The organism is Halomonas sp. IOP_31, assembly GCF_021151495.1.
Taxonomy (GTDB): Bacteria; Pseudomonadota; Gammaproteobacteria; order Pseudomonadales; family Halomonadaceae; genus Modicisalibacter; species Modicisalibacter zincidurans.
The window spans coordinates 57,262-111,898 of sequence record NZ_JAIRBP010000010.1 but is presented as its reverse complement, the minus strand read 5'-3'; the positions used below and the strand labels follow the sequence as shown (position 1 = coordinate 111,898).

Here is a 54,637-nt window from a genome sequence, read left to right as displayed (position 1 = left end):
GTTCGAGACCCTGCCGACACTCGGCGAGGATGACGATCTCGACACGCTGCTCCCCTGGCGCTGGAAAGAGACTCTACCGGTCTGACTCAGGCCCAACAGATGGGGTTCGTGGATCGCTTACGGCATGATGACCGCGCTGCAACTGGCCGACGCCGGCTAGCGGGTGACATTGATCGAGCGTGGCCACTGCGGCCAGGAGGCGTCCTGGGCGGGCGGTGGCATCGTCTCGCCGCTCTACCCCTGGCGTTACGGAGCGCCGGTGTCGGCGTTGTCGCGCTGGTCCGAGGGTTTCTATCCCGAGCTATCGCTGCGCCTGCTGGAGGAAACCGGCATTGACCCCGAGTATCGCCAGCGCGGGCTGCTCTACCTGCGTGTCGACGACGAGGCGCGGGCGCTCGACTGGGCGCTCGAGCTTGGCAAGCCACTGGAGCGGGTCGATGGACAATTCATCTACCGCAAGGAGCCCAACGCCGCGCCGGGCTTCGACCAGGCGTTGTGGATGCCGACCCTGGGCAGCATTCGCAATCCGCGACTGGGCCAGGCGTTGCGGGCACGCTTGGCGGCGATGCCGCGGGTCACGCTGCGCGAGGGGATGGCGATGGAGCGGTTGCTCGTCGAGGGCGAGCGTATCCGCGGCGTGCAGGCCGGCGGCGAACGTATCCTGGCCGAGCGCGTGGTGATCTGCGGCGGGGCCTGGAGTGCCGGGTTGCTGGATAGCGTCGGTTACAAGCTGGCGGTGCGCCCGGTCAAGGGCCAGATGATTCTGTTCCGTGCGCCGCCCGGGCTGGTCGAGCGGGTGGTGCTGCTCGATGGGCGCTATGTGATCCCGCGCGGCGATGGGCGGGTGCTGGCCGGGTCGACGCTGGAGGAAACCGGCTTCGACAAGGCCACCAGCGCCGCCGCGCGGGAGTCGTTGCGGGCCAGCGCGACACGCATCGTGCCGGCGCTGGCCGATTGTGAGGTCGAGCATCACTGGGCCGGGCTGCGCCCGAGCTCGCCCGATGGCGTGCCGATGATCGGCAACGTGCCGGGCGTCGCCGGGCTCTACGTCAACGCCGGCCACTACCGCAACGGGCTGGTTTTGGCGCCGGCGGCGACGCGACTACTGGTCGATGAGATGCTGGGCCGTGAGCCGATCGTCGATCCGCGGCCCTATCGTCTGGATTGATTCCCGTTAGAAAATTTCGGCGTAAGTCACAAGCCGGCTTCTTTCTGATGACGTATGGCCAACACCACAACAAAGTCATCGTCGATGCGGTATCGAACGACATAGCCACTATCGCCGAATTCAATCAGCCAGTCCCGGTATTCCTCGGGCAAGTCGTCAATGGGGCGTCCGATACGTGGCAGCTCTCCGAGTGCCTGGACGCCTTGGATGATGACCTTTGCGGCCCGCTCGGCTGCTGCGAGGTTTTTCGGCCGCAGGAACTCGCGTAGCCGCTCCAGATCCCGGACCGCTGCCGGGGCGAAGATCACTCGCGACATATCGGTGCTGGCAGTTCGCTATCCGTTCCCCAGCTGGCCAGCCACTTCTCTACTTCGTCAGCGGTCGCGTGCAGTCCGGTGGCTTGGTAGTCCTCCCATGCCTTGAGTGTGTCCTGCTTGAAGGCCTCGCGTCTTTCCTCGCGCTCCACATATTGCTCGATGGCTTCGCGCATTAGCCAGTGCGCCGAGCGCCGGCGAGCATCGGCCAAGTGTTGGACGCGACTCTTCAGGCCGTCATCGAGTTTGATGGACGTTGGCGTTGCCATGCTGGCCTCCATAGTAAGAGGTAATACCCTTGACTACTTTAAGTCGGTTTGGGCCTGGTGTCGATGGTGCTGTCACCCGGTACGAGATCGAGCATCACTGGGCATGACTGCTGTTGCACGGGGCGTAGGTTGTATAGAACCGTGCCTCAGGAGGGCGTCTGCTCCTCGAGGAAGCGGGCGTGATGGTCGCTGGAGCAGAACCACAACTGGTCGCGGCGCACGGCATCGGGCTCGGGCAGGTGCACGCGGCAATAGGCGCAGCGCACCATCCTGGCGTCCTCGACGCGGCGCGGGGCGTCCTGCTCGAGTTTCCATTCTCGGTACATGCGGTAGAGCTTGAGGCCGGCCCACAACAGTATCGCGAAGATGATCAGGCGGATAAGCAAGAGATTCATTCCTTGGGTCTCCCATGACGGCCCGGCAGTGCTTTGCACGCGCCAGCCCTTGCGGGACAATGAGGGTAAAGGGGGTAGTGTAAAGCCAGCCTCATGGCTCGCCAATCGTGCCCCGCCCCGTTTCTGGCCCAGCGACTGTGAGGATTGTACGCTCATGCAAGATTTGACCCTGGTAATGGCCCAGCTGGACCCGCTGGTGGGCGATATACCCGGCAATGCCGAGCGCGCCATCGAGGCCGTGCGCGAAGCGCGCCTCGAGCACAAGGCCGATGTCGTGGTCTTTCCCGAGCTGTTCCTGACCGGCTACCCGCCCGAGGACCTGCTGTTTCGCGAATCGATGGAGACGCGCCTCGAGGCGGCGCGCGCGCGCATGGCGCACAAGGTGGCCAAGGACGTGATGGTGGTGATCGGCTATCCCGGCCATCGCGCCAGCGGCTATCACAACCTGGCCGGGGTGCTCTACAACGGCGAATGGCTGGGCGAGTACGCCAAGCAGGCGCTGCCCAATTACCAGGTCTTCGACGAGCGGCGCTATTTCATGCCGGGCAGCGAGCCGCTGATCATCGAGCATGGCGGTGCCAGGCTCGGCATCCTGATCTGCGAAGATCTGTGGGACGGCGCACCGGTACGCCAGTGCCGCGATGCCGGCGCCGACGTGCTGGTCGCCCTCAACGCTTCGCCCTTTCATCAGAACAAGCCTGCCGAGCGCCTGACGCTGTTCGCCGAGCGCGCCCGCGAAGCGCAGCGCCCGGTGGTCTACGTCAACCAGATCGGCGGCCAGGACGAACTGGTCTTCGATGGCGGCTCGCTGGTGGTCGATGCGGCCGGTGAGTTGCGTATACGCGCCCCGCACTGGCAGGTTGGGCTGATGCCGGTGCGCTTCGTCAACGACGCCGGTCGCTGGACGCCGGAAGCCGGCGAGATCGAGGCGTTGCCCGGCACCGAGGAAAATCTCTACTGCGCGCTGGTCACCGGGCTGCGCGACTATGTCAACAAGAGCGGCTTTCAGGGCGTGGTGCTGGGACTGTCGGGGGGTATCGACTCGGCGCTGTCGCTGGCGATCGCCGTCGATGCGCTGGGCCCCGAGCGGGTCCAGGCGGTGATGATGCCGTATCACTACACGGCGCAGATCTCGCGCGACGATGCCGCCGAACAGGCGCGGCTGCTCGGCGTGCGCTACGAATCGCTGCCGATCGCCGGGATGGTCGAGGCGGCCAACGCGACGCTCGCCGAAAGCTTCGCCGGCGCGCCCCAGGACACCACCGAGGAAAACCTGCAGTCGCGGTGTCGCGGCGTACTGTTGATGGCGATCTCCAACAAGAAAGGGCTGATGGTGCTGACCACCGGCAACAAGAGCGAGATGGCGGTGGGTTACGCCACGCTCTATGGCGACATGGTCGGCGGTTACAATGCGCTCAAGGACGTCTACAAGACCTGGGTGTATCGGCTGGCGCGCTGGCGCAACACTCAGGATCTGGCGATTCCCGTGCGGGTGATCACCCGTCCGCCGTCGGCCGAGCTGGCTCCCGACCAGCAGGACAGCGATTCGCTGCCCGGCTACGACACGCTCGATGCGATCCTCGAGCGCTACATCGAGCGCGATATGAGCGCCGAGTCGATCATCGAGGCGGGCTTTGCCAGCGAGGATGTCTACCAGATCGTCAAGCTGGTCGATCGCAGCGAGTACAAGCGCCGCCAGGCGCCGGTCGGCGTGCGGGTGACCTTGCGCGGTTTCGGCCGCGATCGCCGCTATCCGATCGTCAATGGCTGGCAGCCGGGGGAGTAGGCACTTCGTGCCAGTGGAAAGTAGGAAGTTAGAAGTCGGAAGATAAAAGAAGGGCCGCAGCATATATATGGTTGCGGCCCATGCCAGCATCGAATAATTCATTGACGAAAGCACGTAGCTTCTCCTGCATGCTTCCGTCTTCCGTCTTCCGTCTTCCGTCTTCCGTCTTCCGTCTTCCGTCTTCCGTCTTACAGCGTCAGCGGCTCGGCGTCGACGAGGCGCGGCTCGAAGGTGCGGCCGTCGAGACGTGCGTTGTCCGGGTCGTTCTCGATCAGCGTCTTGAGCACCTCGCGGGCGCGATCGCGCATGTTCAGCCCCAGATACCCCTCGACCATGGTCGCCAGGGCGTCGCGGGTGGCGGTGGCTTGCGGATAGCGCTCGAGCACCCAGCGGCCGCGTTCGACGGCGGCAACGTAGGCGCCCTTGCGCAGATAGAAGTCGGCGATCTGCAGTTCATGGCGGGCCAGCACGTTGCGCAGATAGATGATGCGCTGCCGGGCGTCGGCGGCGTACGGGCTGTCGGGGTAGCGCCGCACCAGTTCGCCGAAGTCGACGTAGGCGTCGCGCGAGGAGCCCAGGTCGCGCTTGGAAATGTCGATCAGCTCGAGCCCCTCAAGGCTGAAGCGTCCGGCCTGGTAGGCGGCCAGGCCGCGCAGGTAATAGGCATAGTCGACCTGCGGATGGTCGGGATGCAGGCGGATGAAGCGGCTGGCCGCGGCGCGCGCAGCTTCCCAGTTCTCGACCTGGTAATAGGCATAGATCAGTTCCAGTTGGGCCTGCTCGGCGTAGTTGCCGAACGGGAAGCGGGTATCCAGCGCCTCGAGCTGTTCGACGGCGGTGCTGTAGCGCCCGGTGTCGAGCGATGACTGGGCCTGCTGGTAGAGTTCCTGCTCCTGAAGGTCAGGGTTCACCTCGTTGCTGGCACAGCCGGCGAGCAGGGCTGCGACAAGGGCCAGGGCGGCAAGGGGAGAAACGCGCATCGTCATCCTCGTATCGGGCAATCATCAACGGCCATGCTAGAATCGGCCGGATCCGGTGACTCGTAAAGTCCCACACTATCTCGTAAAGTCCCACACTATCTCGTAAAGCCCAACACTATAAAGCACACCGCACCAGCGGGGACACCCCGCCGGGAAAACACCCAGTCGAACTCCATAGGCACCCCGCGAGCTATGCCCGATATCCTGCAGCGCGACGAGCGCATCCCCGGCTCCATGGTCGGCATTCGCCTGGACCAGGCCGCCGCGGAGGTATTCGCGGAGTTTTCCCGCGAGCGACTCAAGGGCTGGATCAAGTCGGGGGCGCTGACCCTCGACGGCGCCGTCGCCAAGCCCAAGGACAAGGTCTACGGTGGCGAGCGACTGGTGCTGGAGGCGGTGCTCGAAGACGCGGTGCGCTGGCAGCCGCAGGCGATCGAACTGGCCATCGTTCACGAGGATGACGACGTGCTGGTGCTCGACAAGCCGGCCGGGCTGGTGGTGCATCCCGCTGCCGGCAATCCCGACGGCACCCTGCTCAACGCGCTGCTGCACCACTGCCCGGCACTCGCCGCGATTCCCCGTGCGGGGATCGTGCATCGACTCGACAAGGACACCTCGGGGCTGATGGTGGTTGCCAAGACCCTGGCGGCGCAAACCTCGCTGGTCGGCCAGCTTCAGGCGCGCAGCGTCTCGCGCGAGTATGCCGCAGTGGTTACCGGGATGATGACCGCCGGCGGCACGGTGGATGCGCCGATCGGTCGCCACCCCAAGGATCGCAAGCGTCAGGCGGTCACCGAATCGGGCAAGCCGGCGGTGACTCATTATCGGGTGGTCGAGCGCTTTCGCGGCCATACGCATGTGCGTTGCCGGCTGGAAACCGGACGCACCCACCAGATTCGCGTGCATATGGCGCATCGCCGTTATCCGCTGATCGGCGACGCGCTGTACGGTGGGCGGCTCAAGCTGCCCGCCGGGGCCAGCGAGGCGCTCAAGGAGCAGTTGCGCAGTTTTCCGCGCCAGGCGTTGCATGCTCGCACGCTGGCCTTCGTGCATCCGGCGAGCGGCGAGTCGGTGAGCTTCAGCGCCGAGCTGCCCGACGACTTGTGGGTGTTGCTGGATGGCCTGCGTGCCGACGGCGAGGAGCGAACATGAGCGATCAACCCACGCTGCTGCTGCCCGACTGGCCGGCGCCGACTACTGTGGGCGCGCTAGTCACCAGCCGTGAAACCGGCCCCAGCCAGGGTCCTTATGCGGCCTTCAATCCGGCGCTGCACGTCGGCGACGACCCGGCCACGGTGGCTCGCTGCCGGGCGTCGTTGAGCGAGCAGGTCGGTGACGGCCGGCCGCTACTGTGGCTCGACCAGGTCCACGGCGCCGCGGTGGCGCAGGACTTTCGGCCGAGCCACGCCGAGCAGCCGCCGCAGGCCGACGCGGCGGTGGCCTTCGATGACCGGCATGCCTGCGTGATCCTCACCGCCGACTGCCTGCCGGTGTTCTTCTGCGATTGGCGTGGCACCCGGGTAGGCCTGGCGCATGCTGGCTGGCGCGGCCTGGCCGGCGGCGTACTCGAGGCCAGTATCGCCGCGCTGGGCTGCCCGCCCGACGAGTTGATGGCCTGGCTGGGACCGGCGATCTCCAACGCCCAGTTCGAAGTGGGTCGCGAAGTCCGCGAGGCCTTCGTCGCCCTGCAGCCCGCCGCCGAGAGCGCCTTCGAGCCGAGCCCCTATCGGCTCGGTCATTACATGGCCGATCTCTACAAGCTGGCGCGGCTGCGCCTCGAGCGGCTGGGGGTGGCGCATGTCAGCGGCGGCCACTTCTGCACCGCCTGCGAGGGGCGCTTCTATTCCCACCGCCGCGACAACGGCGTGACCGGGCGCATGGCCAGCATGATCTGGATCCGCTAGCCCCTGCGGGGGAGCTGTAAGCTATAAGCTATAAGCGGTAAGCACTCTATTACCGATTCCAGCGCTGGTGCCAATGTCGTGACTTACGGCTTACGGCTTACGGCTTACGGCTTACGCGCCCCTGACCCACATCGAACCTTCTGCGTTTCCTCCTCCGGTCGACTTGAAAGCGCCCCAACATACCTCCATTGATAGTGTCAAACATGACGACTTGGGCCCACGGCGCGTCCGACCGCGCCGCCGCCCCGATGGAGGATTTCGATGCGTATCGATCGCATGACCAGCAAGTTGCAGAACGCCCTGGCCGAGGCCCAGTCCCTGGCCGTCGGGCGTGCCCATAACCAGCTCGATCCCGGCCATGTGCTGAGCGCGCTGCTCGACGCCCGCGACAGCGGCATCAAGGGTCTGGTGCAGAAGGCCGGCGGCGAGCTGGGCAAGTTGCGCGACGGCCTGGCGCAGTATCTCGACAACCTGCCCAAGGTCGGTCAGTTCGACGGCAACGTGACCATGAGTCAGGATCTGGCGCAGCTGTTCAACCTCGCCGACCGCGAGGCCCAGGCACGCGGCGATCAATACATCGCCAGCGAGCTGGTGCTGCTCGCCGCGCTGGAGATGAACCACGCGATCAGCAAGGTGCTGATCCAGGCCGGACTGTCCAAGACGGCGCTGGTCGCGGCCATCGATAGCCTGCGCGGCGGCCAGGCCGTCGACGATGCCAGCGCCGAGGAGAGCCGCGAGGCGCTGGATAAATACACCCTGGATCTCACCGCGCGGGCCGCCGAAGGCAAGCTCGACCCGGTGATCGGCCGTGACGACGAGATCCGTCGCACGATTCAGGTGCTGCAGCGGCGCACCAAGAACAACCCGGTGCTGATCGGCGAGCCCGGCGTGGGCAAGACGGCGATCGTCGAGGGCCTGGCCCAGCGGATCATCAACGGCGAGGTGCCGGAAGGCCTCAAGGACAAACTCGTGCTGTCGCTGGACATGGGCGCGCTGCTTGCCGGCGCCAAGTTCCGCGGCGAGTTCGAGGAGCGCCTGAAGGCGGTGCTCAACGAACTGGCCAAGGAAGAGGGCCGGGTGATCCTGTTCATCGACGAGCTGCACACCATGGTCGGCGCCGGCAAGGCCGAGGGCTCGATGGACGCCGGCAACATGTTGAAGCCGGCGCTGGCGCGCGGCGAGTTGCACTGCGTGGGCGCCACCACCCTCGACGAGTACCGCAAGTACATCGAGAAGGACGCCGCGCTCGAGCGCCGCTTCCAGAAGGTACTGGTCGACGAGCCCTCCGAGGAGGATACCGTGGCGATCCTGCGCGGCCTCAAGGAGCGCTACGAGGTGCACCATGGCGTCGACATCACCGACGGCGCGATCATCGCCGCGGCCAAGCTGTCGACTCGCTACATCACCGATCGCCAGCTGCCCGACAAGGCCATCGACCTGATCGACGAGGCGGCCTCGCGGATTCGCATGGAACTCGACTCCAAGCCCGAGGAGATGGACCGCCTCGACCGCCGGCTGATCCAGCTCAAGATGGAACGCGAGGCGCTCAAGAAGGAGACCGACGAGGCTTCGAAGAAGCGCCTGGAAAACCTCGAGGAGCAGATCGGCGAGCTCGAGCGCGAATACGCCGACCTCGACGAGGTGTGGAAGTCCGAGAAGGCCAGTATCCAGGGCGCCGCGCAGTTCAAGGCCGAGCTCGAGCAGGCGCGCATCGATCTCGAGGCGGCGCGCCGCCAGGGCGACCTGGGGCGGATGTCCGAGCTGCAGTACGGGGTGATCCCGACCATTGAGAAGAAGATCGCCGAATCCGGCGAGAGTGGCGGGGCGGCCGACACGTCCCAGCACCAATTGCTGCGCTCCAACGTCACCGAGGAGGAGATCGCCGAGGTGGTGTCGCGCTGGACCGGCATTCCGGTGGCCAAGATGCTCGAGGGCGAGCGCGACAAGCTGCTGCGCATGGAAGACGCGTTGCACGACCGGGTGATCGGTCAGGACGAGGCGGTCAAGGCGGTCGCCGACGCGGTGCGTCGCTCGCGCGCCGGGCTCGCCGATCCCAACCGCCCCAATGGCTCGTTTTTGTTCCTCGGCCCGACCGGGGTGGGCAAGACCGAGCTGTGCAAGTCGCTGGCCAACTTCCTGTTCGACACCGAGGAGGCGATGGTGCGCATCGACATGTCCGAGTTCATGGAGAAGCACTCCGTGGCGCGGCTGATCGGCGCGCCGCCGGGTTACGTCGGCTACGAGGAGGGCGGCTACCTGACCGAGGCGGTGCGCCGCAAGCCCTATTCGGTGCTGCTGCTCGACGAGGTCGAGAAGGCCCATCCGGATGTCTTCAACATCCTTCTGCAGGTACTCGAGGATGGCCGGCTGACCGACGGTCAGGGGCGCACCGTGGACTTTCGCAACACGGTGATCGTGATGACCTCCAACATGGGCTCGGATCTGATCCAGAAGTTCGCCAGCGAGGGCGAGGACGCCTACGCCCGCATGAAGGAGGCGGTGATGGAAGTGGTCGGTCAGCACTTCCGGCCGGAACTGATCAACCGCATCGACGAAGTGGTGGTATTCCATCCGCTCGACCAGGAGCAGATCCAGAAGATCGCCGAGATCCAGCTGCAGCGCCTGCGCGAGCGGCTCGCCGAGCGCGACATGACGCTGACGGTCAGCGACGATGCGTTGGCCCAGCTGGCGGTGGTCGGCTTCGATCCGGTGTACGGCGCGCGGCCGCTCAAGCGGGCGATCCAGAACCGCCTCGAGAACCCGCTGGCCCGGGAGCTGCTGGCCGGCCATTTCGGCCCCGGCGACGCCATTCGGGTCAGCGCCGAGGACGGCCACCTGGCATTCGCCAAGTAGGGCTTGCCGGCAAGTACGCAATCAGGCACGCAAGGTGCGTTCGTTCGCCGCCTGATTGCGTCGGCAAGCCGCATGGGTAGGCTATTCGGCGAGTTCGCTGCGCTTGTCAGGCGTTCGGCTCGCCCGAATCGTCCGCATCCTGTACGCCTGCAGGGCGTCCATCAGCATGCGTAAAGGCTTCCTTGAGCGCGCCGGCACCGCGCGGCGCAATGAGCAGAGCGCCAAGTCCGACAGGTTCCCCTGACCTGGCACCTTGGCGAAGGGGCGACGCAGGAGGCGTGACACGCCGGTCAGCGCCCTGGGCTCGCCTGGTCTGCCTGCTGCTCGAGACGCTCGCGAAGGGGCGCCAGATCGTAACCGGCGGATCGGGCTGCCTCGATGAGCTCCGGTACGGGGCGATGCGCTGCCTGTGACAAGGCCCAAAGATGCGCAACGCGCTTGCCCGAACGGCAGAAGCCGAGAACGGGGCCAGGGGAGCTATTCATGACATGGGCGAAGCTGTCGATATCAGCCTGGGAATAGTCACCCGGTTTGACCGGAACCTCGTGCCAGGCCATGCCCAAAGATTCCGCCTTGGCTTTCAGAGCCTCGGGATCCGGCTGGTCTTCGCTTTCGCCCCGTGGACGGTTGGAGAGGATCGTGCCAAACCCCTGGGCAGCGAGTTGCTCAAGCTCATCGAGTCGGGGTTGCGCAGTGACGCTCAATTGATCATCAAGTGGTTTGATATCCATATTTCCTCGCTTCGTTCCATTCAGTTGCGTGCTTCATCCCAGACGGCGCCGGGTAGCGCGTCAAGCGGGATCTTGAGATAACGCCGGCCGTTGTCTTCCGGTTCCGGCAAGGCGCCACCACGAATGTTGATCTGTAGAGACGGCAGGACCAGCGCCGGCATGGGTAACCTGGCGTCCCGTTCGTTGCGAATCGCCATATAGTCTTCGAGGGTCTGATCGTCGCAGAGGTGGATGTTGGTTTCGCGCTGGCTGTGTACCGTGCTTTCCCACTCCGGTTCGCGACCGCCAGGCCTGTAATCATGCCCTGTAAAGAGCCGGGTGTCGTCTGGTAGCGCCAGAATCGCCTGGATGGAATCCCACAGCCTGTGGGCATTGCCACCGGGAAAGTCGGTACGGGCCGTCCCGCCGTCAGGCTGGAACAACGTGTCGTGAACGAAGGCGGCGTTGCCGATCACGTACGTGATCGAGGCCAAGGTGTGCCCCGGCGAGAACATCACACGGCTCTCGATCTCCCCGATCTTGAAGGTGTCACCTTCACTGAACAGATGGTCCCACTGACGGCCATCAGCCGGAAAGTCAGGCCAGTTATAAAGGTCTTTCCACAGCGCCTGAACTTGCGTGATATAGCTTCCAATGGCCGTGGGCGCGCCGGTTTTCTCTTTCAGGTACTGCGCCGCTGAGAAGTGGTCGGCATGTGGATGGGTGTCGAGAATCCACTCCACCGTCAATTGCTGAGCTGCCACGTAGTCCAGTAGCTCGTCGGCATGGTGCGTTGCAGTGGCCCCCGACTTCCCATCGAAGTCCAGAACCGGGTCGATGATCGCACAGCGGCGGGTCGCTGGGTCGCTCACCACATACTGCACGCTTGAAGTCCGCGGTTCATAGAAGCCAGCCACGTCGGGCCTGCCAGGTGAGTGTCGAAAGGTTTGCATGAAAACCTCTTTAGCTCCGTGTACTTGGTTACTAGGATAGCTAAAAAAGGAATAAGAAAAAGTCTGCTGGACAAAACGACACAAACCTTCAATGGAAGTTACCGATCGCCCGCCTAACCAGTCACGATACACGCATGACGTGTTGCCACGATTGCTTGCGCCACAAGATAGCCAGAAAGGCCGGCGCGCCGATCAGCCAAGGGAAATGGGCGGCAACGGCTTGAAGGAAGTCACCTAACCGCCGCGCGGGTGAACAGGGCCAGGCACTGGCGCATTTAGCCGGCCAGGCACTTCGCTTATGCGTAGCCGGCGCTGCACTGGTATACTGCGACGCGACCGCTGGGGCGCCGGTGCCGCGCCATTGAGCGTCGATCGGCACATGAAGGATCGACACGGGCATCGGAGTCAGCAACCGAATTCATCCCTGCACGGTGGATGCATTTTCGCAGGTCGGAGCGTCGTACGAATGTCGGGCCTTTATGTCATCGAGGCGTGCCGGCTCTTGGCGGCCGTCTCGGCCAGTCTCCACCGTTTCAGATTTTCGCAATCGCAGTGACCAGAGAGGTTTACGCCAAGATGCCCAAGACGCCGAAGATCATCTATACGCTTACTGACGAAGCCCCCGCGCTGGCGACCCATTCGCTGCTGCCGATCATCGATGCCTTCACCGATCCCGCCGGCATCAAGGTGGAGACCCGCGACATTTCGCTGGCCGGTCGCATCATCGCGCTGTTTCCCGATTACCTGAGCGAAGAGCAGCGCATCGGCGATCATCTCGCCGAGCTCGGCGAACTGGCCAAGACGCCGGAAGCCAACATCATCAAGCTGCCCAACATCAGCGCCTCGACCCCGCAGCTCAAGGCGGCGATCAAGGAACTGCAGCAGCAGGGCTACAAGCTGCCGGATTACCCGGAAGAACCCGGCAGCGACGACGAGAAGCAGGTCAAGGCGCGCTACGACAAGGTCAAGGGCAGCGCCGTCAATCCGGTGCTGCGCGAAGGCAACTCGGATCGCCGCGCGCCGCAATCGGTGAAAGGCTACGCGCGCAAGTACCCGCACCGCATGGGCAAGTGGTCGAGCGACTCGCAATCGCACGTCGCGCACATGAGCGAGGGCGACTTCTACGGCAGCGAGAAGTCCGCGGTAATCGACGGCGCCGGCGAACTCAGGATCGAGCTGGTGGGCAAGGACGGCGGCCTCACGGTGCTCAAGGACAAGCTCGCGGTGCTCGAGGGCGAAGTGGTCGACGGCGCCGCGATGAGCAGCCGTCGCCTGCGGCGCTTCATCGCAGCCGAGATCGAGGACGCCAAGCAGCGCGACGTGCTGTTCTCGCTGCACCTCAAGGCGACCATGATGAAGGTCTCCGATCCGATCATGTTCGGCATCGTGGTCAGCGAATTCTACGGCGAGGTGCTGGGAAAGCACGCCGACACACTGGACAAGGCCGGCTTCGATCGCAATAACGGCATCGGCGACTTGTACTCGGCGATCCAGTCGCTGCCCGGCGACAAGCAGAAAGAGATCACCGCCGACATCGAGGCGCTCTACAGTGAGCGCCCGCCGCTGGCGATGGTCAACTCGCACAAGGGCATCACCAACCTGCACGTGCCCTCTGATGTGATCATCGACGCCTCGATGCCGGCGATGATTCGCGATTCGGGCAAGATGTGGGGCGCCGACGACGCGCTGCACGACGCCAAGGCGGTGATTCCCGACCGTTGCTACGCCGGCATCTACCAGATCGTGATCGACGACTGCAAGCAGCACGGCGCCTTCGACCCGACCACCATGGGCAGCGTGCCCAACGTCGGCCTGATGGCGCAGAAGGCCGAGGAGTACGGCTCCCACGACAAGACCTTCCAGATTCCCGCCGACGGCACCGTGCGCGTCACCGACGGCAATGGCCGGGTGCTGTTCGAGCACGAGGTCGAACGCGAGGACATCTGGCGGATGTGCCAGACCAAGGACGCGCCGATCCAGGACTGGGTCAAGCTGGCGGTCACCCGGGCCCGCGACAGCGGCGCACCGGCGGTGTTCTGGCTGGATTCGCAGCGTGCCCACGACGCCCAGCTGATCAATAAGGTCGAGCGCTACCTGAAGGATCACGACACCGACGGCCTGGATATCCGCATCATGGCGCCGCAAGACGCCATGCGCTTCTCGCTGGAGCGTATCCGCAAGGGCGAGGACACCATCTCGGTCACCGGCAACGTGTTGCGCGACTACCTGACCGACCTGTTCCCGATCATGGAGCTCGGCACCAGCGCCAAGATGCTCTCCATCGTGCCGCTGATGAACGGCGGCGGGCTGTTCGAGACCGGCGCGGGCGGCTCGGCGCCCAAGCACGTCCAGCAGTTCCTCGAGGAAAACCACCTGCGCTGGGATTCGCTGGGCGAATTCCTGGCCCTGGCGGCCTCGCTCGAGCACCTCGGCAAGACCTTCGACAACGCTCGCGCCACGGTGCTGGCCAAGAGCCTCGACCAGGCCAATGGGGCGTTCCTCGACAGCGACAAGTCGCCCAAGCGCAAGGCCGGCGAGCTCGACAACCGCGGCAGCCACTTCTACCTGGCGCTGTACTGGGCCCAGGCGCTGGCCGAGCAGGACGACGACGGCGAACTCAAGGCGCTGTTCGCCAAGCTGACCGAGGTGCTGAAAGCCCAGGAGCAGACCATCATCGACGAGCTCAACGGGGTGCAGGGCAAGCCGGTCGACATCCAGGGCTATTTCCACCCGGATTATCAGCTGACCCGCGAGGCGATGCGTCCCAGCGCCACCTTCAACAAGGCGCTCGAGGAGATCGTCAAGAACTGAGTGCATGACGCTGCGCGTGACGGCTAGCCTCGTCGTTTATAAAGAAAATCGCCAGCTCCCCCGGGGCTGGCGATTTGCGTTTGCTTGGGATTGAAAGCGGCCAGCCGAGGTGACATGAGCGACGACGACAAGGCGCTACGCCGTACCGGCCTGGGCATGATGCTATTGTTCTGGGTGATTGTGCTGGGGCTGGCGGGATGGTGGTTTCAGGACCGGCTCGATGAGCGGCATAATCCGAATGCGGCGCTGACGGCGTCAGCGCCGGGCGAGGCGCAGCCGGTGACGCTCGAGCGCAACGCCGCTGGGCATTTCGTCGCCACTGGGCGGATCAACGGCGAACCGGTCGAGTTTCTGCTCGACACCGGCGCCAGCCTGGTGTCGGTGCCGGCCTCGCTGGCCGAGCGACTGGGCCTCGAACGGGGTGCCAGCGTGGGCTTCGAGACCGCCAACGGCCAGGCTCGCGGCTATCTGACCACCCTCGACGAGATCGCCCTGGGGGGCCTGCGCGCCGGTGACGTGCGCGGCTCGATCAATCCCGGCATCGGCGGTGAGACGGCGCTTTTGGGAATGAGCTTTCTCAACCGTTTCGATATTCGTATACGCGGCTCGCAGATGATCCTGAGCCTACCACAATCCGCCAATGACTCATGAGCGGGGCACGGCGAACCGCTCACACAAGGAGAACGTCATGCGCCAATGGATAGCAGTCGTGTTACTGGGCAGTTTGCTGGCGGGGTGCCAGGCAATGCTGCCCGACAGCGACGGCCGGCCGCCCGAGGTCATCGACCGCAGCGAGCAGGCGCCCGGATCGACGGTCGTCGAACGCAAGGTCGCCTTCCCGGCCGACACCTACGCCAAGCTGGAAAAGCGCGGCAACGCCACGATCAAGGGCCGGCTGCGCTATACCACGGCTCAGGGGCGAACCCTCGTCGGCGCCAACGAGCAGATCTCGATCGCCCCGGCGACCGCGTATTCCGCCGAAGCCGCCGATGTGGCGCTGGCCGGCAAGCGCATCGAGCCGGCCGATCCGCGCGCCCGGGAATATACCCACTATGCGCGCACCGACGGCAATGGCTACTTCGTGGCCCGCGGCATCCCGGCGGGGGTGTTCTACGTCGCCGGCAGCGTGCTGTTGCCCGACGGCAAGTCGCGCAGCCCGCTGATCCTCAAGCAGGTCAAGATCGGCGCGGGGCAGACCCGCGAGGTGGATCTGAGCCGTTAGCCTCCCGGTTGGTTAGCCGGACTCAATCGCGCGAGAACCCGGAAGCCTGCCTGCCATGATCGTCGCGCGGCTGGCGGTAATGGCCGGGAATCGTCACGCGTTCGCCGTTGGGCAGATCGCGCACATGGGTGGGCACGTAGACGCGGGTGATGACGCTTCTTCGCTGAGTCATGTCCGAGTGTCCTGATCAAGTATTGTGTCGGCAACGCGTACGCTACGCCTTGCCTTGGCGGGAATCAACCTCGCTGCACCCGGCTGTCGGCAGTGTCGGCAGCCGGGCGTCATGATCGTCGACGGCGCGCGGCATGACGGACATCCGGCCCTGCATGCACGCGCCCGGTTGGCGAATGGACACTCTTGAGCGTAGAAAGCCCGGCCGGTGGCTTGCATCAGAAAGTTGTCAGTGGCTGTAAACGAGGCGCGCCGGCCGGAAGCGCTAAGCGCGGGACGATGAAATGGTGCGGCTCATCAGGATTACTTCACGCGCGTCGTTGCGCAGCAGTTCGCGAAAGCCCAGCGAGCAATCTATGCGCTGTCGAAAAAATGTCGGCGCTGGCCCATGCATCGTCAGGGCTTGCTCGGTACCGCCGCTCGTGACGGCGTATGATGGAGCTTCGTGGCGGTCACGATCGGTGACCTTGATAACCTTCGACGTCCGAGCTTCTCATGACACCGTTCAAGTCCCGTGCCCTGGAATACCTGGAGGCCATCGTTCGCCACGGCTCGCTGCGGCGTGCCGCCGCTCATGTCGGGGTCAATCCCTCGGCGCTCAGCCGCCAGTTGCGCGCGCTCGAAGAGGAGCTCGATGCCATCCTGCTGGTGCGCTCGCCCCGTGTCACGCTGACCCCGGCCGGTGAGTTGATCCTGCGCCACTATCGCGACCAGCGCGCCGCCGAGCGGGCGACCCTGTCGCAGTTGCAGGCCCTGCAGAACCTCGAGCGGGGCGAGGTTCGCATCGCCGTCGGCGAAGGGTTCATCGCCGATCTGGTCTCGACCCCCCTGCAGAACTTCCTCGCGAGGTATCCTGGCCTGGAGATGGAAGTTCACATGGCGAGCCTTACCGAGGCGATGCAACTGGTCAAGGACGACACCGTCGAATTGGCCCTGTTATACGCTCCCCTCGACGACCCGCAACTGGTTTCGCACGTCGACCGTAGCCAGCCGCTCGATTTGATCGTCCCCGCCGGTCATGCGCTGGCAAGCACGCCCAGGCCGCCGACGCTGGCCGAGATCACTACCCACCCATTGGCGCTGATCGATGGCCATACCGGCATGGGGCAACTGGTTAGCATGGCGCTACATGGCGCGCAGCTGTCCTATCGGCCGCGGATGAAGACCAATTCGGTCTCGGTGCTCAAGAACTTCGTGCGCTCGGGTCTGGGTGTGACCTTCATGCCGGAGCTGAGCGTGCTCGAGGAGGTTCACGAGGGCAGCATCGTCAGCCGGGAGGTCGGCGCCGACGTGCTGCGCCACGCCCGGGCGCGGATCGTCAGCCAGGCCGAGCGCCCCTTGACCGTCGCCGCGCAGGCTCTGATCAAGCACCTGCGCCTCAGCATGCGCTTCTTCAGTGCCGATGCGCCTCGGGTGCTGGATGATCGTGCGTTGCCTAAAAGGCAACGGTGATGCGCTTGAAAGGTCAACAGAGCAACGATTAGTTTTTAAAGGCTCTTGGCCAATGAGCGATCGCGACCTCATGGCGATCCCGGACAACAACAAGGAGTCTACCAATGCGGCCCTTCACCCTGCGTAACACACTGCTGGCAGCCAGCACTATAGGAATGCTGGCCAGCGCAAGCCTGGCCAATGCCGCCACTACCCTCAACCTGAGCTACAATGGCCCGCCCGATACCGACAAGAACGCCGTGCATCTGTTCGCCACCAACCTCAAGCGGTTGGTGGAGGAGAAGACCGACGGCGACATCACGCTCAAGCTCTACCCCAATTCCATGCTCGGCGAAGAGCAGGAGCGCATGGAGCAGGTCATCAACACACCGAGCCTGAATATCGCGTCGTTCGCTGGGCTGTCGCCGATTGTCCCCGAGATCTATGTCAGTGCGATTCCCTTCCTGTTCGAGGACTACGCCGCCGCCCATCAGTTCTTCGACCAGGGCGATTACTGGAATAAGGTCGAAAATACTCTCAAGGAGCGTACCGGCGCCGAGCTGCTCGGCGTGGTCGAGGAGGGCGGCTTCCTCGACTTCACCAACTCCAAACGCCCCATCAGCAGCCCCGACGATTTCGAGGGACTACGCTTTCGTGCCATGGACCCCAGCCAGGTCGCGCTCTACGAAGCCTTTGGCGCCTCGGGGACGCCGATTCCCTGGACCGACACCTACATGGCACTCAAGACCAATGTTGCCGATGGCCAGATGAACCCGCCGATGTACATCATCATGGGCAGCCTCTACGAGGTGCAGAAGTACCTGACACTGGCCAACGTGCAGTACTCGGATCAGTTTCTGATCGCCAACGGCAGCTGGTACGAAGGCCTCTCCGAAGAGAATCGCCAGGCGGTCGATGCGGCCGTCAAGGAGGCTAACGAGCTCAATCGTACGGATGTCGAGAAGCGCGTCGATGAGCGCATCCAGTTCCTCGCCGATCAAGGCATGCAGGTGATCGAGCCGACCCCCGAGGAAATGGATGCTTTCCGGCAAAAAGGACAACCCGCCTATATCGATTGGCTCAGGGAGGAGGGCATCGGCGATCAATGGATCGAGATGGCGCTCGAGGACGCCGGGCAGAGCGAGCTATTGACCGAGTAACAACGACTCAATCCATCCGACGAGGCGAAGGACCCGACCGGCAAGTGGCCGGTCGGGTCGCGTAACATCACCATGTTCCGAGATACCCTGCTGACGCTGTTGGGTCGATTGACCACCGCGCTGGGCGTCATAGCGCTGCTCATTACTCTGGTCGATATCCTCTACGGCATCGTCACCCGCTACATGGTCGGCCAGGCGCCGATCTGGAGCGACGAACTCGCACGCTATTGCCTGATCGCCTCGGCGCTACTGATCGCCGGCAATGTCTGGGTACGCGGCGAGCACATGCGCGTAGCGTTGCTCGAGCGCAAACTGGGCGCCACGGCTCGGCGCGTGCTGCTTGCCTACCAATGGCTGCTGACACTGGCCCTTGCCATGGCGATGACCTGGTGGAGCTGGCACTACGCGCTGTCGGTGGGCTACTTCACCTCGCAGGGCCTGGGCATCAGCCGCACCATCCCCATGCTTGCCATGCCAATTGGCTTCGGGTTGCTGGCACTGCAGGTGCTGCTCTATGGTCCGCGGCCGTTGCCACAACCCGGTATCGACGACGCCGCTTCCGAGGAGCCAGCCTCATGATGGTCGCCACGATGTTCGTCGTCTTGCTGGCCAACACCCTGCTCGGGATACCGCTGTTTCTGACGCTGATCGTCACCGCGCTGGTGGGTTTCGTATTCGTCGACCCGGGAATGGTCGCGCGAATGATGCCGCAACAGTTTTTCGGCGGGCTCAACAGCTTTTCGCTGATGGCGATCCCGCTGTTCATTCTCGCCGGCAACCTGATGAACGCCGTCGGCATGACCGAGCGGCTGATGCGCGTTGCGCGCCTAATCGTTGGTCATCTGCGCGGCGGTATCGGCCACGTCAACGTGGTAGGCAGCGTGTTCATGTCCGGGGTCAATGGCTCGGCGGCCGCCGATGCCTCGGCGCTGGGTGCGCTGCTGGTGCCGGCGATGACCCGCGAAGGTTATTCCACCGCCTTTGCCGCCGGGCTGACCGCCGGCAGTTCGCTGATCGGGCCGATCATCCCGCCCAGCATCTTCATGATTCTCTATAGTTCCCAGACCAACACGTCGGTCGGCCAGCTGTTCCTCGGCGGGGTGGTGCCGGGGCTATTGCTGGCGCTGGCGTTCATGGTCATGAATGCCTTGCACGCCCGTCGTGCCGGCCTCGAGCGGCGCACCATGCTGCCTGCGCGGCGCGAGGTCTTCGAGGCGGTAAGTGGCGCATTGCCGGCGCTGGTCGCGCCGTTCATCATCGTCGCCGGGATCGTTTTGGGCTTCGTCACGCCCACCGAATCCGGAGCGCTGACTGTGTTCTACGTCGCCCTGTGTGGCCTGGCGATGGGCGAGTTGCGCCTACGGGCCTTCTGGCGGGCAGCGGTCGAGACCACTCGGCTGGCCTCGGCGATCTTCCTGATCATCGGCATCTCTTCGGTGATCAGCTGGGAACTGGCCTACGCCCAGGCGCCTGATCGCTTCACCGGGCTGCTGGAGCCCTTCATCGACTCGCCGGTCATCGTGTTGTTGCTGCTCAGCGCAATCACCTTCGTCACCGGGATGTTCATGGAGGAAGTCTCGGCGCTGATGCTGCTCTCTCCTGTGTTCATGCCGGTGGCGCTGGCGGCCGGCATCGACCCGGTAGTGCTGGGCATTATCATCACTCTGAACATCACCATCGCCTTGATCACTCCGCCGATGGGCGCCTGCCTGTTCATCGCCGCGGCGGTCAGTCGGCTCGACATCACCGTACTGTTTCGCACCATCTGGCCGTTCATTCTGGTCGCGATAACGGTGTTGCTGGTGCTGATCCTCTTCCCGGGGCTGATTACCTGGCTCCCGAACACCCTTGGCTGACTTCATCTTGGATACGAACCGCTTGACCGTGAATCGACTCCACACCCGGCCCATCGCGCCCATTGCCGAGCCGCAGTGGGAGGCGATCGCCGCCATTCCCATCGCCGACGAAGGCGCACCGCTGCATCCGCTCAGCCTCGCAGGAGCGACGCTGCGCACCCATCCCATTTATTACGTGCTTGGCGTCCCCGGGGCGGTGCCCGAGTGCTGGGCGCGGGAGGCGGTCTATCGGCGGCTTCTCAAGGTGGCTCAGAGCCTGCCGGACGGCCTGGGACTGGTGGTGCTGGATGCTTGGCGGCCCTATGTCGTGCAGCGTCATCTGTATGACACTCTGCTGGGAATGGTGGAAGCGCGCTACGCGGATCTCGACGAGGCGGACCTGCGGGCGATGACTCGGGCATTTGTCTCGCCGCCCAGCGATCGACCAGAGTGCCCTAGCCCGCATCTCACCGGTGGGGCGGTGGATGTAGCGCTATGCGATTCTGATGGGATGCTGCTGGAGATGGGCTCGGCATTCGATGAAGCGCGGCCCGCCTCGCATACCGTCTACTTCGAGCATCATGCCCATGACGCCGCGACGCGGACTTACCGTGATCGGCGGCGAGTGCTTTACCACGCCATGGTTGATGCCGGCTTCGCCAACCTGCCCAGCGAGTGGTGGCACTACAGCTACGGCGACCAGATGTGGGCCTGGTATCGGGGCGAAGCACGCGCGATATTCGGTGCGACCGGCCCCGATACGCTCGAGAAGCGCTGGCAGCGGTCGCTGGGGGTAGGTGATTGATGTCCCCTTGCTAAGCCAAATGAGAGTGATTTTTTACGATTGAACCGGTAGCAATTAGCGTTTCAAGGCTTCGAGAGTCGATTGACGAGAGATACGCTCGCGTTCGGCATAGAGCGTCAGCTCGTCGGTGACCGGCGCGCCCAGTGCCTCCTCGAAGGCTTCGCGATTGGCGTGACCGGCATAGGCCTCGCTACCGTCACCGCCGAGGTTCGATTGAAAGATGCCGGCCGCGCTGACCGGCAGGAAATCCTCGTAGGTGATCGGCCGGGCCGTGATCAGTCCCTGCTCGATCAACCGCTCGACCTCGGCCTCGGCGACCGCGCCAGCCTCGCGTCCCGCTTCGGTCGCCCGGTATTCGAAGAAGGCCAGGCCCTGGCGGCGCAGCTCAGCCTCGCTATCCGGGAAGTCAGCGAAGACCTCGGCCAGCACGCGCTGGTGCGCCTCGTTGGTCAGGCCGGCGGTGCGTCGGCGCGACTCGCCGAGGAGTCGATCATAGAGGGCGCGTCCCTCGGCCGTCAGCGCCACGCCGCGCTGTTCGATTTCGCCGAAGCGTGCGGTGTGGGTGCCTTGGCGCTCGCCGGCGAAGCGGGTCGGTTCCTCCAGCGCCTTGAAGCTGGTCTGGCGCAGCAGAATCGGGCAGGCGCGGCGCGGCGGACCTTCGATGACTTCCTTGGGGTTCATCCCCGCCGCCGGCATCCGCCGCTGGACCTCGTCGATGTCCAGGGTGCGCGGCGTCAGATGATTGATGTGCGGCCCATGGAAACAGACCACATCGGCGATCAGCCGATGCTCGGCATGCAGTGCCTCGTAGGTGTCCAGGTCCACGGTGGCGTCCTGGTGCCAGCGGAAGGTCTCCAGCGCCTCGGCCACGAAACGCTCGGCCTGCTCGTCGGTCAAGCCGCCCTGGCGTTCGCTGAGCTCGATCATTTCCCGGGCGCCGGGCGTGAAGATGTCGCGCTTGGCGAGGATACCGGCGGCACGCTCGCGCAGCTCGGGGCTTTCGATCAGTTCCAGGCGCAGCAAGGACGTGAAGACACGGAAGGGGTTGCGCGCCAGGGCCTCGTCGTCGATGGGCCGGAAGGCGGTGGAATGTACCGGCACGCCGGCTTCGGAGAGGTCGTAGTAGCCCACCGGAACCATGCCCATCACCGCGAACAACCGGCGCAGCATGGCGAGTTCCTCGGCACTGCCGACACGAATGGCACCGTGCCGCTCGACGCCGAGACGATTCAGTTCGTCGTGGGTCGCGAGTCGCTCGGCCAGTTCGGGATCGCGCTCGAGGGTCTCGCGGTTCACCTTCGCCACCAGCTCGAGCAGGGTTTCGTACTGTGGCACCTCGTCCTGATACATGGCCGACATGGCCTTGGAAAAACGGTCACGAATCTCGTGATGGGAAACGAGGGTTGTCATCGGGTATGCCTCTCGGTGTCGGTCATCATGAATTCGGTTCGGGGCTACAGCCGCTTCAGAGCTCGCTCGAGCCTCGCCAGCCCTTCGTTCAGCACCTCGAACTCGGCGGTCAGTGGGGGCAGCAAGCGCAGCACGTTGCGCCGCCGTCCGCTGGGCATCAGTAGCAGGCCTTCTTCGCGAGCAGCGTTGAGCAGGGCCGCTAGATGCTCGGCGCCGGAGGCCTGGGGCGTATCCTCGAAGACGATGCCGCGCATGGCGCCTACACCGGTCATCTCACCGAGCATCGGATAATGGCCCGAAGATCGCCAGTCGCGATACGCCGCCAGAACCGCCGCTTCCTGACGCTCGCTCCAGTCGGCCAGGCATTCCTCGCTCATGACGTTCATCACTGCCAGGGACGCGGCGCAGGCGACGGCATTGCCCGAATAGGTGCCGCCCAGGCCGCCTTTCGGCGGGGCGTTCATGAGTTCCGCCTTGCCGGCCACCGCTGCCAGCGGCAGCCCGGCCGCCATGCTCTTGCCCATCAGCAGAAGGTCGGGTTCGACACCCAGGTGGGAAAAGGCGAAACGCCGGCCGGTGCGTCCGAAGCCGGACTGGATCTCGTCGAAGATCAGCACGATGCCGTGGGCGTCGCACAGCGAGCGCAGGCGGGCGGCGAAGTCTCCATCAAGCAGCCTGAAGCCGCCTTCGCCCTGGACCGGCTCGACGATGATGCAAGCCACTTCATCGGCGGGTACCTCGACCTCGAACAACCGCTCCAAGGCGGCCATGGCGGTGTCAGCATCGACGTCACTGTCGCGGCTCGGGAAGGGCAGGTGATGCACCGGGCCGGGCAAGGCACCGAGGCGGTTCTTGTAGGGCTTGACCTTGCCGTTGAGATTCAACGCCGCCAGCGTGCGGCCATGGAAGCCGTCGTCGAAGGCGATCACGCCCTGACGTCCGGTGGCGGCGCGAGCGATCTTGAGAGCGTTCTCGGTGGCCTCGGCACCGCTGTTGGTGAGCATGCAGGACAAGGGATACGACATCGGCACGAAGGCATCCAGGGCCCGGGCCACCGCGAGGTAGCCACGATGCGGCAGGGCATTGAAGGCGGAATGCATCAGGGTATCGACCTGCGCCTTGACCGCCTCGATCACGGCGGGATGGCCATGCCCCAGGTTGAGTACGCCGATACCGCCGACGAAGTCGACATAATGCTTGCCCTGTTCGTCCCAGACCTCGGCGTTGCGACCTCGCTCGATGCAGATGGGGTGCACGATGCCGAGCGAGTCACTGATGTGCGGGAGATCCATGTCCTCGTCCTGTGAGAGCGTATGACCATGATGAGAACAGAGCCGCATTCCGGGCTTCAAACGAAAAAAAGCGTGTTATCCATTCCATTAATTCATGCATTAAGTTGCAACACCGTCTCCAGGTGCCTCCCGATGCTCGAGTATCCAGTCGATGAAGCCTCGCACCTTGGCGACCTCTCCCTTGTGTTCGGGGTAGGCCAGGTAATAGGCATCCCGGCTGGTCAGCCCGAACGTCCAAGGAATCGTCAGCAGACCGGCCTGTAGTTCCTCCTCGGCCAGGAAACGCGGTACCAGGGCTACGCCGCAGCCGGCCCGGGCTGCGCGTAAGGCCATGTAGAAGGTATCGAAACGTGGCCCGTGGTAGCTGTGCTCGGTATAACAGTCCTGTGCCTCGAACCAGTCGTGCCAGGCCTCGGGCCGCGTCGAGCTTTGCAATAGCACCAATTTTGTCAGTTCCAGCGGCTCTCGAATGCCGTCGACTGGTAGCACCGTGGGTGAGCAGACCGGCACCATCTCCTCGTCGAGCAGCTTGATGCACTCGGCCCGCGGCCAGGCGCCGTGGCCGAAGAAGAAGGCGACGTCGACACGCTCCTCCTCCAGATCGAAGGGCTCCGAGCGGTTGGCGATGTTCAAGTAGACCCGTGGATGCCGGAAGCGAAAGCCATTGAGCCGTGGAATCAGCCAGCGCGCCCCGAAAGTCGGCAGGGTAGTGACATTGAGTACTTCGCTCTGGCCGCCGTAGGACTGCATGTAGCGTGTGGACATCTCCACCTGCGCCAGGATCTTGCGCACCTCGGTGAGATACAGCGAGCCCTCGGGGGTGACCTGGAGCCGCTTGCGTACCCGTCGGAACAGCGGATGCTCGAGCACCGACTCGAGCTGCGCCACTTGCTTGCTGACCGCGCTCTGGGTCAGGTTCAGCTCGTCGGCGGCTCGGGTGAAACTCATGTGCCGCACCGAGGCCTCGAAACACTGCATGGCGGTCAGGCTGGGCAGGTGTGGACGGCTCATGCATCTCTCCTCTTCATGTATCGCTCCTTGTCATGAGCGGCGGCGCGTCGTGGGCTTTCTTTTCATCTCTAGGATCATGACCCGAAAAAAAGGAATGATCTCCGTATAAAACGTCGTTTGAAGGGCGTCAAGTGCCGCACCAATACTGGTTTCGTTTTCTGCATCCTGAAACGAAAAGTAGGAGGAAGAATGATCGAATCCCTCATGCAGCGCCTCGGCGTCTCCGAGAACGCTTACCGCCAGGGCGACTTTGCGGTCACGTCACCCACCGATGGTGGCGTGCTTGGTCAGATTCGCCTCGAGGGTGCCGATGCCGTCGAGGCCCGCGTGGCACGTGCCCAGAGAGCTTTCGAACAGTGGCGCCGAGTACCCGCCCCGCGTCGCGGCGAGCTGGTTCGGCTGTTCGGCGAACAACTACGTCGGCACAAGGAAGATCTCGGCGCCCTGGTCACGCTGGAGTGCGGCAAGATCTATCAGGAAGGCCTTGGCGAAGTGCAGGAGATGATCGACATCTGCGACTTGGCTGTCGGTCAGTCACGCCAGCTCTATGGCCTGACCATCGCCTCCGAGCGCCCCGGACACCACATGCGCGAAAGTTGGCATCCGCTGGGCCCGATCGGCTTGATTACCGCCTTCAACTTCCCGGTGGCGCCCTGGGCCTGGAATGCCGCCCTCGCATTGGTTTGCGGCAACAGCCTGCTGTGGAAGCCCTCCGAGAAAACGCCGCTTACCGCGCTGGGCTGCCAAGCGTTGCTTGAACGTGCCATGGCCGAGTTCGGTGACGAGGCGCCCGAAGACCTCAGCCAAGTGATTTTGGGGGGCCGTGACGCGGGGGTATGTCTGGCCGACGATCCCCGCGTGCGGCTGATCAGTGCCACCGGTAGTACGCGCATGGGGCGCGAAGTCGCGCCTCGGGTCGCTGCTCGTTTCGGCCGCAGCATTCTCGAACTGGGCGGCAACAACGGCATGATCCTGGCGCCCAGCGCCGATCTCGACATGGCGGTGCGCGCCATCCTGTTCTCCGCCGTGGGTACGGCCGGGCAGCGCTGCACGACCCTGCGCCGCTTGATCGTCCATGAGTCGATCCGCGACGAAGTCGTCGAGCGCGTGAAGAAGGCCTACGCCGGCGTAACCATTGGCGACCCCATGGAGGGTAGCTTGGTCGGTCCATTGATCGATGCCCAGGCCTATGAACAGATGCAGTCCGTGCTCGACCAGGCGCGTAAGCAAGGCGCGAGCGTTTTCGGTGGCGAACGCCAACTCGCCGAACAGTATCCCGATGCCTACTACGTGACCCCGGCCATCGTCGAGGTCGACCAGCAGGACGATCTGGTCAAGAACGAGACCTTCGCCCCGATCCTCTACGTCATGAGCTACCGCGACTTCGACGAGGCCATGGCCCTGCACAATGACGTTCCTCAGGGGCTGTCGTCGTGCATCTTCACTAGCGACGTGCGCGAATCCGAAGCCTTCATCTCGGATCTTGGCAGCGACTGCGGTATTGCCAACGTCAACATCGGGCCGAGCGGTGCGGAGATCGGTGGTGCCTTCGGTGGCGAGAAGGAGACCGGTGGCGGTCGCGAGTCTGGCTCCGACATCTGGAAGAGCTACATGCGTCGCCAGACCAACACCGTGAACTACTCCCGTGAGCTACCGCTGGCGCAAGGGATCAAGTTCGACTGACCACGAGCGTCGTCCCGATGACGGGGCGGCGCCTAGTTGCATGAGCGTGCTCGAAACCTCGGCGCACACGGTCAGGTTTTTGGCACGTTCGACCATCCAGGCAGAACGTGTCATGGAGTCCAAAGATGACAACAACAATTTCTCGAGAACAATGGGGTAGCCGCTTTGGCTACCTGATGGCAGTCGTCGGTGCCATGGTCGGCGCCGGCAATATCTGGCGCATGCCCTACGTGACCGGAGAGAACGGCGGGGGCGCCTTTTTGATCGCTTATTTCCTGCTGCTCTATCTGATAGCGGTACCTGGCTTAATGGGTGAGACCAGTCTTGGGCGCTATACCCGGCAGGGATTGATCGGCACCTTCCGCAAGGTCTATGGCGACAATCGCCTCGTTGGACTGGGGCTGGTGATCCTGATCTTCAACATCGTGCTGATGTCCTACTACTCGTCGATCGTCGGCTGGTCGATCTACTATGCCTTTCATGCCGTGATCGGCACCTTCACCCAGACCGACTTCGACACCGCCGCCCTCTGGCGAGACTTTAGCGGCAACACAGCCCTGAACGTCGGTATGCACACTGTCGCTATGCTGATGGTCACCGGCATTCTACTGTTCGGTATCAAGGGTGGCATCGAGCGCCTTGCTAAGTGGATGATGCCGATTCTGACCATTGCCTTGATTGCTATCGCCATTCGGGGGGTGACGCTGCCGGGGGCTATGGCTGGCCTGGAGTTTAGCTTCTCGCCCAACTGGGAATACCTGGCACGGGGCGAAACCTGGCTAGCAGCGCTGGGGCAGGCGCTATTCTCTACCGGCCTTGGCTGGGGCATTGCTCTGACCTATGGCAGCTATCTCGGCCGTAACGACGATATCCCGTTGGGTGGCGGCATCTTTACAGCGATTGGCAATACGAGCTTTGGTCTGCTTGCCATTTTTGCCGTCTTTCCCATCGTCTTCGCCTTTGGCATCTCGCCCAGCTCCGGTGCCGAACTGGCCTTCGTGGCTCTGGCTAACGCCTTTGGGAGTATGACGGGCGGTTACTTCTGGGCCTTGTTGTTTTTTATGGGCTTTTTCTTTGCCAACTTGACCACCGCTATTGCCATTACCGAGGTTGGCGTCACCACCTACCGAGAGGAGCGCAACACAAGTCGCACCAAGGCGGTGCTCACCATCTGCGGCATCATCTGGCTATTGGGCATCCCGAGCGCCATGAACGCCAATATCTTAGGCTATCTGGATTTCGTGGTCGGTAACTGGGGCCTGCCGCTGGCAACGTTCATCATCATGATCGCCATCGGCTGGAAGTTCGATGCTCACCGGCTGCGGGTCGTAAGCCTGAATAGGGGCGCCGATCTTTACGTGCCGCGTGTCTGGGAACTCGTCATTCGCTACCAAATCCCTGCCATCATGCTTGGCATCATGGCCTACTTCCTATATAGCAACCTCGGGCAGACACCCTGGAAGACGATCAGCGGTCTGGTAATACTCACGCTGATGATTCCGCTATGCATGTGGATCATGAGCCGTCGCCATGACACGCCTTATGTCGCCAAGCCCAAAGGAGGTAAGTCATCATGAGCCTATCCGCCATTATTGTCATGATCGCTTCTATTATCGCCTTGTGGGGTGTGGCCAGCTACGCCTTGATAGTTTCGATTCGACACGAGGAGCACAAGCTGGCTCTGATTCGCTCACAGGGCGATTTTGAACCCTACTCGCCGCGTGCCTTCCGGGATCTTGAGCGCTGGTTGGCGCAGCATCCCGACAGCGAACATGCTCCAGAAATCCGGGAATGGCAACAGTCGCAGCGACAGTCCATGCAGCGTAATCCGCAACGCTTCTACGACTGGTCGCATGCCGAGGATGACGCTAGGGAGGGACCATGAAATCGGCGTGTATCTGGACGTCCACCTCCCCCGAACGACAGCGGGAGTATTCACGCCTGGAGGGCGATACCAGGGCTGATGTCGTCGTCATCGGGGGCGGCATCACCGGGCTCAGTACCGCTCTGCACCTCGCCGAGGCCGGCGTGTCGGTGACGTTGCTGGAGGCAGGAGACATTCCTAGCGGTGGTTCCGGACGCAGTGTCGGCTTGGTCAATGCAGGGATGTGGATCCCGCCGGACGATATTCTTGAGGCCCTGGGTCCGGAAAACGGCGAACGTGCCAACGAAGTGCTCGGTCGAGCTCCCGCTGACGTCTTCACCCTCATCGACCGGCACGGTATCGACTGTCAGGATACTCGGACAGGCACCTTGCACCTTGCACACAATAGCAAGGGAGCCGAGGAACTGGCTCGCCGTTTCGAACAGTTCTCGCGTTGCGGTGCACCGGTCGAACTTCTCGAGGGCGAGGCGTGTCAACGACGTATCGGCACCCACCGCATCCAGCGAGCCCTGCTCGACCGGCGGGCCGGCACCCTCAATCCCACCGCCTATACTCGAGGACTCGCCCGGGCGGCCCATGCCGCAGGCGCCAACCTGCACACTCACAGCGCTGCCGAGGGTATTCAACGCGACGGTGACGCCTGGCGGATCGACACGCCGCTGGGCAGCGTCCGGGCTCCGCGACTGGTGATCGCTACCAATGCCTACACCGAAGGGCACTGGAATCAGGTGCGCGAGCACTTCTTCCGTGGGCACTTTTATCAGGTTGCTTCCCCGCCGCTCTCCGACGAGCTTGCCGGCGACATTCTGCCTGAACGCCAGGGAGCCTGGGATACCCGCACGGTGCTCAGCAGCCTGAGGCGCGATGCCGAGGGCCGATTGATTCTCGGCAGTCTGGGTTGCGGCGACAGCAAGCCGGCGTCATTTCTGCGCTGCTGGGCCGATAGGGTGCAGCGCCATTATTTTCCGCAATTGGGGCGGGTGGACTGGGAGTGTACCTGGACGGGCCAGGTCGGCTTCACGCCGGACCACACTCTGCGCCTCTTCGAGCCGGCACCCGGTATCCTGGCCGCGGCCGGTTACAACGGTCGCGGCATCACCACCGGCACGGTGGTCGGCCAGGGCTTCGCCCATTACTTGAACACTGGTGATGATAGCTTACTGCCATTGCCAATCTGTTCCCATCAACCGATACGCGCCAAGCCATTGTGGAGCACCGGTTACGAAGGCGGGTTCACGCTCTACCATGCAGGGCAGTGTTTACGCGTATTGATATGAGAAACATCTATCGGCAGCAGTTTTTACGTTAGTTATTCCTCTCTTTAATGGGAGTAGGACTGGATTGTTCTAATTTGGCACAGGGACTGTTGAGTTTTATATGGGGAGCTGCCGGGTCCCGGTCATTGACTCTCCGCGTGATAAATAGCGCTGGCCGTTGGGTCCTTCATTCTTTCGCCGCTGCAATCGTGCAGTGTCTTCTGTGCGATATGGCGATTGCAGCAACCACAGGAGAGTAAGATGCGTACAGTATCCGCGCAGGAGGTCAGCGACGCCTTGGCATGGCCGGCGTTGATCGAGCGCCTGGAAGCGTGTTTCGACGGCAGTATCGAAACGCCGTTGCGCCACCATCACGCCATCCCGCGCGACGCGGGAGAGGCGACCTTGCTATTGATGCCGGCGTGGCAGAAAGCAGGCTATATCGGCACGAAAATGGTGAATGTCTTTCCCCACAATGCCGACCGAGGCTTGCCGGCGATCTCGGGCGTCTACCTGTTGTGCGATGGGGATACAGGCCAACCACTGGCCTGTATCGAAGGTAGCGAATTGACTCGCCGGCGTACCGCCGCTGCCTCGGCGGTCGCCAGTCGGCATCTGTCTCGTGAGGATGCCAAGACGCTAGTGATGGTCGGCACCGGCAAGCTGGCGCCCATGCTGATCGAAGCGCACGCCGCCGTGCGTCCTATCTCACGCGTCAAGATTTGGGGGCGCCACCCGGAGAAGGCGCAACATCTCGCCGAGGCTTACGCGGACCGCTTCGACTGTGAGGTGGTCACGTCGCTAGACGAGGCGGTTGCCTCGGCCGACATCGTCAGTTGCGCGACACTGAGCAGCCAGCCGCTGATTCGCGGCGAGTGGCTACACCCCGGTACGCATCTGGACCTGGTGGGTGCATTTCGCCCGACCATGCGTGAAAGCGACGGCGCATGTCTGAGCCGTGCGGAGGTATTCGTCGATACGTATGAGGGGGCCAAAGGTGAAGCTGGTGATATTCACCACGCCATTGAAGAGGGCGATTTCCAATTCGGTGATATTCGTGGCGAGTTGCGTGAATTGATCAGTGGCGCCTCGCCGGGGCGCAGTAGCTCGCAAGCGGTGACCTTGTTCAAGTCGGTCGGTGCGTCGCTCGAGGATCTCGCGGCAGCAATCGAAGTGTGGGAGAAGCTTGAATCATGACATTGGCACGCTGAGCGAGGCAGGCATTATGCAATCCATGGCAAGGAGCCGCGCAGCACCGTGATCGGCGGCGAGTGCTTTACCACGCCATGGTTGATGCCGGCTTTACCAACCTGCCCAGCGAGTAGTGGCACTATAGCTATGGCGATCAGATGTGGGCCTGGTATCGGGGCGAATCGTGCGCACTGTTCGGGCCCAGCGGCCTTGGTCCGCTTGAAAAGCGCTGGCAGCGGACGCTTGGGGTAGGCGATTGATATCCCTAGCGATACCGCGGCCAGCGCGTGCCGAGGTTACTGCGAGGGCGGTTCGACGTGGCCGCCGAAACCGAAGCGCATCGCTGAGAGCAAACGATTGGCGTAGGTGCTGTCCTTGCGCGAGTTGAAACGCGCGAACAGAGCGTTGGCCAGTACCGGGGTGGGCACGCCCTGTTCGACCGCGGCGTCAATGGTCCAGCGCCCTTCGCCACTGTCGGCGACCGCGCCGGTGAAGTTGTCGAGCCGGTCATCGCCGGCCAGCGCCTGGGCGGTCAGGTCGAGTAGCCAGGAAGAAACCACACTGCCGCGCCGCCAGACTTCGGCGATGTCGGCCAGGTCAAGCTCGAAGCGCTCCTCTTCGGGCAACGCCGGCGACGACTTGGTCTTCATGATGTCGAAGCCTTCGGCATAGGCCTGCATCAGGCCGTACTCGATGCCGTTGTGGACCATCTTGACGAAGTGCCCGGCGCCTACCGGGCCGGCATGGATATAGCCGCGTTCGGCCCGGTCGTCGGGTGCATGGCGGCCCTGGGTGCGCTCGATGGTGCCGTAACCGGGGGCCAGGCTGTCGAACAGCGCATCGAGGCGCTCGAAGATCGCACGCTCGGCGCCGACCATCATGCAGTAGCCGCGCTCGAGCCCCCACACGCCGCCGGAGGTGCCGACGTCGACGTAGTGGATGGCCTGTTCCCTGAGGGTCCGGGCGCGGCGGATGTCGTCCTTGTAGAAGCTGTTGCCGCCGTCGATGATCACGTCGTCTGCGTCCATCACCTCGGCAAGCGCCATGATCGTCGTCTCGGTGGCCTCGCCGGCCGGCAGCATCACCCATACCGCACGTGGCTTGGCCAGGTTGGCGACCAGCTCGGTCAGGCTCTTGGCGCCGCTGGCGCCATCCCGGGTCAGGGCGTCGACGGCCTGAGTGTTCTGGTCGTAGGCGACGATCTCGTGGCCCTTGCCCATCAGGCGACGGGCGATGTTGCCGCCCATGCGGCCGAGTCCGATGATGCCGAGTTGCATGCTGTGATCCTTTGCTGATTCGTGGCGCTTTCGTGGCACTAAAGGCTAGCGTCGGCCGGTGGCTTTGACCATGATCGACGCCCGCGCAATAAAATGGGCCATGCGTCGGCATGGCCCATTCCGTCGTCGATAAAGGGCGATTAATCCCAGCTCAGCGCACCGCCGACCTGGTATTCGGTGACCCGGGTCTCGAAGAAGTTCTTCTCCTTGCGCAGGTCGATGATCTCGCTCATCCACGGGAAGGGATTGCTGGCGCCGGGGAACTGCTCCTTCAGGCCGATCTGGGCCAGGCGGCGGTTGCAGATGAAGTGCAGGTATTCCTCCATGATCGCCGCGTTCATGCCCAGCACGCCGCGGGGCATGGTGTCGCGGGCATAGGCGACTTCCAGCTCGGTGCCCTCGAGGATCATCTGGGTGACCTCGTCCTGGAACGCGGGCGTCCACAGGTCGGGGTTCTCGATCTTGATCTGGTTGATCATGTCGACGCCGAAGTTCAGGTGCATCGACTCGTCGCGCAGGATGTACTGGAACTGCTCGGCGACGCCGGTCATCTTGTTGCGCCGGCCCATCGACAGGATCTGGCTGAAGCCGCAGTAGAAGAAGATGCCCTCGGTGACGCAATAGAAGGCGATCAGGTTGCGCAGCAGCTCCTGGTCGGTCTCCGGGGTGCCGGTCTGGAAGTCCGGGCGCGACAGCGACTGGGTGTGCTTGAGGCTCCAGGCGGCCTTGGCGGCGACCGAGGGCACTTCGCGGTACATGTTGAAGACTTCGCCTTCGTCCATGCCCAGCGATTCCACGCAGTACTGGTAGGCGTGGGTGTGGATCGCTTCCTCGAAGGCCTGGCGCAGCAGGTACTGGCGGCATTCGGGGTTGGTGATCAGCCGGTAGACCGCCAGCACCAGGTTGTTGGCGACCAGCGAATCGGCGGTGGAGAAGTAGCCCAGGCTGCGCTCGACGATGCGCCGCTCGTCGGCGGTCAGGCCGTCGGTGCTCTTCCACAGCGCGATGTCGGCGTTCATGTTGATCTCTTGCGGCATCCAGTGGTTGGCGGAGCCGTCGAGATACTTCTGCCAGGCCCAGTCGTACTTGAAGGGCACCAGCTGGTTGAGATCGGCGCGGGCGTTGATCATCGTCTTGTCGTCGACCTCGATGCGCGCCGCGCCCATCTCGAGCTCTTCCAGGCCGGCGGCGACGTCGAGCTCTTCCAGCGATTGCCTGGCGCGTGCCAGGCGCTCGTTGTCGCCGACCTGATAGCGGCTGGCGCTCTCCGCGACGGCGTCCTGCACGGCTGGCTTCGGTGCAGCCGGCTTCGGCGCGGCCGGCTTCGGCGCGGCCGGCTGTGGCTTGGCCTGTTCGGCGGCGGGCGTGTCGTCTTCGTGGAATTCGTCCCAGTTCAACATATGGCTGTCCTGTTCTTTCGCTGGCGGCGTCAGGGCATGACGCCGGTGGCTAGACTGTGTGAGCTACGAGCTACGAGCTACGAGCTACGAGCTACGAGCTACGAGCGGCTCGCTGCCCGAAGCTCGTGGCCGGGTTACTGGCAGGCCTCGCAGCCCAGTTCGTCGATCTCCCCGGCCGAGGGCGCGCGGGAGCCGCTGCCGCCCTTGCCGGTGAGGAAGTCGTCGATACCGCGCGCTTCCTGGGTGCCGGCGCTGGCCGTGGGTGCGGCCGATGCGGCCGGCTGCGCGGCGCTCGGCTCGGGCGTTGGGGCACTGCCGTTGCCCACGGCGTTGAGTCGGCCGCGATCGACGGTGGACTTCTCGACCGCCGAGGCGCTCAGCGCGCGCAGGTAGTAGGTGGTCTTGAGGCCGCGATACCAGGCCATGCGGTAGGTGACGTCGAGCTTCTTGCCCGAGACCCCGGCGATGTACAGGTTCAGCGACTGGGCCTGGTCGATCCACTTCTGGCGACGCGAGGCGGCATCCACCAGCCACTTGGGCTCGACCTCGAAGGCGGTGGCGTAGCGCGCCTTGAGATCGTCCGGCACGCGGTCGATGGGCTGTAACGAACCGTCGTAGTACTTGAGGTCGTTGATCATCACCTCGTCCCACAGGCCGCGCGCCTTGAGGTCGTTGACCATGTGGGCGTTGACCACGGTGAACTCGCCGGACAGGTTCGACTTGACGAACAGGTTCTGATAGGTCGGCTCGATCGACTGCGAGACGCCGCAGATGTTGGAGATCGTCGCGGTGGGCGCGATCGCCATCACGTTGGAGTTGCGCATGCCCTGGCTGGCGAGCTTGGCGCGGATACGGTCCCAGTCCCGGGTGGTCGAGGTGTCGACTTCGATGTAGTCGGCGCCGCGCTCCTGTTTCAGCTTGTCGATCGAGTCGATGGGCAGGATGCCCTGACTCCACAACGAGCCATCGTAGCTCTGGTACTGGCCGCGCTCGGCGGCGAGATCCGAGGAGGCCTCGATGGCGTGATAGCTGACCAGTTCCATGGAGGTGTCGGCGAAGCTCACCGCGGCGTCGGAGGCGTAGGCGATGCCCTGCTTGTACAGCGCATCCTGGAAACCCATGATGCCGAGCCCCACCGGGCGATGCTTGAAGTTGGAGTTCCTGGCCTGCGGCACCGCGTAGTAGTTGATGTCGATGACGTTATCGAGCATCCGCACGGCGGTGCGCACGGTCTTGCCGAGCTTGTCGCCGTCGAACACGCCGTCGACGACGTGCTGGGAAAGGTTGATCGAGCCCAGGTTGCAGACCGCGATCTCGTCGGCACTGGTGTTCAGGGTGATCTCGGTGCACAGGTTGGAGCTGTGGACCACGCCGGCGTGCTGCTGCGGGCTGCGCAGGTTGCAGGGATCCTTGAAGGTGACCCACGGGTGGCCGGTCTCGAACAGCATCGACAGCATCTTGCGCCACAGGTCCTTGGCCTTGACGCGCTTGTAGAGCGTGAGTTGGCCGGTGTAGGTCATCGCCTCGTACTCGGCGTAGCGCTTCTCGAAGGCGGCGCCGTACAGGTCGTGCAGGTCCGGGCAGGTGGAGGGAGAGAACAGCGTCCACTCCTGGTCGTCGAACACCCGCTTCATGAACAGGTCCGGCACCCAGTTGGCGGTGTTCATGTCGTGGGTGCGGCGGCGGTCGTCGCCGGTGTTCTTGCGCAGCTCGATGAACTCCTCGATGTCCAGGTGCCAGGTCTCGAGATAGGCGCACACCGCGCCCTTGCGCTTGCCGCCCTGGTTGACGGCGACGGCGGTGTCGTTGACCACCTTGAGGAACGGCACCACGCCCTGGCTCTTGCCGTTGGTGCCCTTGATGTAGGAGCCCAGCGCGCGCACCGGCGTCCAGTCGTTGCCCAGCCCGCCGGCCCACTTGGAGAGCAGGGCGTTGTCGCGGATCGCGCTGTAGATGCCGTCGAGCTGGTCGGGCACGGTGGTCAGGTAGCAGCTGGAAAGCTGGCTGCGCACGGTGCCGGCGTTGAACAGCGTCGGCGTCGAGGCCATGTAGTCGAAGCTCGACAGCAGCTCGTAGAACTCGATGGCGCGCGCTTCGCGGTCGTCCTCGTTGAGCGCCAGGCCCATGGCGACGCGCATGAACATCACCTGCGGCAGTTCGTAGCGCACATCGTCGCGATGGATGAAGTAACGATCGTAGAGCGTCTGCAGGCCGAGATAGGTGAACTGGTTGTCGCGGCCGTGATCGAGCGCATCGCCGAGACGTTCGAGGTCGAACTCGGCAAGCTGCGGGTCGAGCTGTTCGAACTCGATGCCCTTGGCGATGTAGGCCTTGAAGGCCGGCTTGTAGAACTCGGCCATCTCCTGGTAGGTGGCCTCCTCGGCGATGCCCAGGAACGAGAGCGCCTCGCGGCGCAGGTTGTCCTGCAATAGCCGCGCGGTGACGTAGGTGTAGTTGGGCTCCTTCTCGACCAGCGTGCGCGCGGTCATCATCAGCGCGGTGGCCACGCCGTCCAGCGACACGCCGTCGTAGAGATTCTTCAGCGAGTCGTCGACGATCTTCTTGGCATCGACGTTGTCGAGCTCGGCGCAGGCGTCATTCACCAGCGTCTCGACACGGCCCAGGTCGAGCGGACGGACGCTGCCGTCGGCGAGGGTGACGTTGAGCGTCGGGTGCGGCTTTTGGATATCGCCGCCGCTGGCCTGGCGAGCACGGGCATGCTCCTCGCGATAGAGCACGTAGGCGCGCGCGACCTTCTGCTCGCCGGCGCGCATCAGCGCCAGCTCGACCTGGTCCTGGATGTCCTCGATGTGCAGCGTGCCGCCGTCGGGCATGCGGCGCTGGAAGGCCTCGGCGATCTGCGCGGTGGCCTCGGCGACGAAGTCGCGGACCCGCGACGAAGTTCCGGCATTGTCACCCTCGACCGCGATGAAGGCCTTGGTCATGGCCACGGAAATCTTGCTGGCGTCGAACGCGGCGCCGCCGCCGCCGCGCTTGATGACGCGCAGCTGTTTCGGTGCAGTCGTGTTCAGGGCCGTCTTGCCGGGATCGAGTGTGGTTTCCATGATGCCGGGTTCCGTTAGTGAGATGGTGAAATGAAAACGCTGTCCAGGGTGCTTCGAGGCCAAAAAGGCGACGGTTTCAGCGCGTTAAGGACCATTGACAGGGTTTTTTCTGAATTGCCAGGTGTCACAGTATATTGTGGTCATGCCATGTAAGAGCACAAGATAATGTGGCTTTTGACTGTCGGCAAGTGAATAACCTGTGGGTAACTTGTGACTCTTTGCGGCGGGGTCAACGCTGTTTTCGTCAGGCCGCATGGTTGTGGGTTTCACGGCGTTGAAGAATTTTTTTCGAGCGTCGACGAAGAAGCATCGGCTGCTACATCGGGTCAGCGTCTTCGTGGCGGAGGCCTGAGTGCCATCCTATGGCCGTTTGAGCGGGAGCAACGGTTGCCGTGCTATGCGCTTTCTCCCACGCAAAGTTCGAAACCGACATCGTAAACCGATGGTTTCACGGCCTGTCCCTTGATGCGTGCGATGACCTGCTCCGCGGCAATGCGGCCGATGGCCTCTCGCGGCGACACGATCGTCGTCAATCGGGGGGTGATGTGCTGGCCGAAGGGCAACCCGGTGAAACCGGCAATGGCAACGTCGTCGGGTACGCGGATTCCCGTCCGGTTGGCATCCAGAATGGCGCCGGTGGCCAGGGTATCGTCGGCGAAGTGAATGGCCTCGGTGCCTGACCGCTGAACCATCACGTGGCGCAACGCCTTGGCGCCAATTTCCAGCGCGCTGACGTCCGGCCATTCCTCCAATGGCGCTTCCAGACCGTACTGCTGCAGCAGATCGCGATGGCCGTCGTAGCGCAGTCGGGCGCGATAGTTGCCTTCCATCTGCGCACCGGCATACACGATACGCCGATACCCTCGGTCGAGCAGATGCTGCGCCATGCAGCGCCCGGCAGCGTAGTGCGACAGGCCGACGTTGAGGTCGATACCCTGACCGAGTTCCATGATCTCCATGACCGGCTTCTGCCAGCGCCTGAGCATGGCAGTGCAGGCTTCGTCGTGGCGTAACCCGGTAATCACCAGGGCGGATGAGGACCAGCCGAGAAAGGTCTGTACCAGTTCGTGCTCACGGCGCATGTCGTACTCGGTATTGCCGAGCAGGATCTGGTAGCCATGCTTCTCGAAGGTGGTCTGCAGGCCATGGATGACCTCGATGAACACCACGTTGGACAGCGACGGTACGATTACCGCAATGAAGCGTGAATTAGCCGAGGCCAGGCTGCCGGCGAGCATGTTGCGCACGTAGCCGACCCGTTCGATGGCGGCCTCGACGCGCTCGCGGGTGGCCTGGCGCACGCTGACGGGAGAGTTGAGCACGCGCGAGACGGTGATCGTGGAGACCCCCGATTCGCGGGCGACATCGGCCAGGGTGGGATTGTCGGCACCCCGTCGCTTGCGACGCTCCGACGCTTTTGAATTAGACATTGGTCGTGCTCCTATTTCCAACGCTTGCGCGTTCTGAGAGGGTAATCTAAACCAGATGTTAGCGCTAACATTCAAATCCCATCACAATATGACAATAGGGGAGACCGCCAGATGGTTGAGCGCGCGTCGCACGCCGAAACAGTAGGAGTCATCGGCCTGGGGGCCATGGGGCTGGGCACGGCCACGGCCCTGCTCGAGGCCGGGCTGGCGGTGATCGGCTGCGATATCAGCGATGTCGCCCGGGAGGCCTTCGAGTCCCGAGGCGGTACCAGCGTGGACACGCCGGCCGAGCTGGCGAGGCGTTGTAGCGTCGTGTTGGTGATCGTAGTCAACGCGGAGCAGGTCGAGTCGGTGCTGTTCGGCGAAACAGGTGTGGTGAATCGGCTGGCTTCGGGCAGCGTGGTAATGCAGTGCGCCACGGTGGCGCCAAGCTATGCCAAGGCGCTTGGCGAACGGCTCGACGCCGTCGGCTTGCTGATGCTTGATGCTCCGATCAGTGGCGGGGCGGTCAAGGCGCGCCAAGGGCGGCTGTCGGTGATGGCCTCGGGTAGCGAAGCGGCCTACGCCAAGGCCAAGCCGGTCCTCGACGCCATGGCCGAGACGGTCCATCGCCTGGGCGATGCCCCCGGTGCCGGCTCCAGCGTCAAGCTGGTCAATCAGTTGCTGGCCGGGGTGCATATCGCCGCCGCCACCGAGGCCATGGCGCTGGGCATTCGCATGGGAATCGACCCCGACACGCTCTTTGATGTGATCACACATTCGGCGGGCAACTCCTGGATGTTCGAGAATCGCGTGCCGCACATCCTCAAGGGCGATTACACGCCGCTTTCAACCGTGGATATCTTCGTCAAGGATCTCAATATCGTGCACCAGGCCGGGCGCGAGCTGGCCTTCTGCATGCCGGTGGCATCCAGCGCCCTGCAGCAGTTCACCGCTGCCAGTGGTGCCGGGTTCGGGCGCGAGGACGACTCGGCCGTCGTCAAGGTCTACCAGCGCCTGTCCGGAATCACGCTGCCCGCCGCCAACGATGCGGAGGGCGGCACATGAGCCTCGTTCTCGGCGCCATTGCCGACGATTTCACCGGCGCCACCGATCTGGCCAATAATCTAGTCCGAGCCGGCATGCGCTGCATCCAGACCATCGGCGTTCCCGATCACGCGCTCGACGTCGTCGACGTCGACGCCGTGGTGGTGGCGCTCAAATCGCGCTCCTGCCCCGTGGAACAGGCCGTGAACGATTCGCTGGCGGCACTTGCCTGGCTGCAGGCGCAGGGTGCACGCCAGTTCTACTTCAAGTACTGCTCGACGTTCGACTCCACGCCGCGCGGCAATATCGGCCCGGTCGCCGATGCCCTGCTTGAGCGTCTTCGGGCGATCCAACAAGAGCGTCTTTGGGCGACCCAGCAAGAGCGCGTGCAAGGCGAGCAGACGGTGATGGTGCCGGCGTTTCCGGTCAACGGACGCACCGTCTACCAGGGCCATCTGTTCGTCGGTGATCGACTGCTCAACGACAGCGGCATGCAGCATCACCCCTTGAACCCCATGCAGGACGCCGACCTGGTGCGCGTGCTGGCCCGGCAGACACCGCATCCGGTCGGTTTGCTCGCCCATGCCACCCTGGCCCAGGGCACCGAGGCCGCCCAGGCGCGCCTGGCCGAGCTGCAGCATGAGGGCATTCGTCATGTGATCTGCGACACCCTCGATGACAACGACCTGAGCGTCCTCGCCGAGACGCTGGCCGACCTGCCCTTGGTCACCGGCGGGTCGGGGCTGGGCCAGGCCCTGCCCGGGGTCTATCGCCAGCGCGGCTGGCTGGCGCCGGTCGCCAATGCCGGCCAACTGGCGACGCCGAGTGGCGCGGCCCTGGTGCTGTCGGGAAGCTGTTCGCGGGCCACGCTGGGCCAGGTCGAGCATTTTCTGCGCACGTATGAGGGCTTTGCGCTGGATCCGCTGGCCCTGGCCGAGGGCGATGCCCAGATCGAGGGAGCGCTGGTATTTGCCCGCCAACGCCTGAGCGAGATGACGCCGGTGCTGATCCATGCCTCGGCACCGCCCGAGCGGGTCGAGCAGGCCCAGCAGCGTTTGGGTGCGGCGCAGGCCGGCGAGCTGGTCGAACGCGCCATGGCCCGGCTGGCCCGCGAACTGGTCGGCGCCGGTGTCGGCCGGCTGGTGGTGGCCGGCGGCGAGACCGCCGGTGCGGTGGTGTCGGCGCTGGGGGTGAGCGAGCTGCGCCTCGGCGGGCAGATCGACCCCGGCGTGCCGTGGACGCAGACTCAAGTGGCCGGGCGAGAGGCGCCGCTGTCGCTGGCGCTCAAGTCCGGCAACTTCGGTGGGGTCGACTTTTTCACCCGGGCCTTCGCGGTCCTCGGCCCGGGAGCGACGTCATGAGCCGCCACGCCGACAACCGCCTGCGCGAACAGATCGTCACCCATGGCAAGTCGCTGTTCGACCGCGGCCTGACCATGGGCTCCAGCGGCAATATCAGCGTGCGCCTCGATGACGGCGGCTGGCTGATGACGCCGACCAACGCCTGCCTGGGGCGGCTCGACCCGGCGCGCATCTCGCGGCTCGACCGCGACGGGGGGCTACTCGGCGGCGACAAGCCCACCAAGGAAAGCTTCCTGCACATGGCGATGTACGCCGAGCGCCCCCGGTCGCAGGCCATCGTGCACCTGCACTCGACCCATTCGGTGGCGGTGTCGTGCCTGCCGGACATCGACACCGACGACTGCATTCCACCGCTCACCGCCTACTACGTGATGCGCGTCGGCCGGCTGCCGCTGGTGCCGTACCACCTGCCCGGCGATACCGCCCTGGGCGACGCGGTGAAGGGGCTGGCCGGTCGCCACAGCGCCGTGCTGCTGGCCAACCACGGCCCGGTGGTGGCGGGCAAGTCGCTGGAGGCGGCGGTCTACGCCACCGAGGAACTCGAGGAAACCGCCAAGCTGTTTCTGCTGCTGCGCGGCCAGAACCCGCGCTGCCTGACGCCGAAACAGGTGGACGAACTCGAGGCGCGTTTTCCGCGTGACTGAGCGATCCGATACGACGACAACGACAAGACACGAGGGAACCGATGATCCGACTGGCCGCCAATCTCAGCATGCTGTTCACCGAGCACGCCTTTCCCGAGCGCTTCGCGGTGGCGGCCAAGGCCGGGTTCCGTGGCGTCGAGTACCTGTTTCCCTACGCCCATGAGCCGCGCGAGCTGCGTGCCGCCCTGGGCGACAACGGCCTGCAACAGGTGCTGTTCAACCTGCCGCCGGGCGACTGGGACGCGGGCGAACGCGGCCTGGCCAGCCTGCCGGGGCGCGAGGCCGAGTTTCGCGACAGCGTCAGCGAGGCGCTGCGCTACGCCGAGGCCCTCGACTGCCCGCGCCTGCACGCCATGGCCGGGCTGCTGCCGGCGGAGGCCGACGAGGCCACGCGGGAAGCGCACCTGAGCACCTACATCGACAACCTGCGCCATGCCGCGGCGGAACTGGCCCGGATCGGGCGGACCCTGCTCATCGAACCGATCAATACCCACGACATGCCGGGGTACTTCCTCGACCGCCAGGCCCAGGCCCGCGAGGTGCTGGGACGGGTCGGCGCCGACAACCTGCGCGTGCAGTTCGACGTCTATCACTGCCAGATGAGCGAGGGAAACCTGTTCGCCAATCTCGAGGCGCAGTTGCCCTATCTCGGGCACGTGCAGATCGCCGGCGTACCGGGGCGCCACGAACCGGATGTCGGCGAAGTGAACTATCCGGCGGTGCTCGAGCGCCTGGCGGCGCTGGGCTACGACGGCTGGGTGGGCTGCGAATACCAGCCGACGGCGGAGACTGTCACGGGGCTGAAATGGGGCAAGGCCTATGGCCTGCAGGCTTGATAAACCAGTGGTAACCACGAGTGCGTGACGAACAACGACAAGGAGAGACGATGCATGTATTGATCACCGGCGCCGCCGGCTTTCTCGGCCAACGCCTGACCAGGACGCTACTCGAGCGCGGCGAGGTCAACGGCAAGGCGCTGACGCGCCTGACGCTCGTCGATCGGGTCGCGCCGGCAGCGCCGGCCCACGAGCGCATCACGCTCGACTGCCGGGCCCTGGACATTACCCGCCCCGGCGCCCTGGATAGCCTGCTCGGCGAGCGTCCCGCGCTCATCTATCACCTCGCTGCCGTAGTCAGTTCGGCGGCCGAGGCCGACCTGGATCTGGGTATGCAGGTCAATTTCGACGCCACGCGCGCACTGCTGGAAGGGTGCCGTGCGGCCGGTCTCGCCGACACACGTCTGGTCATGGCCAGCTCGGTGGCCGTCTATGGCGGTGAGCTACCGGCGGTGCTCGACGACATGACGGCACTGACGCCGCAGAGCTCCTACGGCACCCAGAAGGCCATGTGCGAGCTATTGATCAACGACTACAGCCGGCGCGGCCTGGTTGATGGCTGCGTGCTGCGTCTGCCGACCATTGTGGTACGCCCGGGGCGACCCAACGCCGCCGCCTCCAGCTTTGCCTCGAGCATCCTGCGCGAGCCGCTGGGCGGCGAATCGACCGTGTGCCCGGTGCCCACCGAGCTTGAGCTGTTCGTGATGTCGCCGGGGCGCGTCATCGACGCGCTGCTGCATGCCGCCACTCTCCCGGGCGACGCGTTGGCACCCTACCGGAGCATGATGCTGCCGGGGTTGACCGTGAGTGTCGCTGCGATGCTCGAAGTGCTGCGCGAGCTGGGCGGGGAAGAGGCCCTGGCTCGGGTTAGTCACGAGCCCGACCCGCGCATCGAATCCATCGTCGCCAGCTGGCCGGCGCGCTTCGAGACACAGCGAGCCGAGCGGCTTGGCTTTGTAGGGGATCGCGATTTCCACGAGATCGTACGCATCTTCATCACCGAGCAGGAAACACCCAGAGAACGATCCCGATAATCATAACAGTTCATCTGGCGGCTTGGCCGCCATCATCCAGAAGCGCAACGCTAAAAGAGGAAACAACAATGACAGCTCACTATGCACGCACCGCTCTGAACACTGTTATCGTCGGGCTTGCCGGGGCCACGCTGGCCACAGCCAGCTTTAATGCACTGGCGGCCCAGACCGTCTCGGTTGGACATACCACTTCCGACAATTCCCATTATTCGGTCGGTGTTGACGCCTTCAAGAAGACCCTGGAGAAGCTCAGCGACGGCGAGTTCGTTGTCGAGGAGTACCCTTCCGGCGCCCTGGGCGGCGAACGTGCCATGATCGAAGGGCTGCAGATCGGCACCATCGATACAGTCATCACCTCGACGGGGCCGCTCGGCAACTTCGTACCCGAGACCTATGTGCTCGACCTGCCGTTTCTGTTCGCCAACTATGACCAGGCGCGCTGCGTACTGGATGGTCCGGTTGGTCAGGATCTGCTCGATAAGATTGGTGAAAATAACCTGGTCGGTCTGGCCTGGACCGAGAATGGCTTCCGTCATCTGACCAATAATGTGCGTCCGGTCAAGACGCCCGAGGATGCCGCCGGCCTGAAGATTCGCACCATGGAAAACAAGATGCATATGGCCGCCTTCGAGGAGATGGGCGTACGTCCCACCCCGATGGCCTTCCCTGAGCTATTCACGGCGCTGCAGCAGGGTACTGTCGATGGTCAGGAAAATCCCATCTCGGTGATTCTGACCAGCAACCTGTGGGAGGTCCAGGATTACCTGTCGTTGACCGGTCACGTCTATTCACCGGCGGTGATGCTTGCCTCGCCAGTGCTATGGGATGGCCTCAGCGAAGAGGAAAAGGGCTGGTTCAAGCAGGCTGCCAAGGCCGGCGCCGAGGCTACGCGTGCCGAAGTGTCGCGCCTTGAGACCGAGGGCGTCGAGGCGCTCAAGGAAAAGGGCGTGGAGGTGGTCGAGAATATCGACAAATCACAGTTTCAGCAGGCCGTTGAGCCTTCCTACTCAGTTTACACCGACCAATATGGTAGCAAAATGCTCGACCGGATTCGCAACAGCGAGTGCCTGGCCAGCAGCAACTAGGGCCTGTTGACGTTTCAGCGTGAACCGCGTTGCTGCGCCGCATGGCGTCCTTTGACGCGCAACCCAACGGGACGGGGTCCATGGGGCGCAGTACTGCGTTATTCGTCGCTCATTGGGAATAACCAAACCACGCTCCTCATGCCTTGTTCTACACCCAATGGGCCTCCGTCGCGGCCGCGACGAAACGTCAACAGGCCCTAAGTACTTTAGAAACCTTGCCACCCCCGCGTGGGGTGGCTGATACAAGGTGACTGCCATGCTGGAACTCTTCCTGCGCCTTGAACGCTTCACGTCACGCATCGCGCTGATAGCCGCCGTGGTGATGCTGATCATCTCGGTGTCGCTGGGCTTCTACCAGGTGCTGACGCGTTTCGTATTTAATGCTCCGTCGACCTGGTCCGAGGTGATGTCGCGTTCGGCAATGATCTGGTGCGTGTTCCTGGGTGCGGCGGCCTGCTTCCGCGGGGGCTACATGATGGCGGTGGAAGTCATCTACAAGCTGGTACCGGCACGGGCCTTGGTATGGCTCGAACTGCTGGTCGCGTTCGGCTGTCTTGTCGTGCTGACGATTCTGGTCTATTTCGGCACGCTAATGACGATCCGAGTAAGCTCACAGACATTGTCGGGCATGGGAATTTCGATCGCCTGGGCATACGCCGCCATCCCCGTAGGAGCTGCCTTCTCGGTGCTCGCAGTACTGGCGCGCATCGCCGCTCAAGTGACCCGACGCGAACCGATCGGCCCCGCCGAGGCCGAGGCACCGCCCGAGAAGAAGCCGGAGATCTCCGCAGCTCCTGCTAGACAGGCGCCGCAAGGTGACACGCTGCAGAATTCCGTCAAACCGGCGGCGACTACCGGGAGGGTGCGCTCATGAACCTGGCCATCGGTCTCTCGCTGATTATCCTTTTCGGCCTGGGCGTGCCCATTGCCGTGTCCATCCTGCTGGCCTCGATCATCGGCATCGAATTCTTCTCGCGGCTGCCGCTGTTGATGGTGCCGCAGCAAATGTTTGTCGGAATCGACAGTTTTCCGCTGATGGCGATCCCATTCTTTATTCTGGCGGGCAACTTGATGGCGGCCGGGGGCATCTCGCAGCGTCTGGTGGATCTCGCCAAGTCAATCGTTGGTGGGCTGCAGGGCGGGCTGGCGATGACCTGCGTGCTGACCTGCATGATGTTCGCCGCGGTGTCCGGGTCGAGTGTCGCGACGACGTTTGCCATCGGCTCGATCCTGATCCCGGCGATGGTCAAACATGACTATCCACGTCCGCTAGCGGCCTCGATTCAGGCCTCGTCCGCCGAACTGGGCGTGCTGATTCCGCCATCGATACCGCTGATTCTGTATGGCGTCAGCACCGACACCTCGATCGGGCGGCTGTTCATCGCTGGCATTGGGCCGGGGCTATTAATTGGCGGATCGCTGCTGCTGTTTTTGTACTTGTTCTGCAAGGTCCGCGGATACGGCTTGCGGGATCGTGAGGAGCGTCACGATTTCACCACTGCCTTCCGGCGGGCCTGGGCGGCAATGCTGATGCCGGTGGTGGTCATCGGCGGCATCTACGGCGGTGTATTCACACCCACCGAGGCCTCGGCGGTAGCTGTCGTCTATGCGCTTATCGTCGGTGGGCTGGTCTACCGCGAACTAGGCTTCGATGATCTATGGCCAATCTTCAAGCAGAGTGTGATTTCGACTACGACCATCATGTTGATAATCGCTGCCGCTACACTGTTCAGCTTTCTGATCAGTCGTTCGGGACTGCCTTCTGATGTGGCTGCCTGGGTAACCCAAGTCTTCGATAGCCCGGTGGCATTCCTGCTCGCGGTCAACGTGATGCTGCTGATGGTGGGGATGTTCATCGAGACCTCGGCCGCGATCCTGGTGCTGGCACCGATCTTTACACCCATTGCCGTGCAGTACGGCATCGATCCGGTGCACTTCGGTCTGATCGTCGTCGTCAACCTGGCCTTGGGCATGTTCACGCCGCCGCTGGGCGTCAATCTGTTCGCCGCCTGTGCGGTGGCCAAGCTATCCATCGATCAGCTGATCCCCTGGTTGCTGCGTTTCGTGCTGGTGGTTCTGGCCTGTCTGATGGCGATTACCTATCTGCCCTGGATCTCGCTGGGGTTGGTCGATCTTCTTTACTGAGCGAGGAAAGCAACCATGCATGAGCTACCCGAGATGCCACCCCGCGCTGCGCTGATTGCCGGCGAGTGGGTAACGACCCCCCATACGCTGCGTGTGGAAGCGCCGGCCACCGGCGAGACGCTCACCGAGATCGCCCGTTGCGGGGCGGAGCATGTCGAGGAGGCCGTGAGGGCCGCACGGTGCGCCTTCGACGGCAAACTGGGCGAATGGCATCGCTGGTCGGCCCGCCAGCGCGGCGAGTGGCTGTTTGCCTTCGCCGCCGCCATCGACACCGATGCCGAGGCGCTGGCCGCGCTGGAATGCGCCGATACCGGCAAGCCGATGAGCCAGGCCAAGGGCGACATCGCCGTCTGCGCACGCTACTTCCGCTTCTATGCCGGTGCCGCCGACAAGCTTCATGGCGAGACGATCCCGTTCGAGAACGACTTTACGGTGCTGACCCTGCGCGAGCCGTTCGGCGTCTGTGCCCAGATCATTCCCTGGAACTACCCGGCGCAGATCTTCGGGCGCTGCGTGGCCGCCGCGCTGGCCGCCGGCAACAGCGTGGTCCTCAAGCCCGCCGAGGACGCCTGCCTGAGCGTGCTGCGCCTGGCCCAGATCGCTGTGCGCTGTGGCCTGCCGCCCGGCGTGCTCAACGTGATTCCCGGCCTGGGCAGTGAGGCGGGCGCGGCATTGTCGGCGCATGCGCTGATCGATCATCTGTCGTTCACCGGCTCACCGGCCACCGGCACGCGGGTCACCCAGGCGGCAGCGGCCAACCACGTGCCCGTGACCATGGAGCTGGGCGGCAAGTCCCCGCAGGTGGTGTTCGCCGATGCCGATCTCGACACTGCACTGGCGGCGGTAGTGCGCGGCATCATCCAGAACGCCGGCCAGACCTGCTCGGCGGGCAGCCGCTTGCTGGTCGAAGCGAGCTGCTACGACGCAGTGATTGCCGCTCTTGCCGAGCGTTTCTCGGCGCTGCGTTGCGATGCCGGCGAGAAGGACCCGGATTGTGGCCCGCTGATCAATGCCCGCCAGCGCGAAAAACTCGAGGTGCGGCTCGCCGCGGCGAAGGACGATGGCATTCGTGTCGCGGCCGCCGGTCAAGTGGCCGGGGGCGCGCCCGGCGGCGGTCACTTCGTGGTGCCGCAGATGCTCGTCGACATTCCCGAGTATCACGACGTGGTGCGCGAGGAGCTGTTCGGTCCGGTGCTGGCGGTGCAGCGCTTCGACGACGAGGACGATGCCGTGCGTCTGGCCAATGCCACCGACTTCGGTCTGTGCGCCGGCATCTGGACCCGCGACGGCGGACGCCAGCTGCGCCTGGCCAAGCGCATCCGCAGCGGTCAGGTGTTCGTCAACAACTACGGCGCCGCCGGCGGGATCGAGTTGCCGTTCGGCGGGGTGCGACGCTCCGGCCATGGCCGCGAGAAGGGCTTCGAGGGGTTGAAGAGTTATACGCAACTGAAAACCGTCGCCATCAAGCACGGCTGAGGATAACGACAATGACCTACAAGATAGCGGTGTTGCCGGGTGACGGGATCGGCCTCGAGGTCGTGCCGGAGGGGTTGCGCGTGCTGAAAGCGGCGGCCAAGCGCTTTGACCTGCCGCTGGAATGCGAGGCGTTCGACTTCGCCAGCTGCGCCTATTACATGGCGCATGGCGACATGCTGCCGGACGACTGGTACGAGACGCTGATGCGCTTCGACGCCATCTTCTTCGGTGCGGTGGGCTGGCCCGATACGGTGCCCGATCACGTCTCGGCGTGGGGCTCGCTGCTCAAGTTCCGGCGCGCCTTCGACCAGTACGTCAACCTGCGCCCGTGCCGGCTGATGCCGGGCATCGAGAGCCCGCTCAAGGGGCGCGGGCCGGGCGACATCGACTTCATGGTGGTGCGCGAGAACACCGAGGGCGAATACTCGCGCCTGGGCGGGCGCGTCTTCGAGGGCACCGACCGCGAGGTGGTGCTGCAGGAAACCATCATGACCCGCACCGGGGTCGACCGGGTGCTCAGGTACGCCTTTGAGCTGGCAGCCACCCGCTCCCGTAAAAAGCTGACCTCGGCGACCAAGTCCAACGGCCTGTCGATCTCGATGCCGTACTGGAACGAGCGGGTCAGGGCGATGCAGGCGAACTACCCGGACGTCAGCGTCGATCAGTTCCATATCGATATCCTCACCGCCAACTTCGTGCTGCATCCCGACTGGTTCGACGTGGTGGTGGCCAGCAATCTGTTCGGCGACATTCTCTCCGACCTGGGCCCGGCCTGTACCGGCACCATCGGCATCGCGCCCTCCGGCAACATCAACCCCACCCGCGAGTACCCCAGCCTGTTCGAGCCGGTCCACGGCAGCGCGCCGGACATCGCCGGCCAGGGCATCGCCAATCCCATCGGCCAGATCTGGTGCGGGGCGATGATGCTCGAGCACCTGGGCGAGATCGAGGCCGGCAAGGCCATCGTCGGCGCCATCGAGGCGGTCATGCAGCGCAGCGACCCGAGCGTGATCACCCCCGACCTCAAGGGCAACGGCACGACCGAGACGCTGGGCCGCGCCATCGCCGAGGCGCTGGCCGCAGGTGGCGCGCAACCCCCGCCGGCCATCGAGGAGCAACGGGCATGAGCAAACCCTATCGTGTCGGCATGGTGGGCATCGGCCTGATGGGCCACGGCATCGCCACCAGCCTGCTGCGCCACAATCATGCGTTGTGTTTTCTCGACCATCCCGGCAATCAGCCTGTGGACGATCTGCTCGACAAGGGGGCGACACTCAAGCGCAGCGCCCGCGAGGTCGCCGAAGCCTCGGAAGTCGTCATCCTGTGTGTCACCGGCACGCCGCAGGTGGAAAGCGTGCTGTTCGAGCCGTGCGGGGTGATCGAGGGGCTGGGCGCGGGGAGCATGGTCATCGACTGCTCCACGGCGATTCCCAGCTCCACGCTGAAAATCGCCGAGCGGGTCGCCGCGGCAGGTGGGCAGTTCCTGGATGCGGCGATGACGCGCACCCCCAAGGAGGCCGCCGAAGGCCGGCTGAATCTGATCGTCGGCGCGCCGGACGAACTGTTCCGCGATGTGCTGCCGCTGTTGCAGGACTTTGCCGAGAACATCACCCATGGCGGCCCGGTGGGCTCCGGTCACAAGCTCAAGCTACTGCACAACTACGTGTCGCTGGGCTTCACCGCGGTACTCGCCGAGGCTGCCTCGGCGGCACGCCATGCCGGGATCGCCGACGATGTGTTCCTCGAAGTGCTCGGCAATGGCGGCGGTGCTGGGGTGGTGCTCGAGCGATTGCGTCCGTTCATCGCCGCCGGCGATCCCTCGGGGTTTCGTTTCAGCCTCGCCAACACGCTCAAGGACGTCGGCTACTACAACGCCATGGCCGAGGACGTGAAGGCGCCGCACAGTGTGGCGGGGGCCATCGAGGCGCTGTACCGCGAGGTCAACGAGCAAGGGCATAGCGAGCGGCTGGTGCCGGAGCTGATTCGTATCCTGGAAACGCGTTAACGCCGGACGCCACCGTCGCGGATGGTGGCGAAGTAGCCGTCGCTGCCGATCTGGCCGCCCTTGAAGGCGATCTCCAGGCCATCGAAGCGCGCGTCATCGCTGTAGGCCGTGCACAGCGGCGACCCCGGCGTCTCCGGCAATGGCAGGCGTGCGGTCAGGGCGTGTATGTCCAACTGCTGCAGGGCATGACTCGAGGTATCGCCGCCGGCGACCACCACGCGGATCAGACGTTCGGCAATCACCAGCTCGCGCAGGATCTCGCCCAGGCGCCGACCGATGCCGTGGCGAGCCTGTTCGGTGTTCAGCGCCGGATCGGCGGCATCGGGGCCCAGCGCGGTATGCAGGATCACGCTGTCGCCGGCCTGCAGGGCCGCCAGGCCGCGCTGCAATGCCTCGTCGCGTGCCGCCTCGGCGCTTGCCGGGTCGGCCAGCCGGGCGGCGTCCACGGCGATGGTCTGAAAGCCGTGTTCTTGCACCCAGCGGATCTGCCGGGCGGTGGTTTCCGAGCAACTGCCCGAGACCACGGCGATCCGCTCCACGCCGCCGGGATCGGCAAAGCTTGGCGGCGGGCCGATCAGCCCTTGCCTGCGCCATTCGAGAATCAGCGCGTACTCGACACCGGAGGAGCCCACGACATAGCTGCCACCAGTCTGGCGCGTGCGCCACAACTGATGGCCGACGCTGGCCTGGGTGGCTTCATCGATGACGTCGTAGAGTAATGCTTGATGACGGCGTTGCCAGTCGTCGATGCGCCTGTCGATGTCGTCAGCAGTCAACGAGGCCGGGTCCACAAGGCCGATATCCAGCGTTGTTTGCTCGGCCAGGTGGCAACGCAGGTCGGCTTCGCGCATCGGCGTCACCGGATGGCGCGCCATCACCGGATGCCGGTCGATGCGATACACGTCGCCCCGATAGGCCGCGAACAGTTGGCCGAAGGCGGTATAGCGCTTCATCTGCGGCACGCCGACCACGATCGGCACGCAGGCCTGGCCGAACACCTCGCGCCCGATTTCCAGTGCACAGCCGATGCTGCCGGTCCCGGGCGCGCTGTCGAAGGTCGAGCAGGTCTTGTAGTGGCACAGCCCGGCACGGCGTTCACGTAGCCAGCTCAGCGCCGGCGTGAGGTGCTCGTGCATCCAGGCCGGCGACTCGCTGCGGCTGGTGCCGGCCAGGCCGAAGGCTCGGCACGCCGCGAAGCGGGTCAGCTGCGCATCGTCGGGGATGGCCGTGAACAGCACCGTCGGCACGCCCCGACTGCTCAAGGCCTCCAGGGCATCGGTCGAGCCGGTGAGATCATCGCCGTAGTAGGCGATGAGTGTCTCGGGTGCGCTCATGGGAAGGTCTCCAGGGCCTGGGCGAGCTCGCGATGCTCGCCGGCATAGGCCTCCAGCGTCACGCCCTGAACGGCGGCGTCCCAGGCCTGGCGCAGGCTCTTCACGCCGCTGGCGATGCCGCCGGGGTGGGCCATGATGCCGCCCCCGGCACAGAAGATCAGGTCGGTGCTGCCCAGCGCCTGGTAGGTATCCACCGCCTGACGTGCCGTCTGGCCGGAAGAGAATACCGGGATCACCTCGCAGCCCGGCGCCGGTGGCGAGAACATCGGCGTCAGGCAGGCACGGGCGCTGGCGATCACACTATCATCGGCCTCGCTGAACTTGTTGGCCAGGCCGTTGACGTGGATGTGATCGACCCCGGCCAGGCGCCACAGCTTTTGATAAGCGATGAAACTCATGCCCAGGTGCGGCGAGCGACTGTAAATGCCCCAGCCGGCGCGATGACCGTGCAGGGCCAGCCGGCAATGCCGGCGCAGGTGCGCCACGCCGGTCAGCCCCACGCTGTTGAGCGCGACCATGGCGCAGGTGCCACCGGCCGCCGCCACGTAGTCATGATGGCGCAGCATGGCATCCAGATCATCGGTGATGTTGAAGGCATACATCACCTTGCGCCCGGTGCGTTCGGTATGCGCATTGACAATCGGCATGACCGCATCGACGCGCGCTTCGAGGGGGTTGTGCGGCCCGTTGGCCTGCAGTTCGTCGTCCTTGATGAAATCGATGCCGCCCGCGACGAGCTGCTCGACGACCTCGGCGGTCTGCGTCGGCGACAGGCCCACGCTGGGCTTGATGATGGTGCCGATCAGCGGGCGCCGCTCGACGCCGGTGAGTTCGCGCGTGCCGGCGATGCCGTATTGCGGTCCGGGATAGGCCGCGGCGAAGCTGGCCGGCAGCGTCAGGTCGAGCAATTTGAGCGCCGAGAACTCCTTGAGCTCGAACAGGTTGCCGGCCACCGTCGAGAGCAGGTTGGGCAACGACGGCCCCAGGTTGGCGATCGGCCAGGATAGCGTGACCTGTGCCCGCTGATAGCGCGGCATGTCGCTGCCCTTGGTCGGGCGCGCCGGCAGTGACGGCGTCTCGACGCAGTCGAGTCGCTCGATATGCTCGACGATGGCGCCATGGTTGGCGCGCAACGCGTCGGTCTCGTTGGCCAATCGAGTGAAGGTGCCCGACGACTGTTCGCCGGCCATCGCCTCGGCGGCCCGTTCGACCGGGTAGGCTGTCTCGATGAGATAGCTGGCGTGAATCCGTTCGCTCATGACGACTTCCCCGGTTCAGGTGATGCGGCGGATGCTTTCGGCGATTTGTTCGGGCTCGAAAACCTTTTTCCAGTCATCGCGCATCAGCATCGGCTTGCCGTTTTCGATGGCCTTGTTGCAGGCATCCGAGAACGCCCCGGGCTGCTCGTCGAAGATGACGGCGGAGAGGATGTTCATGTGGCCGAGCAGGAAATCGCGTGCGCATTGCTGGGAGACGCCTCGGGCCACGACTTCATCCATGGCTTCGCGCATCACCGCCAGCAGTGTGGCGCAGACGGTCTCGGAGAGTCCCGGTTCGAGCAGCGCCATCTCGTCGACGCTGACCCGATGCGAACGGTCCACCGGGGCGTAGATCGTCCGGGCGATGCGCTCGCCGAGTGCGAAGCTGTCTTCCGGCCCCTGCATCAGGGCGCTGACGATATGCTGGGTGGCTTTGAGGCCGCCGAAGTAATCCTTCTTGGCGTCCAGCTCCGTCTCGTCGTTGAAGATCGGCGGATGGCATGGGTGGGTGACGAAGTAGGTCAGATCGTCACGCGCAGGCAGATGCCCGGCGAAAGGCGCCGCCGCATCGAGCGTGACGACCATGGTGCCGCTTTTCATCATTGGCGCGAGCTGGTGGGATATCTTGCCGACCAGCGTGTCCGGTACGGCCAGGATCACTGCGTCGGCATCCGGCACCGCACGCTCGGCATCGCTGCATTCGATGCCCAGTTCCTGAGAGAGCCGCTGTCGTCCTGCCTCGCTGACTTCGATGTGGTCGACCGTGAATTCCGAGTTCTTGAGGTTGCGCGACAGGCGAAAGCCCATCTTGCCGCCGGCGCCGATCAATGCGATGCGTGTCATTGTCGTTGTCCTGCCTTGTCGATGAGAAGAAATGCGAAGCAACTGGTATGATGACATGATAACTACACCTTTCTGTCAAACACGTCTTTGGTCGCAGTCTGTGCCGTGACGGACTGGGCTGAAGTCAGCGAGTGGATTAGATAAGCTGCCTCCCGACCACCGCGAGAGACACGTCATGAGCGATGCCCTGAAGATTTCCCGCCGCAAGCTATCCGACGACGTGTTCGATCGGCTCTACGCCATGCTGCTCAATGGCGAGTACCGACCGGGCGATGGCCTGCCGTCGGAGCGCCAACTGATGGAGCTGTTCGGTGTGGGGCGGCCAGCGGTGCGCGAAGCGATGCAGTCCCTGGAGCGTGCCGGCCTCGTCCGCATCAACCATGGCCAGCGACCCACGGTGACCATGCCGACAGCCTCGGGCGTGCTTGCGCAGATCGAACTGACCGCCATGCATATGCTGTCGAGTTCACCGCAGTCGCTGGCACAGCTCAAGGAGGCGAGGGTCTTCTTCGAACTCGGCATGGTCGCCCGGGCAGCGGAGAAGGCTACGGACGAGGACGTCGAACGATTGCAAACGCTACTCGAGACGCAGCGTGCCCAACTGAACGTTGATGCCGGTGCCTTCATCAAGGCAGACATGTCGTTTCACGTCGCCATTGCCGAGATCACCGGCAATGCAATTTACATTGCGGTCAGCAACGCCATGCTTGATTGGCTGGCGAATTTTCATACCTCTGAGCTGCACTGGAAAGGCAACGAGCACATTACGCTGGAAGAGCATGCGCGCATTCTCGAGGCCATTCGCCGGCGTGACCGCGATACAGCCACAGACGAGATGCGAGCCCACCTCGACCGGGCGGGAAAGCGCTATGTCTTGACATGAGCTGACGCTTGATCGGAACTGGCTGGCGGGTGATGCGAGAGCGCGCCAGAATCGATCGGAGGCTCACTCACCGATACGAATGATTTGAGGTAGCATTGGCATCTATCCGCTATGGTTGAGGTGACTTCCTCGTAACGGCCTGTTGCAGGGGTGTAGCATGCGCTAGGCTTCTAGAACGTTACCGACCGTGGCGGACGATGACGCCACTCCAGTCAACAGGATGGGTGACAGTTTGGACAGTAGAGACAAGGACTTGGTACTGATCATCGAAGACGATGAGCGTCTGGCGAATCTGACTCGAGAATACCTCGAGGCCAATGGCTTCGAGGTGAAGATCGAGGCCGATGGCGCCCATGGGGTCGAGCGGATCGTCGAGCTCGCGCCGGATATCGTGATACTCGACCTGATGTTGCCCGGCGAGGATGGCCTGTCGATCTGTCGTCGCGTGCGTTCCCGCTTTACCGGGCCGATTCTGATGCTGACCGCGCGTACCGACGACATGGATCAGGTATTGGGGCTCGAGATGGGCGCCGACGATTACGTGCCCAAGCCGGTGCAGCCGCGGGTATTGCTGGCGCGCATGCGCGCGCTGATGCGGCGTAGCGACCCGGCGGAGAGCGGCAGCGGCGCGCTGCGCCTGACCTTCGGCAACCTGTTGATCGACAGTGCCACGCGCGAGGCCTGGCTCGAGGATGAGCGCATCGACCTGACCAGCGCCGAATTCGACCTGTTGTGGCTGCTCGCCGACAATGCCGGCCGGGTATTGACTCGCGAGGAGATATTCTCGGCGCTGCGCGGCATCAAGTACGACGGCCAGGATCGCTCCATCGATGTGCGTGTTTCGCGGATCCGCCCCAAGATCGGCGATGACCCCAACCACCCGCACCGCATCAAGACGGTTCGCAGCAAAGGCTACCTGTTCGTCAAGGACGCATGATCGCCATGCGTCGCGCGCTGGCCGACAGCACGTTCCTGCGGGTCTATGCGGCCCTGTTGCTGGCGCTGGTGTTGACCTTCGGTCTGGCGATGCTGGGCTACC

49 protein-coding genes (1 of these 49 cut by a window edge) are annotated in these 54,637 nt (G+C 64.1%); 32 read left to right on the top strand and 17 right to left on the bottom strand.

The features are described from left to right. Positions 1-163: 163 nt before the first annotated feature. Positions 164-1,168 carry an NAD(P)/FAD-dependent oxidoreductase gene (locus K7I12_RS07660; protein ID WP_231663796.1) on the top strand — a complete coding sequence of 335 codons (1,005 nt, stop codon included), beginning with the start codon at positions 164-166 and terminating at the stop codon, positions 1,166-1,168. A gap of 26 nt (positions 1,169-1,194) precedes the next feature. Here K7I12_RS07660 and K7I12_RS07655 read toward each other — a convergent pair whose 3' ends face one another. From K7I12_RS07655 to K7I12_RS07645, 3 genes are all read right to left on the bottom strand, one after another. Further along, positions 1,195-1,485 carry a type II toxin-antitoxin system RelE/ParE family toxin gene (locus K7I12_RS07655; protein WP_031382457.1) on the bottom strand — a complete coding sequence of 97 codons (291 nt, stop codon included), beginning with the start codon at positions 1,483-1,485 and terminating at the stop codon, positions 1,195-1,197. Further along, positions 1,473-1,751 carry a CopG family ribbon-helix-helix protein gene (locus K7I12_RS07650; protein ID WP_031382458.1) on the bottom strand — a complete coding sequence of 93 codons (279 nt, stop codon included), beginning with the start codon at positions 1,749-1,751 and terminating at the stop codon, positions 1,473-1,475. The genes K7I12_RS07655 and K7I12_RS07650 overlap by 13 nt, the downstream gene beginning before the upstream one ends. A gap of 146 nt (positions 1,752-1,897) precedes the next feature. Then, positions 1,898-2,146: a PP0621 family protein gene (locus K7I12_RS07645; RefSeq protein ID WP_031382459.1), complete on the bottom strand. Its 249-nt coding sequence runs from the start codon at positions 2,144-2,146 to the stop codon at positions 1,898-1,900. Positions 2,147-2,300: 154 nt separating this feature from the next. On the opposite strand from K7I12_RS07645, the gene K7I12_RS07640 reads away from it, so the two are divergent. Beyond that, positions 2,301-3,932 carry an NAD+ synthase gene (locus K7I12_RS07640; RefSeq protein ID WP_231663795.1) on the top strand — a complete coding sequence of 544 codons (1,632 nt, stop codon included), beginning with the start codon at positions 2,301-2,303 and terminating at the stop codon, positions 3,930-3,932. Between the two features lie 188 nt (positions 3,933-4,120). Here the strand turns inward: K7I12_RS07640 and K7I12_RS07635 are convergent, their stop codons facing one another. After that, positions 4,121-4,912 carry an outer membrane protein assembly factor BamD gene (locus K7I12_RS07635; protein ID WP_231663794.1) on the bottom strand — a complete coding sequence of 264 codons (792 nt, stop codon included), beginning with the start codon at positions 4,910-4,912 and terminating at the stop codon, positions 4,121-4,123. Between the two features lie 192 nt (positions 4,913-5,104). Between K7I12_RS07635 and rluD the strand changes: the two genes are divergently transcribed. From rluD to clpB, 3 genes are all read left to right on the top strand, one after another. Continuing rightward, positions 5,105-6,064 carry a 23S rRNA pseudouridine(1911/1915/1917) synthase RluD gene (gene rluD / locus K7I12_RS07630; RefSeq protein ID WP_231663793.1) on the top strand — a complete coding sequence of 320 codons (960 nt, stop codon included), beginning with the start codon at positions 5,105-5,107 and terminating at the stop codon, positions 6,062-6,064. Then, the gene (gene pgeF, locus K7I12_RS07625; RefSeq protein WP_031382463.1) at positions 6,061-6,816 is read left to right on the top strand and encodes a peptidoglycan editing factor PgeF; all 756 of its coding nucleotides are present in this window, start codon (positions 6,061-6,063) and stop codon (positions 6,814-6,816) included. Before rluD ends, pgeF begins: the two co-directional genes overlap by 4 nt. Before the next feature lie 261 nt (positions 6,817-7,077). Continuing rightward, entirely contained in the window at positions 7,078-9,669 is a 2,592-nt protein-coding gene (gene clpB / locus K7I12_RS07620; RefSeq protein ID WP_231663792.1) for an ATP-dependent chaperone ClpB, read from the top strand. Positions 9,670-9,959: 290 nt separating this feature from the next. Here the strand turns inward: clpB and K7I12_RS07615 are convergent, their stop codons facing one another. Both K7I12_RS07615 and K7I12_RS07610 read right to left on the bottom strand, forming a co-directional pair. Next, entirely contained in the window at positions 9,960-10,400 is a 441-nt protein-coding gene (locus tag K7I12_RS07615) for a TIGR01244 family sulfur transferase (RefSeq protein WP_231663791.1), read from the bottom strand. Between the two features lie 20 nt (positions 10,401-10,420). After that, positions 10,421-11,332: an MBL fold metallo-hydrolase gene (locus K7I12_RS07610; RefSeq protein ID WP_031382466.1), complete on the bottom strand. Its 912-nt coding sequence runs from the start codon at positions 11,330-11,332 to the stop codon at positions 10,421-10,423. Positions 11,333-11,908: 576 nt separating this feature from the next. On the opposite strand from K7I12_RS07610, the gene K7I12_RS07605 reads away from it, so the two are divergent. The 3 genes from K7I12_RS07605 (at position 11,909) to K7I12_RS07595 (ending at position 15,365) form a co-directional block, all read left to right on the top strand. After that, a complete protein-coding gene (locus K7I12_RS07605; protein ID WP_231663790.1) occupies positions 11,909-14,143 on the top strand; it encodes an NADP-dependent isocitrate dehydrogenase in 2,235 nt (744 codons plus the stop codon). A gap of 114 nt (positions 14,144-14,257) precedes the next feature. Next, on the top strand, positions 14,258-14,794 hold the full coding sequence (locus tag K7I12_RS07600; protein ID WP_231663788.1) for a retropepsin-like aspartic protease family protein: 537 nt from the start codon (positions 14,258-14,260) through the stop codon (positions 14,792-14,794). Positions 14,795-14,831: 37 nt separating this feature from the next. Then, entirely contained in the window at positions 14,832-15,365 is a 534-nt protein-coding gene (locus K7I12_RS07595) for a carboxypeptidase regulatory-like domain-containing protein (RefSeq protein WP_231663786.1), read from the top strand. Positions 15,366-15,387: 22 nt separating this feature from the next. Here the strand turns inward: K7I12_RS07595 and K7I12_RS07590 are convergent, their stop codons facing one another. Beyond that, complete coding sequence (locus K7I12_RS07590) at positions 15,388-15,537, bottom strand: hypothetical protein (protein WP_201448160.1); 150 nt, start codon at positions 15,535-15,537, stop codon at positions 15,388-15,390. Positions 15,538-16,031: 494 nt separating this feature from the next. Here K7I12_RS07590 and K7I12_RS07585 point away from each other — a divergent pair, with 494 nt between their 5' ends. The 5 genes from K7I12_RS07585 to K7I12_RS07565 all read left to right on the top strand — a co-directional run bounded on the left by K7I12_RS07585 (position 16,032) and on the right by K7I12_RS07565 (position 20,767). Further along, the gene (locus tag K7I12_RS07585; RefSeq protein WP_231663785.1) at positions 16,032-16,988 is read left to right on the top strand and encodes a LysR family transcriptional regulator; all 957 of its coding nucleotides are present in this window, start codon (positions 16,032-16,034) and stop codon (positions 16,986-16,988) included. Between the two features lie 104 nt (positions 16,989-17,092). Beyond that, positions 17,093-18,127 (top strand): TRAP transporter substrate-binding protein, encoded by a 1,035-nt coding sequence (locus K7I12_RS07580; protein ID WP_231663784.1) that lies wholly within the window; start codon positions 17,093-17,095, stop codon positions 18,125-18,127. A gap of 72 nt (positions 18,128-18,199) precedes the next feature. Beyond that, a complete protein-coding gene (locus K7I12_RS07575; protein WP_231663782.1) occupies positions 18,200-18,706 on the top strand; it encodes a TRAP transporter small permease in 507 nt (168 codons plus the stop codon). Next, positions 18,706-19,983 carry a TRAP transporter large permease gene (locus tag K7I12_RS07570; RefSeq protein WP_442908033.1) on the top strand — a complete coding sequence of 426 codons (1,278 nt, stop codon included), beginning with the start codon at positions 18,706-18,708 and terminating at the stop codon, positions 19,981-19,983. The genes K7I12_RS07575 and K7I12_RS07570 overlap by 1 nt, the downstream gene beginning before the upstream one ends. 28 nt (positions 19,984-20,011) lie before the next feature. After that, positions 20,012-20,767 carry a M15 family metallopeptidase gene (locus K7I12_RS07565; RefSeq protein ID WP_231663780.1) on the top strand — a complete coding sequence of 252 codons (756 nt, stop codon included), beginning with the start codon at positions 20,012-20,014 and terminating at the stop codon, positions 20,765-20,767. Between the two features lie 54 nt (positions 20,768-20,821). Here K7I12_RS07565 and hglS read toward each other — a convergent pair whose 3' ends face one another. The 3 genes from hglS to K7I12_RS07550 all read right to left on the bottom strand — a co-directional run bounded on the left by hglS (position 20,822) and on the right by K7I12_RS07550 (position 24,480). Next, on the bottom strand, positions 20,822-22,177 hold the full coding sequence (hglS, locus tag K7I12_RS07560; RefSeq protein WP_231663779.1) for a 2-oxoadipate dioxygenase/decarboxylase HglS: 1,356 nt from the start codon (positions 22,175-22,177) through the stop codon (positions 20,822-20,824). Positions 22,178-22,221: 44 nt separating this feature from the next. Further along, entirely contained in the window at positions 22,222-23,469 is a 1,248-nt protein-coding gene (locus tag K7I12_RS07555) for a 2-aminoadipate transaminase (RefSeq protein WP_231663778.1), read from the bottom strand. Between the two features lie 99 nt (positions 23,470-23,568). Continuing rightward, complete coding sequence (locus K7I12_RS07550) at positions 23,569-24,480, bottom strand: LysR family transcriptional regulator (RefSeq protein ID WP_231663777.1); 912 nt, start codon at positions 24,478-24,480, stop codon at positions 23,569-23,571. 189 nt (positions 24,481-24,669) lie between these two features. Between K7I12_RS07550 and amaB the strand changes: the two genes are divergently transcribed. The 5 genes from amaB to K7I12_RS07525 all read left to right on the top strand — a co-directional run bounded on the left by amaB (position 24,670) and on the right by K7I12_RS07525 (position 30,501). Beyond that, the gene (gene amaB / locus K7I12_RS07545) at positions 24,670-26,163 is read left to right on the top strand and encodes an L-piperidine-6-carboxylate dehydrogenase (RefSeq protein WP_231663776.1); all 1,494 of its coding nucleotides are present in this window, start codon (positions 24,670-24,672) and stop codon (positions 26,161-26,163) included. A 125-nt stretch (positions 26,164-26,288) separates the two neighbouring features. Next, a complete protein-coding gene (locus K7I12_RS07540; RefSeq protein ID WP_231663775.1) occupies positions 26,289-27,740 on the top strand; it encodes a sodium-dependent transporter in 1,452 nt (483 codons plus the stop codon). Continuing rightward, the gene (locus tag K7I12_RS07535) at positions 27,737-28,048 is read left to right on the top strand and encodes a hypothetical protein (RefSeq protein ID WP_231663774.1); all 312 of its coding nucleotides are present in this window, start codon (positions 27,737-27,739) and stop codon (positions 28,046-28,048) included. The genes K7I12_RS07540 and K7I12_RS07535 overlap by 4 nt, the downstream gene beginning before the upstream one ends. Continuing rightward, positions 28,045-29,325 (top strand): L-pipecolate oxidase, encoded by a 1,281-nt coding sequence (gene amaA / locus K7I12_RS07530; protein WP_231663772.1) that lies wholly within the window; start codon positions 28,045-28,047, stop codon positions 29,323-29,325. The genes K7I12_RS07535 and amaA overlap by 4 nt, the downstream gene beginning before the upstream one ends. A gap of 240 nt (positions 29,326-29,565) precedes the next feature. Continuing rightward, complete coding sequence (locus K7I12_RS07525; protein WP_231663771.1) at positions 29,566-30,501, top strand: ornithine cyclodeaminase family protein; 936 nt, start codon at positions 29,566-29,568, stop codon at positions 30,499-30,501. A gap of 290 nt (positions 30,502-30,791) precedes the next feature. Here the strand turns inward: K7I12_RS07525 and gnd are convergent, their stop codons facing one another. From gnd to K7I12_RS07505, 4 genes are all read right to left on the bottom strand, one after another. Continuing rightward, the gene (gene gnd, locus K7I12_RS07520) at positions 30,792-31,772 is read right to left on the bottom strand and encodes a phosphogluconate dehydrogenase (NAD(+)-dependent, decarboxylating) (protein WP_231663770.1); all 981 of its coding nucleotides are present in this window, start codon (positions 31,770-31,772) and stop codon (positions 30,792-30,794) included. Positions 31,773-31,912: 140 nt separating this feature from the next. Beyond that, the gene (locus tag K7I12_RS07515) at positions 31,913-33,172 is read right to left on the bottom strand and encodes a ribonucleotide-diphosphate reductase subunit beta (protein ID WP_231663769.1); all 1,260 of its coding nucleotides are present in this window, start codon (positions 33,170-33,172) and stop codon (positions 31,913-31,915) included. A 134-nt stretch (positions 33,173-33,306) separates the two neighbouring features. Beyond that, positions 33,307-36,237, bottom strand: coding sequence for a ribonucleoside-diphosphate reductase subunit alpha (locus tag K7I12_RS07510; RefSeq protein WP_231663768.1), 2,931 nt, complete (start codon positions 36,235-36,237; stop codon positions 33,307-33,309). Between the two features lie 395 nt (positions 36,238-36,632). Next, positions 36,633-37,667: a LacI family DNA-binding transcriptional regulator gene (locus K7I12_RS07505; protein WP_231663767.1), complete on the bottom strand. Its 1,035-nt coding sequence runs from the start codon at positions 37,665-37,667 to the stop codon at positions 36,633-36,635. A gap of 111 nt (positions 37,668-37,778) precedes the next feature. On the opposite strand from K7I12_RS07505, the gene ltnD reads away from it, so the two are divergent. From ltnD to K7I12_RS07450, 11 genes are all read left to right on the top strand, one after another. Beyond that, the gene (gene ltnD / locus K7I12_RS07500) at positions 37,779-38,714 is read left to right on the top strand and encodes an L-threonate dehydrogenase (RefSeq protein ID WP_231663766.1); all 936 of its coding nucleotides are present in this window, start codon (positions 37,779-37,781) and stop codon (positions 38,712-38,714) included. Further along, positions 38,711-40,054 carry a 3-oxo-tetronate kinase gene (otnK, locus tag K7I12_RS07495; protein ID WP_031382475.1) on the top strand — a complete coding sequence of 448 codons (1,344 nt, stop codon included), beginning with the start codon at positions 38,711-38,713 and terminating at the stop codon, positions 40,052-40,054. The genes ltnD and otnK overlap by 4 nt, the downstream gene beginning before the upstream one ends. Beyond that, a complete protein-coding gene (otnC, locus tag K7I12_RS07490; protein WP_231663765.1) occupies positions 40,051-40,698 on the top strand; it encodes a 3-oxo-tetronate 4-phosphate decarboxylase in 648 nt (215 codons plus the stop codon). Before otnK ends, otnC begins: the two co-directional genes overlap by 4 nt. Before the next feature lie 41 nt (positions 40,699-40,739). Then, positions 40,740-41,534, top strand: coding sequence for a 2-oxo-tetronate isomerase (gene otnI, locus K7I12_RS07485; RefSeq protein WP_231663763.1), 795 nt, complete (start codon positions 40,740-40,742; stop codon positions 41,532-41,534). A 50-nt stretch (positions 41,535-41,584) separates the two neighbouring features. After that, positions 41,585-42,568 (top strand): D-erythronate dehydrogenase, encoded by a 984-nt coding sequence (gene denD / locus K7I12_RS07480; RefSeq protein ID WP_031382478.1) that lies wholly within the window; start codon positions 41,585-41,587, stop codon positions 42,566-42,568. Between the two features lie 68 nt (positions 42,569-42,636). Beyond that, a complete protein-coding gene (locus K7I12_RS07475) occupies positions 42,637-43,653 on the top strand; it encodes a TRAP transporter substrate-binding protein (protein WP_031382479.1) in 1,017 nt (338 codons plus the stop codon). 256 nt (positions 43,654-43,909) lie between these two features. Further along, the gene (locus tag K7I12_RS07470) at positions 43,910-44,527 is read left to right on the top strand and encodes a TRAP transporter small permease (RefSeq protein WP_035575073.1); all 618 of its coding nucleotides are present in this window, start codon (positions 43,910-43,912) and stop codon (positions 44,525-44,527) included. After that, on the top strand, positions 44,524-45,798 hold the full coding sequence (locus K7I12_RS07465; RefSeq protein ID WP_031382481.1) for a TRAP transporter large permease: 1,275 nt from the start codon (positions 44,524-44,526) through the stop codon (positions 45,796-45,798). The genes K7I12_RS07470 and K7I12_RS07465 overlap by 4 nt, the downstream gene beginning before the upstream one ends. A 15-nt stretch (positions 45,799-45,813) precedes the next feature. Beyond that, positions 45,814-47,274, top strand: coding sequence for an aldehyde dehydrogenase family protein (locus K7I12_RS07460; RefSeq protein ID WP_231663761.1), 1,461 nt, complete (start codon positions 45,814-45,816; stop codon positions 47,272-47,274). Between the two features lie 11 nt (positions 47,275-47,285). Continuing rightward, positions 47,286-48,401, top strand: coding sequence for a tartrate dehydrogenase (locus K7I12_RS07455; RefSeq protein WP_231663760.1), 1,116 nt, complete (start codon positions 47,286-47,288; stop codon positions 48,399-48,401). After that, positions 48,398-49,279 carry an NAD(P)-dependent oxidoreductase gene (locus K7I12_RS07450; RefSeq protein ID WP_031382484.1) on the top strand — a complete coding sequence of 294 codons (882 nt, stop codon included), beginning with the start codon at positions 48,398-48,400 and terminating at the stop codon, positions 49,277-49,279. Before K7I12_RS07455 ends, K7I12_RS07450 begins: the two co-directional genes overlap by 4 nt. On the opposite strand, the gene K7I12_RS07445 is transcribed toward K7I12_RS07450, so the two are convergent. From K7I12_RS07445 to K7I12_RS07435, 3 genes are read right to left on the bottom strand one after another with little or no spacing between them, the layout of a single operon-like run. Further along, on the bottom strand, positions 49,276-50,613 hold the full coding sequence (locus tag K7I12_RS07445; protein ID WP_231663759.1) for a four-carbon acid sugar kinase family protein: 1,338 nt from the start codon (positions 50,611-50,613) through the stop codon (positions 49,276-49,278). The genes K7I12_RS07450 and K7I12_RS07445 overlap by 4 nt on opposite strands. Then, positions 50,610-51,872, bottom strand: coding sequence for a ribulose-bisphosphate carboxylase large subunit family protein (locus K7I12_RS07440; protein WP_231663758.1), 1,263 nt, complete (start codon positions 51,870-51,872; stop codon positions 50,610-50,612). The genes K7I12_RS07445 and K7I12_RS07440 overlap by 4 nt, the downstream gene beginning before the upstream one ends. A gap of 15 nt (positions 51,873-51,887) precedes the next feature. Continuing rightward, the gene (locus K7I12_RS07435; RefSeq protein ID WP_031382487.1) at positions 51,888-52,715 is read right to left on the bottom strand and encodes a phosphogluconate dehydrogenase C-terminal domain-containing protein; all 828 of its coding nucleotides are present in this window, start codon (positions 52,713-52,715) and stop codon (positions 51,888-51,890) included. Positions 52,716-52,890: 175 nt separating this feature from the next. On the opposite strand from K7I12_RS07435, the gene nanR reads away from it, so the two are divergent. The 3 genes from nanR to K7I12_RS07420 all read left to right on the top strand — a co-directional run. Then, entirely contained in the window at positions 52,891-53,598 is a 708-nt protein-coding gene (gene nanR / locus K7I12_RS07430; protein ID WP_031382488.1) for a transcriptional regulator NanR, read from the top strand. A gap of 220 nt (positions 53,599-53,818) precedes the next feature. Continuing rightward, entirely contained in the window at positions 53,819-54,535 is a 717-nt protein-coding gene (locus K7I12_RS07425; RefSeq protein ID WP_231663757.1) for a response regulator, read from the top strand. A gap of 5 nt (positions 54,536-54,540) precedes the next feature. Further along, positions 54,541-54,637, top strand: the 5' portion of a protein-coding gene (locus tag K7I12_RS07420; protein WP_231663756.1) for an ATP-binding protein. The gene runs 1,532 nt beyond the window's last position; 97 of the gene's 1,629 nt are visible here — the first part of the coding sequence; it begins with the start codon at positions 54,541-54,543; its stop codon lies off the right edge, out of view.

Coding starts and splice junctions, on each gene's coding strand:
- K7I12_RS07655 (WP_031382457.1), bottom strand. CDS start 1,485: ATGTCGCGAGTGATCTTCGCCCCGGCAGCGGTCCGGGATCTGGAGCGG.
- K7I12_RS07650 (WP_031382458.1), bottom strand. CDS start 1,751: ATGGCAACGCCAACGTCCATCAAACTCGATGACGGCCTGAAGAGTCGC.
- K7I12_RS07645 (WP_031382459.1), bottom strand. CDS start 2,146: ATGAATCTCTTGCTTATCCGCCTGATCATCTTCGCGATACTGTTGTGG.
- K7I12_RS07640 (WP_231663795.1), top strand. CDS start 2,301: ATGCAAGATTTGACCCTGGTAATGGCCCAGCTGGACCCGCTGGTGGGC.
- K7I12_RS07635 (WP_231663794.1), bottom strand. CDS start 4,912: ATGCGCGTTTCTCCCCTTGCCGCCCTGGCCCTTGTCGCAGCCCTGCTC.
- rluD (WP_231663793.1), top strand. CDS start 5,105: ATGCCCGATATCCTGCAGCGCGACGAGCGCATCCCCGGCTCCATGGTC.
- pgeF (WP_031382463.1), top strand. CDS start 6,061: ATGAGCGATCAACCCACGCTGCTGCTGCCCGACTGGCCGGCGCCGACT.
- clpB (WP_231663792.1), top strand. CDS start 7,078: ATGCGTATCGATCGCATGACCAGCAAGTTGCAGAACGCCCTGGCCGAG.
- K7I12_RS07615 (WP_231663791.1), bottom strand. CDS start 10,400: ATGGATATCAAACCACTTGATGATCAATTGAGCGTCACTGCGCAACCC.
- K7I12_RS07610 (WP_031382466.1), bottom strand. CDS start 11,332: ATGCAAACCTTTCGACACTCACCTGGCAGGCCCGACGTGGCTGGCTTC.
- K7I12_RS07605 (WP_231663790.1), top strand. CDS start 11,909: ATGCCCAAGACGCCGAAGATCATCTATACGCTTACTGACGAAGCCCCC.
- K7I12_RS07600 (WP_231663788.1), top strand. CDS start 14,258: ATGAGCGACGACGACAAGGCGCTACGCCGTACCGGCCTGGGCATGATG.
- K7I12_RS07595 (WP_231663786.1), top strand. CDS start 14,832: ATGCGCCAATGGATAGCAGTCGTGTTACTGGGCAGTTTGCTGGCGGGG.
- K7I12_RS07590 (WP_201448160.1), bottom strand. CDS start 15,537: ATGACTCAGCGAAGAAGCGTCATCACCCGCGTCTACGTGCCCACCCAT.
- K7I12_RS07585 (WP_231663785.1), top strand. CDS start 16,032: ATGACACCGTTCAAGTCCCGTGCCCTGGAATACCTGGAGGCCATCGTT.
- K7I12_RS07580 (WP_231663784.1), top strand. CDS start 17,093: ATGCGGCCCTTCACCCTGCGTAACACACTGCTGGCAGCCAGCACTATA.
- K7I12_RS07575 (WP_231663782.1), top strand. CDS start 18,200: ATGTTCCGAGATACCCTGCTGACGCTGTTGGGTCGATTGACCACCGCG.
- K7I12_RS07570 (WP_442908033.1), top strand. CDS start 18,706: ATGGTCGCCACGATGTTCGTCGTCTTGCTGGCCAACACCCTGCTCGGG.
- hglS (WP_231663779.1), bottom strand. CDS start 22,177: ATGACAACCCTCGTTTCCCATCACGAGATTCGTGACCGTTTTTCCAAG.
- K7I12_RS07555 (WP_231663778.1), bottom strand. CDS start 23,469: ATGGATCTCCCGCACATCAGTGACTCGCTCGGCATCGTGCACCCCATC.
- K7I12_RS07550 (WP_231663777.1), bottom strand. CDS start 24,480: ATGAGCCGTCCACACCTGCCCAGCCTGACCGCCATGCAGTGTTTCGAG.
- amaB (WP_231663776.1), top strand. CDS start 24,670: ATGATCGAATCCCTCATGCAGCGCCTCGGCGTCTCCGAGAACGCTTAC.
- K7I12_RS07540 (WP_231663775.1), top strand. CDS start 26,289: ATGACAACAACAATTTCTCGAGAACAATGGGGTAGCCGCTTTGGCTAC.
- K7I12_RS07535 (WP_231663774.1), top strand. CDS start 27,737: ATGAGCCTATCCGCCATTATTGTCATGATCGCTTCTATTATCGCCTTG.
- amaA (WP_231663772.1), top strand. CDS start 28,045: ATGAAATCGGCGTGTATCTGGACGTCCACCTCCCCCGAACGACAGCGG.
- K7I12_RS07525 (WP_231663771.1), top strand. CDS start 29,566: ATGCGTACAGTATCCGCGCAGGAGGTCAGCGACGCCTTGGCATGGCCG.
- gnd (WP_231663770.1), bottom strand. CDS start 31,772: ATGCAACTCGGCATCATCGGACTCGGCCGCATGGGCGGCAACATCGCC.
- K7I12_RS07515 (WP_231663769.1), bottom strand. CDS start 33,172: ATGTTGAACTGGGACGAATTCCACGAAGACGACACGCCCGCCGCCGAA.
- K7I12_RS07510 (WP_231663768.1), bottom strand. CDS start 36,237: ATGGAAACCACACTCGATCCCGGCAAGACGGCCCTGAACACGACTGCA.
- K7I12_RS07505 (WP_231663767.1), bottom strand. CDS start 37,667: ATGTCTAATTCAAAAGCGTCGGAGCGTCGCAAGCGACGGGGTGCCGAC.
- ltnD (WP_231663766.1), top strand. CDS start 37,779: ATGGTTGAGCGCGCGTCGCACGCCGAAACAGTAGGAGTCATCGGCCTG.
- otnK (WP_031382475.1), top strand. CDS start 38,711: ATGAGCCTCGTTCTCGGCGCCATTGCCGACGATTTCACCGGCGCCACC.
- otnC (WP_231663765.1), top strand. CDS start 40,051: ATGAGCCGCCACGCCGACAACCGCCTGCGCGAACAGATCGTCACCCAT.
- otnI (WP_231663763.1), top strand. CDS start 40,740: ATGATCCGACTGGCCGCCAATCTCAGCATGCTGTTCACCGAGCACGCC.
- denD (WP_031382478.1), top strand. CDS start 41,585: ATGCATGTATTGATCACCGGCGCCGCCGGCTTTCTCGGCCAACGCCTG.
- K7I12_RS07475 (WP_031382479.1), top strand. CDS start 42,637: ATGACAGCTCACTATGCACGCACCGCTCTGAACACTGTTATCGTCGGG.
- K7I12_RS07470 (WP_035575073.1), top strand. CDS start 43,910: ATGCTGGAACTCTTCCTGCGCCTTGAACGCTTCACGTCACGCATCGCG.
- K7I12_RS07465 (WP_031382481.1), top strand. CDS start 44,524: ATGAACCTGGCCATCGGTCTCTCGCTGATTATCCTTTTCGGCCTGGGC.
- K7I12_RS07460 (WP_231663761.1), top strand. CDS start 45,814: ATGCATGAGCTACCCGAGATGCCACCCCGCGCTGCGCTGATTGCCGGC.
- K7I12_RS07455 (WP_231663760.1), top strand. CDS start 47,286: ATGACCTACAAGATAGCGGTGTTGCCGGGTGACGGGATCGGCCTCGAG.
- K7I12_RS07450 (WP_031382484.1), top strand. CDS start 48,398: ATGAGCAAACCCTATCGTGTCGGCATGGTGGGCATCGGCCTGATGGGC.
- K7I12_RS07445 (WP_231663759.1), bottom strand. CDS start 50,613: ATGAGCGCACCCGAGACACTCATCGCCTACTACGGCGATGATCTCACC.
- K7I12_RS07440 (WP_231663758.1), bottom strand. CDS start 51,872: ATGAGCGAACGGATTCACGCCAGCTATCTCATCGAGACAGCCTACCCG.
- K7I12_RS07435 (WP_031382487.1), bottom strand. CDS start 52,715: ATGACACGCATCGCATTGATCGGCGCCGGCGGCAAGATGGGCTTTCGC.
- nanR (WP_031382488.1), top strand. CDS start 52,891: ATGAGCGATGCCCTGAAGATTTCCCGCCGCAAGCTATCCGACGACGTG.
- K7I12_RS07425 (WP_231663757.1), top strand. CDS start 53,819: ATGGGTGACAGTTTGGACAGTAGAGACAAGGACTTGGTACTGATCATC.